Origin of the sequence: Paenibacillus pectinilyticus (assembly GCF_001700435.1) — a bacterium.
In the GTDB taxonomy this organism is placed as follows: Bacteria; Bacillota; Bacilli; order Paenibacillales; family NBRC-103111; genus Paenibacillus_E; species Paenibacillus_E pectinilyticus.
On record NZ_LYPC01000032.1, the window covers coordinates 1 to 57671 of the forward strand.

51 protein-coding genes, 4 tRNA genes and 2 pseudogenes (1 of these 57 running past the window's edge) are annotated in these 57671 nt (G+C 47.9%); 42 read left to right on the top strand and 15 right to left on the bottom strand.

Annotation, left to right across the window (positions count from 1 at the left end):
- The 7 genes from A8709_RS33115 (at position 1) to A8709_RS33145 (ending at position 4803) form a co-directional block, all read left to right on the top strand.
- Positions 1 to 80 (top strand) — tRNA-Leu (locus A8709_RS33115).
- Between the two features lie 43 nt (positions 81 to 123).
- A tRNA-Gly gene (locus A8709_RS33120) sits at positions 124 to 198 on the top strand.
- Between the two features lie 11 nt (positions 199 to 209).
- Positions 210 to 286: transfer RNA gene (locus A8709_RS33125), tRNA-Arg, on the top strand.
- A 20-nt stretch (positions 287 to 306) separates the two neighbouring features.
- Positions 307 to 380 (top strand) — tRNA-Pro (locus A8709_RS33130).
- A gap of 132 nt (positions 381 to 512) precedes the next feature.
- On the top strand, positions 513 to 1712 hold the full coding sequence (locus A8709_RS33135; RefSeq protein ID WP_065859396.1) for an MFS transporter: 1200 nt from the start codon (positions 513 to 515) through the stop codon (positions 1710 to 1712).
- Between the two features lie 59 nt (positions 1713 to 1771).
- The gene (locus A8709_RS33140; protein ID WP_065859499.1) at positions 1772 to 2650 is read left to right on the top strand and encodes an aldo/keto reductase; all 879 of its coding nucleotides are present in this window, start codon (positions 1772 to 1774) and stop codon (positions 2648 to 2650) included.
- Positions 2651 to 2793: 143 nt separating this feature from the next.
- Positions 2794 to 4803, top strand: a complete 2010-nt coding sequence (locus A8709_RS33145; protein ID WP_065859397.1) for a transglycosylase domain-containing protein — start codon at positions 2794 to 2796, stop codon at positions 4801 to 4803.
- Positions 4804 to 4856: 53 nt separating this feature from the next.
- Here A8709_RS33145 and A8709_RS33150 read toward each other — a convergent pair whose 3' ends face one another.
- Together A8709_RS33150 and hprK are read right to left on the bottom strand one after the other, a co-directional pair.
- Positions 4857 to 5750, bottom strand: a complete 894-nt coding sequence (locus A8709_RS33150) for a hypothetical protein (protein ID WP_065859399.1) — start codon at positions 5748 to 5750, stop codon at positions 4857 to 4859.
- Positions 5751 to 5836: 86 nt separating this feature from the next.
- Positions 5837 to 6751: an HPr(Ser) kinase/phosphatase gene (hprK, locus tag A8709_RS33155; protein WP_065859401.1), complete on the bottom strand. Its 915-nt coding sequence runs from the start codon at positions 6749 to 6751 to the stop codon at positions 5837 to 5839.
- Positions 6752 to 6972: 221 nt separating this feature from the next.
- Here hprK and A8709_RS33160 point away from each other — a divergent pair, with 221 nt between their 5' ends.
- Entirely contained in the window at positions 6973 to 7242 is a 270-nt protein-coding gene (locus A8709_RS33160) for a zinc ribbon domain-containing protein (protein WP_065859403.1), read from the top strand.
- Positions 7235 to 7459 carry a hypothetical protein gene (locus tag A8709_RS33165; RefSeq protein ID WP_065859405.1) on the top strand — a complete coding sequence of 75 codons (225 nt, stop codon included), beginning with the start codon at positions 7235 to 7237 and terminating at the stop codon, positions 7457 to 7459. The genes A8709_RS33160 and A8709_RS33165 overlap by 8 nt, the downstream gene beginning before the upstream one ends.
- Positions 7460 to 7571: 112 nt before the next feature.
- On the opposite strand, the gene A8709_RS34845 is transcribed toward A8709_RS33165, so the two are convergent.
- The 4 genes from A8709_RS34845 to A8709_RS33180 form a co-directional block, all read right to left on the bottom strand.
- A complete protein-coding gene (locus A8709_RS34845; protein WP_155993910.1) occupies positions 7572 to 7742 on the bottom strand; it encodes a hypothetical protein in 171 nt (56 codons plus the stop codon).
- Positions 7743 to 7937: 195 nt separating this feature from the next.
- Positions 7938 to 9311, bottom strand: a complete 1374-nt coding sequence (locus A8709_RS33170) for a DUF4129 domain-containing protein (protein ID WP_065859411.1) — start codon at positions 9309 to 9311, stop codon at positions 7938 to 7940.
- Positions 9292 to 10425 (bottom strand): DUF58 domain-containing protein, encoded by a 1134-nt coding sequence (locus A8709_RS33175; RefSeq protein ID WP_065859413.1) that lies wholly within the window; start codon positions 10423 to 10425, stop codon positions 9292 to 9294. Before A8709_RS33175 ends, A8709_RS33170 begins: the two co-directional genes overlap by 20 nt.
- A 2-nt stretch (positions 10426 to 10427) precedes the next feature.
- Positions 10428 to 11384: an AAA family ATPase gene (locus tag A8709_RS33180; protein ID WP_065859415.1), complete on the bottom strand. Its 957-nt coding sequence runs from the start codon at positions 11382 to 11384 to the stop codon at positions 10428 to 10430.
- Positions 11385 to 11803: 419 nt separating this feature from the next.
- On the opposite strand from A8709_RS33180, the gene A8709_RS33185 reads away from it, so the two are divergent.
- The 8 genes and pseudogenes from A8709_RS33185 (at position 11804) to A8709_RS33220 (ending at position 22110) form a co-directional block, all read left to right on the top strand.
- Complete coding sequence (locus tag A8709_RS33185) at positions 11804 to 13462, top strand: response regulator (RefSeq protein ID WP_065859417.1); 1659 nt, start codon at positions 11804 to 11806, stop codon at positions 13460 to 13462.
- A gap of 80 nt (positions 13463 to 13542) precedes the next feature.
- Positions 13543 to 15285 carry a cache domain-containing sensor histidine kinase gene (locus A8709_RS33190; RefSeq protein ID WP_084225758.1) on the top strand — a complete coding sequence of 581 codons (1743 nt, stop codon included), beginning with the start codon at positions 13543 to 13545 and terminating at the stop codon, positions 15283 to 15285.
- Positions 15282 to 16259, top strand: coding sequence for a substrate-binding domain-containing protein (locus A8709_RS33195; RefSeq protein ID WP_065859421.1), 978 nt, complete (start codon positions 15282 to 15284; stop codon positions 16257 to 16259). Before A8709_RS33190 ends, A8709_RS33195 begins: the two co-directional genes overlap by 4 nt.
- 107 nt (positions 16260 to 16366) lie before the next feature.
- Positions 16367 to 17440 (top strand): galactose ABC transporter substrate-binding protein, encoded by a 1074-nt coding sequence (locus tag A8709_RS33200; RefSeq protein ID WP_065859423.1) that lies wholly within the window; start codon positions 16367 to 16369, stop codon positions 17438 to 17440.
- Between the two features lie 152 nt (positions 17441 to 17592).
- The coding region (locus tag A8709_RS33205; RefSeq protein ID WP_141692739.1) for a sugar ABC transporter ATP-binding protein at positions 17593 to 18829 on the top strand (1237 nt) is incomplete at its 3' end.
- A 1-nt stretch (position 18830) separates the two neighbouring features.
- Positions 18831 to 19240 (top strand): annotated as a pseudogene (locus A8709_RS33210) (ATP-binding cassette domain-containing protein); the annotation flags it as partial.
- An 18-nt stretch (positions 19241 to 19258) separates the two neighbouring features.
- A complete protein-coding gene (mglC, locus tag A8709_RS33215) occupies positions 19259 to 20290 on the top strand; it encodes a galactose/methyl galactoside ABC transporter permease MglC (RefSeq protein ID WP_065859427.1) in 1032 nt (343 codons plus the stop codon).
- Positions 20291 to 20373: 83 nt separating this feature from the next.
- Positions 20374 to 22110: a methyl-accepting chemotaxis protein gene (locus A8709_RS33220; RefSeq protein ID WP_167357231.1), complete on the top strand. Its 1737-nt coding sequence runs from the start codon at positions 20374 to 20376 to the stop codon at positions 22108 to 22110.
- A 93-nt stretch (positions 22111 to 22203) separates the two neighbouring features.
- Here the strand turns inward: A8709_RS33220 and A8709_RS33225 are convergent, their stop codons facing one another.
- The 6 genes from A8709_RS33225 to A8709_RS33250 form a co-directional block, all read right to left on the bottom strand.
- Complete coding sequence (locus A8709_RS33225) at positions 22204 to 22590, bottom strand: retropepsin-like aspartic protease (protein WP_065859429.1); 387 nt, start codon at positions 22588 to 22590, stop codon at positions 22204 to 22206.
- Positions 22587 to 22844 carry a hypothetical protein gene (locus A8709_RS33230; RefSeq protein ID WP_065859431.1) on the bottom strand — a complete coding sequence of 86 codons (258 nt, stop codon included), beginning with the start codon at positions 22842 to 22844 and terminating at the stop codon, positions 22587 to 22589. Before A8709_RS33230 ends, A8709_RS33225 begins: the two co-directional genes overlap by 4 nt.
- 112 nt (positions 22845 to 22956) lie before the next feature.
- Positions 22957 to 23421, bottom strand: coding sequence for a RidA family protein (locus tag A8709_RS33235; RefSeq protein WP_065859433.1), 465 nt, complete (start codon positions 23419 to 23421; stop codon positions 22957 to 22959).
- Positions 23422 to 23499: 78 nt separating this feature from the next.
- Entirely contained in the window at positions 23500 to 25104 is a 1605-nt protein-coding gene (locus tag A8709_RS33240) for an N-acyl-D-amino-acid deacylase family protein (RefSeq protein ID WP_065859435.1), read from the bottom strand.
- A 19-nt stretch (positions 25105 to 25123) separates the two neighbouring features.
- On the bottom strand, positions 25124 to 26233 hold the full coding sequence (locus A8709_RS33245; protein WP_065859437.1) for an alanine racemase: 1110 nt from the start codon (positions 26231 to 26233) through the stop codon (positions 25124 to 25126).
- A complete protein-coding gene (locus A8709_RS33250) occupies positions 26230 to 26892 on the bottom strand; it encodes a helix-turn-helix transcriptional regulator (RefSeq protein ID WP_065859439.1) in 663 nt (220 codons plus the stop codon). The genes A8709_RS33245 and A8709_RS33250 overlap by 4 nt, the downstream gene beginning before the upstream one ends.
- 178 nt (positions 26893 to 27070) lie before the next feature.
- Here A8709_RS33250 and A8709_RS33255 point away from each other — a divergent pair, with 178 nt between their 5' ends.
- The 5 genes from A8709_RS33255 to A8709_RS33275 all read left to right on the top strand — a co-directional run bounded on the left by A8709_RS33255 (position 27071) and on the right by A8709_RS33275 (position 33759).
- Positions 27071 to 28867: a cache domain-containing sensor histidine kinase gene (locus A8709_RS33255; protein ID WP_065859440.1), complete on the top strand. Its 1797-nt coding sequence runs from the start codon at positions 27071 to 27073 to the stop codon at positions 28865 to 28867.
- Positions 28864 to 30426, top strand: a complete 1563-nt coding sequence (locus A8709_RS33260) for a response regulator transcription factor (protein WP_065859442.1) — start codon at positions 28864 to 28866, stop codon at positions 30424 to 30426. The genes A8709_RS33255 and A8709_RS33260 overlap by 4 nt, the downstream gene beginning before the upstream one ends.
- Before the next feature lie 132 nt (positions 30427 to 30558).
- Positions 30559 to 31905, top strand: coding sequence for an extracellular solute-binding protein (locus tag A8709_RS33265; protein ID WP_065859444.1), 1347 nt, complete (start codon positions 30559 to 30561; stop codon positions 31903 to 31905).
- A 75-nt stretch (positions 31906 to 31980) separates the two neighbouring features.
- A complete protein-coding gene (locus tag A8709_RS33270) occupies positions 31981 to 32856 on the top strand; it encodes a carbohydrate ABC transporter permease (RefSeq protein WP_065859446.1) in 876 nt (291 codons plus the stop codon).
- Between the two features lie 30 nt (positions 32857 to 32886).
- Entirely contained in the window at positions 32887 to 33759 is an 873-nt protein-coding gene (locus tag A8709_RS33275) for a carbohydrate ABC transporter permease (protein WP_065859448.1), read from the top strand.
- Positions 33760 to 33936: 177 nt separating this feature from the next.
- On the opposite strand, the gene A8709_RS33280 is transcribed toward A8709_RS33275, so the two are convergent.
- Positions 33937 to 34788, bottom strand: coding sequence for an SDR family oxidoreductase (locus A8709_RS33280; RefSeq protein WP_065859450.1), 852 nt, complete (start codon positions 34786 to 34788; stop codon positions 33937 to 33939).
- A gap of 265 nt (positions 34789 to 35053) precedes the next feature.
- On the opposite strand from A8709_RS33280, the gene A8709_RS33285 reads away from it, so the two are divergent.
- The 6 genes from A8709_RS33285 (at position 35054) to A8709_RS33310 (ending at position 41782) form a co-directional block, all read left to right on the top strand.
- On the top strand, positions 35054 to 36262 hold the full coding sequence (locus A8709_RS33285; protein ID WP_065859452.1) for an ROK family protein: 1209 nt from the start codon (positions 35054 to 35056) through the stop codon (positions 36260 to 36262).
- A gap of 115 nt (positions 36263 to 36377) precedes the next feature.
- A complete protein-coding gene (locus tag A8709_RS33290) occupies positions 36378 to 37664 on the top strand; it encodes an ABC transporter substrate-binding protein (RefSeq protein WP_065859454.1) in 1287 nt (428 codons plus the stop codon).
- A gap of 95 nt (positions 37665 to 37759) precedes the next feature.
- Positions 37760 to 38629, top strand: coding sequence for a carbohydrate ABC transporter permease (locus A8709_RS33295; RefSeq protein ID WP_244163383.1), 870 nt, complete (start codon positions 37760 to 37762; stop codon positions 38627 to 38629).
- A gap of 39 nt (positions 38630 to 38668) precedes the next feature.
- Complete coding sequence (locus tag A8709_RS33300; RefSeq protein ID WP_084225744.1) at positions 38669 to 39538, top strand: carbohydrate ABC transporter permease; 870 nt, start codon at positions 38669 to 38671, stop codon at positions 39536 to 39538.
- Between the two features lie 18 nt (positions 39539 to 39556).
- The gene (locus A8709_RS33305) at positions 39557 to 40381 is read left to right on the top strand and encodes a PIG-L deacetylase family protein (protein WP_065859458.1); all 825 of its coding nucleotides are present in this window, start codon (positions 39557 to 39559) and stop codon (positions 40379 to 40381) included.
- An 87-nt stretch (positions 40382 to 40468) separates the two neighbouring features.
- Positions 40469 to 41782, top strand: a complete 1314-nt coding sequence (locus A8709_RS33310; protein ID WP_065859460.1) for a purine/pyrimidine permease — start codon at positions 40469 to 40471, stop codon at positions 41780 to 41782.
- A gap of 103 nt (positions 41783 to 41885) precedes the next feature.
- Here A8709_RS33310 and A8709_RS33315 read toward each other — a convergent pair whose 3' ends face one another.
- Complete coding sequence (locus tag A8709_RS33315; RefSeq protein WP_065859461.1) at positions 41886 to 42683, bottom strand: Cof-type HAD-IIB family hydrolase; 798 nt, start codon at positions 42681 to 42683, stop codon at positions 41886 to 41888.
- 117 nt (positions 42684 to 42800) lie between these two features.
- Between A8709_RS33315 and A8709_RS33320 the strand changes: the two genes are divergently transcribed.
- From A8709_RS33320 to A8709_RS33370, 11 genes and pseudogenes are all read left to right on the top strand, one after another.
- Complete coding sequence (locus A8709_RS33320; RefSeq protein ID WP_065859464.1) at positions 42801 to 43496, top strand: DNA alkylation repair protein; 696 nt, start codon at positions 42801 to 42803, stop codon at positions 43494 to 43496.
- A 97-nt stretch (positions 43497 to 43593) separates the two neighbouring features.
- Complete coding sequence (locus tag A8709_RS33325) at positions 43594 to 44604, top strand: ABC transporter substrate-binding protein (RefSeq protein WP_244163384.1); 1011 nt, start codon at positions 43594 to 43596, stop codon at positions 44602 to 44604.
- A 17-nt stretch (positions 44605 to 44621) separates the two neighbouring features.
- On the top strand, positions 44622 to 45659 hold the full coding sequence (locus A8709_RS33330) for a FecCD family ABC transporter permease (RefSeq protein ID WP_065859467.1): 1038 nt from the start codon (positions 44622 to 44624) through the stop codon (positions 45657 to 45659).
- A 35-nt stretch (positions 45660 to 45694) separates the two neighbouring features.
- Entirely contained in the window at positions 45695 to 46672 is a 978-nt protein-coding gene (locus A8709_RS33335) for a FecCD family ABC transporter permease (protein WP_065859505.1), read from the top strand.
- A gap of 317 nt (positions 46673 to 46989) precedes the next feature.
- Entirely contained in the window at positions 46990 to 48036 is a 1047-nt protein-coding gene (gene add / locus A8709_RS33340; RefSeq protein WP_244163385.1) for an adenosine deaminase, read from the top strand.
- A 146-nt stretch (positions 48037 to 48182) separates the two neighbouring features.
- Positions 48183 to 48608 carry a hypothetical protein gene (locus tag A8709_RS33345; protein WP_208607788.1) on the top strand — a complete coding sequence of 142 codons (426 nt, stop codon included), beginning with the start codon at positions 48183 to 48185 and terminating at the stop codon, positions 48606 to 48608.
- Between the two features lie 97 nt (positions 48609 to 48705).
- Positions 48706 to 49626 carry a stalk domain-containing protein gene (locus tag A8709_RS33350; protein ID WP_065859470.1) on the top strand — a complete coding sequence of 307 codons (921 nt, stop codon included), beginning with the start codon at positions 48706 to 48708 and terminating at the stop codon, positions 49624 to 49626.
- A 114-nt stretch (positions 49627 to 49740) separates the two neighbouring features.
- Positions 49741 to 52017: pseudogene (locus tag A8709_RS33355) on the top strand (heavy metal translocating P-type ATPase); the annotation flags it as partial.
- Positions 52018 to 52045: 28 nt separating this feature from the next.
- Positions 52046 to 52405: a metal-sensitive transcriptional regulator gene (locus A8709_RS33360; protein WP_065859475.1), complete on the top strand. Its 360-nt coding sequence runs from the start codon at positions 52046 to 52048 to the stop codon at positions 52403 to 52405.
- 35 nt (positions 52406 to 52440) lie between these two features.
- Positions 52441 to 52644, top strand: coding sequence for a copper ion binding protein (locus A8709_RS33365; protein WP_065859477.1), 204 nt, complete (start codon positions 52441 to 52443; stop codon positions 52642 to 52644).
- Positions 52645 to 52678: 34 nt separating this feature from the next.
- A complete protein-coding gene (locus tag A8709_RS33370; RefSeq protein ID WP_065859479.1) occupies positions 52679 to 53425 on the top strand; it encodes a (S)-benzoin forming benzil reductase in 747 nt (248 codons plus the stop codon).
- A 39-nt stretch (positions 53426 to 53464) separates the two neighbouring features.
- Here the strand turns inward: A8709_RS33370 and mscL are convergent, their stop codons facing one another.
- A complete protein-coding gene (gene mscL / locus A8709_RS33375) occupies positions 53465 to 53926 on the bottom strand; it encodes a large conductance mechanosensitive channel protein MscL (RefSeq protein ID WP_065859509.1) in 462 nt (153 codons plus the stop codon).
- Positions 53927 to 54094: 168 nt separating this feature from the next.
- On the opposite strand from mscL, the gene A8709_RS33380 reads away from it, so the two are divergent.
- The 3 genes from A8709_RS33380 to A8709_RS33390 form a co-directional block, all read left to right on the top strand.
- Positions 54095 to 55852: a sensor histidine kinase gene (locus A8709_RS33380; protein WP_167357233.1), complete on the top strand. Its 1758-nt coding sequence runs from the start codon at positions 54095 to 54097 to the stop codon at positions 55850 to 55852.
- A gap of 30 nt (positions 55853 to 55882) precedes the next feature.
- The gene (locus tag A8709_RS33385; protein WP_065859483.1) at positions 55883 to 57403 is read left to right on the top strand and encodes a response regulator; all 1521 of its coding nucleotides are present in this window, start codon (positions 55883 to 55885) and stop codon (positions 57401 to 57403) included.
- Between the two features lie 145 nt (positions 57404 to 57548).
- Positions 57549 to 57671, top strand: partial view of an ABC transporter substrate-binding protein gene (locus tag A8709_RS33390; RefSeq protein ID WP_065859485.1) — the 5' portion only. 1200 nt of this gene lie beyond the right edge of the window; 123 of the gene's 1323 nt are visible here — the first part of the coding sequence; its start codon is at positions 57549 to 57551; its stop codon lies beyond the right edge, outside the window.

Consider the following 57671-nt stretch of genomic DNA (forward strand, 5'->3'; position numbering starts at 1 on the left):
GCGCGTATGGCGGAATTGGCAGACGCACTAGACTTAGGATCTAGCGGGTGACCGTGGGGGTTCAAGTCCCTCTACGCGCATCAAACATCCCCAAGTCGTAACTTACGGCTTGGGGATCCCTATGCGGAAGTGGCTCAGCGGTAGAGCATCGCCTTGCCAAGGCGAGGGTCGCGGGTTCGATCCCCGTCTTCCGCTCCATTTTTTAGTAAGCGCCCTTAGCTCAGCTGGATAGAGTATTTGACTACGAATCAAAAGGTCGGGAGTTCGAATCTCTCAGGGCGCGCCATTTTTTTAGAATTAGAGTATCGGGACGTAGCTCAGCTTGGTAGAGCACCTGCTTTGGGAGCAGGGGGTCGCATGTTCAAATCGTGTCGTCCCGATCAAGAAGAAAGCATAGACTGTCAGCGTAATGCTGATTGTGTCTATGCTTTTTTCATTTGCTATGACAAAACTTGGGATTCAGGTTTCTATTGGTGTATAGTAGAACTGGAAGAGGAGGATGACAAGATAACATGGAGCTAAGCTGGAGGCGGAACCTATTTATTTTATGGATTGGGGCATTCTTTTGCGCGATGGCGTACACACTGTCGATCCCCTTTATCCCTATATTTTTACAAGAGGATCTAGGTATACATAGCGGTTTGGAGGCTTGGTCGGGCATTACGTTCTCTGTGAGCTTTCTGGCGAGTGCTTTGATCGCACCGTATTGGGGTTCGCTAGCTGACAAATATGGCAGAAAACCGATGTTGCTTCGATCAGGACTGAGCCTAAGCGCAGTCTATTTTCTTAATTTTTTCGTGAATGATCCTTATATGTTCATTGTGGTACGTGTTTTGCAAGGTCTTATGGCGGGCTATATCCCCGCATCGATGGCACTAGTGAGCACGAACACACCAGAGAAGCACGTGGGCTATGCACTGAGTGTCATGTCTACGGCCACAGCGGCAGGTGGCATTCTAGGACCGCTGCTGGGCGGCATGCTCAGCCATTGGGTAGGGACGAGGGAATGTTTCCTCGTGTCAGGCTTTATTGTACTCATTTCAGCAGTAATCGCGGTAGTAGGCGTGAAGGAGATTCACACGAAAAAAGAAGGAGCACGCCCGAGTGTGCTGCAAGATATTAAGCAGGCGACAGCGAATAAGCGGTTACTCTCCATTTTCGGATTAACATTATTAGTGGCTACTTCGGTGATGATCTTAGAGCCTTTGCTGACGATCTATGTGGTTCAAATTGGCGGAAGTGCCAAAGGGGCGTCCTTAAGCTCAGGCATTATTTTCTCGGCTGTCGGCGTGGCGACAGTGATCATGGGTTCCAGATGGGGAATTATTGGGCAAAGGATTGGGTACGATAAAACACTGCTCATCGGCTTACTCGGCGGAGGCGTTGGGAACTTACTGCAGTTAGCTGCGCATAATTTAATCGCTTTCGGTGTGCTTCGTTTCAGTTATGGGTTATTCTTCGCGGCGGTATATCCGGCGTTGAATTCGCTCATTGTGAAAAATTCGTCCTCTGAGTTTCGGGGTCGGGCTATGAGTTTGAACCAAACTTCGAATCAATTGGGCATGATGATTGGTCCTTTAATTGGCGGATTTTTGGGTGGATGGGTAGGTATTCATTCCGTCTTTTTACTTACGGGCTGTGCACTGCTTATTGCAGCAGGTTGGTTACAGACGAACCTCAGGAAACAAATGAAACAAGCTGTTACGGAGTAGAAAGAAGATTAAGAGTGAGAGTATCGCTAACAATAGAAATAGGAAGGAGCTACTTCATGATGATGAAAAGAACAATGGGACGTTTGAATAAGGAAACCTCTGTGGTGATGTTTGGTGCTGCGAGTCTCGGTCAGGTGACACAGGAGGTAGCCGATGCTTCGATCGCGTTCGCACTGGAGCATGGGGTGGATCACTTCGATACGGCGGCGAGCTATGGCGATGCCGAATTGCGGATGGGCCCAACGATTAGCCGGGTGCGGAATGATATTTTTTTAGCCACCAAAACAGGGCAAAGATCGAAAAAGGAAGCGAAGGAAGAAATCTATCGCTCGTTAGAACGAATGAAGGTGAACTCAGTCGATCTGCTCCAGCTGCATGCCGTAGGGTCGATGGAAGAGTTAGACCGCTGTACAGCGAAGGGCGGGGCGTTAGAAGCCGCTTTGGAGGCGCAAAGTGAGGGTATCGTGACGGATATCGGAATCACAGGCCACGGGCATGAGGCTCCTGCGGTTCATTTGGAAGCGCTGCGCAGATTCCCTTTCGCTACGATTCTTTTTCCACTGAATTACTATATGTACGGGCTGCCGGAGTATCGGGAGGCGGTTGATGCTTTAATGGAGGAAGCAGCGAAGCAGCAGACGGCAGTTAGGGTGATCAAAGCGATTGCGAAGGCACCTTGGATTGAAGGAGGGGAGCGTCCTTATGCGACGTGGTATGAGCCTTTTGATCAGCAGGAGATTATTGATGCCTGTGTGCACTTCGTGTTGTCGTTCCCAGGGGTGTGCGGGTTCGCGAGCGCTGGCGATGTTGGCTTATTTCCGAAAATTGTGGATGCGGTGGAGCGCTATGGTTCGATGAACAAAGACGAAATGGAACGGATACTGCGCGGAATTAGCGGGTATACGAGTGTGTTTGGTTCGCCGACTTCGATAGCTTGATGCGGTGGAAGTGAACATTTTAAACAGAAAGGCCTCTCAGCTGCATGTTGCGCTAGAGGTTTTTTTGGCGTTTTTTGCAACCCATACGTCCCTTATACGAGATGCTTTGCGAATATCTATGAGGTACGTAAGGGGGCATACCGATGTTTAAATTAAAGATGATAGCAAAGCGCTGGTGGAAAGCGGGGGTTGGCGCAGTTCTGATCATCAGTCTGGGTATCGTGTTATTTAGCTATTTGTATATAAAAGGACTTGATGTATCCCTGTTGAATCAGCCGCTGCCGGAGGCATCTATAGTGCTCGATAAGAATGGTCAAAAAGCATCACAGTTATCGGCATCAAAGATTAATGCCGTTAAATTTGAGGAAATTCCACAGGTGCTCGTAGATGCGATTGTTGCTGTGGAGGATAGACGGTTCTATGAGCACAAGGGCGTGGATATGAAGTCTATTTTCCGCGCTGTCGCACGGGACGTGCTGAAAGGAAGCTACTCCGAAGGAGCGAGCACCATCACCCAACAGTTGGCTCGTAATCTGTTCCTGACAGCGGATAAAACGGTAGGTCGGAAACTGAAGGAGGCTGCGTATGCGATCAAAATTGATGCGACCTATAGCAAGAACGATATTTTGGAGATGTATCTGAATCGGATCTATTTCGGAGAAGGCAGTTGGGGCGTGCAAGGGGCGGCGAAAACTTATTTTAATAAAAATGTATCTGATCTTACGCTATCTGAATCAGCGGTTCTGGCTGCATTGCCGAAAGCTCCTAGTCACTATTCCCCATTTCAAAATGAAGACCAGGCATTGGAACGAAGGAATACCGTCCTAAAGCTGATGCAAGAGGAAGGCAAAATATCTCCGGAGGCGTATGAGAAGGCAAAAGCATCTGCGCTAGGAGCAGTCAAGACGGTCAACACAGATACGGCAGAGGGGCAAAATCGCGCCTATGTGGATGCTGTCATCGATGAGGCCGTTACGCTGTATGGCTTTACTGAGGAGCAATTGCTGACAGGCGGACTGCGAATTACCACAGAGCTGGATCCAACGGTGCAAAAAGCTGTGACAGAAGTGTATAACGATGACAGTCTATTCCCAGCGAGCAAGCCAGATCAGCTGATTCAAAGCGGGGCTGTACTCATTGATCAGAAAACAGGCGGTGTGAGAGCACTGGCTGGCGGAAGAGGTGTGGGGGTATTTCGAGGCTTCAGCCATGCCACACAGTTGAAAAGACAACCTGGATCTACTTTTAAGCCAATCGCTGTGTATGGCCCTGCACTAGAAGCAGGATATAAGCCCTCATCGATGCTGTATGATGGTCCACTAAATATTGAAGGTTATCAACCCCAAGATTGGGATCACCAATCAAGAGGGCAGGTGTCGATGCAAGAAGCGATCACGTCGTCTTGGAACGTGCCTGCGGTGTGGCTTTTACATGAAATCGGTATCGATTATGGTCTAAAATTTACAAAGTCTCTAGGCATTACCTTGCCGGCACAAGATCGACAACTAGGCATCGCATTGGGCGGGCTGTCAGAGGGTGTTTCACCCCTGGGGATGGCTCAAGCTTTTAGCACTTTTGCGGATAAGGGAGTTATGCAGCCTGCGCACTTCATCTCCAAAATCGAGACAAGCGATGGTCATCTGCTCGTTCAAGCAAAAGCGAAGGGCGTTCCCGTGATGAAGGTGGAAACGGCAGATGCAATGACTGCGATGCTCCAGACGGCCGTTGCTGAGGGAACGGGGAAGAATGCGGCGATGAATCGGCCTGTAGCTGGTAAATCCGGTACGACGCAGCTTCCAGCGACGAAGGAATTCGAGGGAGTGGGCAGCGGAAGTGCCAAAGATGCTTGGTTCGTTGGCTATACGCCGGAGTTGACAGCTGCTGTGTGGGTCGGCTATGACCGGACAGATGCAACGCATTATTTAACAACTTCAGGTGGTGCCGTGCCTGCTGTCCTATTTCGTGAAATGCTCAGTCGTGCGTTAGCGCAAGCGCCTATTGTTCCGTTTGACGTTCCGATGGTGGACATTGCGCAGCAGTCTAAGCCAGGAGATTCGAAGGGGCAGGCTCCTGCGAATGACTCGCCAGGGCCATCCAATAAGGATGAGCACAAACCAGCTGAGCATGGTAAAGGAAAAGGGAAACATAAATAGCATAAAGCCCTCGCAGTCCATGGTGGACGTCGAGGGCTTTTGCGGATTACGACTTAGTTATGTTTGTTACTGTTTCCATGTTTGTTATCGTTCTCTTTATCCTTGTCCTGTTCTTTGCCCTTTGGTTTCTTCATTTCTTTTTCGGTTTCTTTTTCATGCTCGTTATCGTTGTTGCTGGAACTTACTTTTACATGCATGTTCAGCTTATTGGCATCGAGGGCATACTGTTTGGCAAGCTGCTGCTTTAATGCCTGTTGTGCACCTGCGGCGGTGATGTCCACCGAACCAAGTAAGTTAGAGATCCAAGCTTGGGCTTGAAATCCAGTAAGATGAAGCTTGCCGGCATGTGGAGACTGGATCGTCAAATCATAGTCTTGTCCATGGGGGCCTTTGTTTTGCTTGATATGCAGGTTGAAATGCTGTCCCTCTACGTTTACATCCATATCCTCCATGTTAGTATCCTTCCCCGCAGGTTTTGCGGCTGGAGCAGTGTCATGCGGCTTCACTGGTGTAGGGAGTGGTGTAGCCGATGACATTGGCGCTTCGCTGGCAGGTTGATCGCTTGGCGCAGTTGGGTTTGGAGAAACGGTATCGGAAACGTTGGTCGTCTCTGTGGCTTGTTCTGTAGACTGTCCAGAAGATCCTTTAACATAAGCAGCTTGGCCTTTATTGTTTAAAATAAGTTCAAGCTGAGTATCCGTGTGTAAATCACTGAGCTGCGCCTTGTTATCATTGAGATAGACCCAGACGGATGAGGCCAAAGGGACGGTTTGATCCCCGCTATCTGTATGCACAGTGATGGTATCCTTGGATAGGCTCACTAGCTTGCCAGTGATCGCTGTTGATGTTGGTGTCGTGGATGAAGTTGCGGCATAGGCTGTCCAACCACCGAACACTAGAGCTGCTGAAAGACAAGAAATAAGAATGATTTTCAATCGTGTACGCATGTAAAACACCTCCGCTCACACTTTTCGAGGCGAGGGGAGGTTTTGGGACGGTACGTCTATATAGTTATTGCAACCGGCGATGCTATTTAGTTCGTGTCGGACTGCAAGCGCTGCATGAATTCTTCCGCTGCACTGTAGCCCTGCTGACGCAAATACCAGCTGTTGGCGGCAGCTTCAACTAGGCCCGCGACGTCACGACCGGGTTGAAGCTGGATTTCGATATGGGGGATGCGAATATCCATATAATCCGTGAAGCGAGGCTCCAACTCCAGATCATTGTTGAGCGCATGCTCCTGCCACTTCGTAAGCTCGATATCGAGCACGATGCGGGTTTCGTCTTGAAATGCTTTACGGCCGTAGAGCCGTGAAACGTTAATCAGACCGATGCTGCGCAGCGCGAGGAATTCCTTTGTTTTACCATTATGCGTGCCGAGCAGGGTTTCTGGGCTAATCTTCTTCAGCACGACAATATCATCAGCAACTAAGCGATGTCCTCTGCGGATGAGGGTGTGGGCTGTTTCGCTTTTGCCAACCCCGGATTTGCCGCGAAGCAGGATACCGATCCCTGATACATTGACACAAACCCCATGGATTGCGATCTCTTGCGCTAGGGATTTACTCAAATACAAATCGACTAAATCCTGAAATTTACTCGTAGAGGCACTGGTGCGGAGAAGGGGGATTTGCTCTTCTTCGCAGTATTTCGTTAAGTATTTCAAGCCTTCCTGATTTCGCGTAACGACGAAACAAGGCGGGTGATATTTAACAATATTACCAATGTGCAAATTCCGTTCATTTTCGCTAAGACTATGCAAATAAGTAATTTCTTTGCGTCCTAACAACTGCACATGCGCTTGTGGAAAATATTCAAAATAGCCGACAAATTCGAGGCCCGGCCGATGTGCTTTGGATTTGGTAATCGGCCGGTGGAGCTCCGAATGACCAGCGAGAATTTCGAGTGAAAAGCGTTCAACGAGGTCTTGCACGGTGACAGGTTTCAAACGGTGGGTCCTCCTTCGTGGTGATGTATATCCATTAGGAAAGCTGGGATCTTGGGAAGTAATGTGACATTGGCTGTTGATCGATCTCTATTAAATTCTCTTTAGCGTGGCTATAATCCTGCTAATGAAAGCGCTTGAAGGCGCGAATTCCTAGCTTTTCATTGCTTTTGACTGCTAAGTTGGTATGATGAAAGGAAAAGCTTAAGGGGAATGCATGGAACATGGGTGACGTGTACAAGAATTGCCAAAGTTGTGGAATGCCTCTTGCTCGTGATGAGCAAGGCGGAGGAACGGAGAAGTCAGGTGCGAAGAGTAAGATGTACTGCAGTCATTGTTATCAGAACGGTGAATTTACAATGCCTGATTTCACAGTAGATCAGATGAAAGAACGAGTGAAGATGAAGATGGTTGAATTTGGTTTTCCGCGGTTTCTAACGGGCCTTTTTACACGTAATATTCCGAAGTTGAAGAGGTGGTCGTCTCATGAGTAGTAAAAATAATGTTCAATCCTTCGCAGCAATGAAAGAATGGCTTGCGATTCCTGTACAATTTCGAACGCGTCTGTTATCGAATGTCTATTGTTCAAACTGTAAAGGTGAAACAACGATTATTGATTATTCAGTGGGTACGGATAAATTCGGTGTTGTGTTGGAAGGGAAATGTAAAACGTGCCAGCGGTCTGTTGCACGTGTTGTGGAGAGGGAATAACCAGTAAAAGATGGACAGGCTATAACGAAAAAATAACGCTCTTCACCTTGGTGGTGTAGAGCGTTTTCTAGTTGGAGCATTTACTTCATATCCTCTCTGTATGTAAAAGCAGCTATCTGTGGAAGCCGCATTTTTTGGCAAGTGTTGGCCATGTAGAGAGAAACATGCTTTCCCACCTGTCTTCGGGTAACACCAAAATCCATCTCGCAATTTGATCCAAGCCCATTTCGTAAAGCGTGTGAAGCACTTCTTCTTTTTCTGATCCGGTTTTTAATGCTAACATCTCAAAACCACCTCAATCGAATGTATTCAAACAATTATGTATATGCGTCGTTTTGAAAATATGTGAATGTTATTTTCAAAACGGAAGAAGTGGTGGATTTTGGAGCAAATTAAGTAGAAAAATGGTAAAAAATACGTATGGGCTAGGATACATGAGAAAAACCCACCCTATACAAGGGTGAGTTACTCGTTGAGCTTACTTAAGCTGACTCCGTAGGCTTGGATCAATCGTTTGGAGTATTTGGGCAAGCTGTTCGTCGGAAACCATCTCTCGCCCGTAGCGCACGCGATTATAGGTGGCTGTCAGTGCGCGAACGGATGCCTCAGATAGCTGCGTTTGATGCGTAAGTTCCCAGCCTGTTTCGTTAGGGGTTAACGATTTTTTGAAGGTGTAGCCGCTTTTACCAGCTTGCCCAATCAACAAACGATAGAGGAAGCGAATGCGCTCCTGATTGTTCGGTAATTGCGACCAGGAGGGCTCGCGGGTCGATCCAGGCCATAGCTTGGCATTTGCTTTTTGCCACCAGAGGTTAGGAAGCTCTTTCCAGTTGAGAAGGGCTTCTTTCTCATCTGTATATCCTTCTGTAGGATCACCTTGATCACGCCACATCGATCGCTTCAGGAAACGACGAAGGAGTGAGAGCAGAGCAGGTGCTAGCTTCATTAACAGGAGATAGATGATGGCAAGAGCGAGTGCGATCACAAGCGCATAGCCCACGACGAGCTGCACGTAGTGCATCAAGATCCCGAACCATCCGGGCTCATGCGGTGCAGCGGGCGGTAATTGCATGGGTGGCGGCGCCGAAGGGCTGGCCTCGGGCACGTCGGGCGGTGCATCAGATGACATGAGACCTAGCAGCCAAGCCACGAAGCCGTGAAGGAGGCGAATGAGGCCTTGCTTCACTTGTTGGAAATAAGCCACAGCAGCGATTACGGCAACAAACCCGATTAACCAGATGCGACTGGAGCGTTTCACGGTTTGAGAAAGTGACGAAGCGGCAGCCCGATCATTACCCGCGAGGGTAGCTGATAGGAGTTGGGCACGATTCGTGATGAAGAAGAACAGGATCAGAGTAGCAAAACCGAACCCGTTTAAGGCAATATGGTACGGGTGAAGAAGGGCTATACGTACCATGATAGGAACGCCGAAGAAGTACATCACGCCAGAGATAACAAAAGCTCCTGGTGCGTAGAGGGAGATCCAACCATCTTTGGTGCAGCGGATGCCTCTAAAGACGAGCAAAGCTCCAATAACCGAGCTGACAGCGATATGCCAAGGACTGGATTGGAATAACAAAGATAAGCCGCAGCCTAGAAGAAGACAGATTAGCAATTCATAACCTTTTCGATTAAGCCATCTCAGCTGCCCGAAGAAGGTCCCGAGGATAAAGCTGAGCACGAGTTGTACACAAGTGAACCCAAGCAGGCTATCCAACGTATAAACCTGCGCTAGAACAACTAACGGGGCAAAAATGATGAGCTCGATCAAGCTGAACAAGAGTGCGAGTCCATAGTTGCGAATGGAAAAGGAAACACGAGAAGCTGGTTGATCAAGAGAGGGCATCGGCATGGGTGGAAGCCACCTCCTGTTCATTCAGGCTGAGCAGGTTATGCGTTAAGGGAACGATAAACACCGAATGCCCTAATGCTTCTAGTCGCGCTATACTTTGGGCGATGCTGTCAGAAACGAATGCAGTCAGCAAAATGATATCCAGCGCCTCCGATTCCAGCTCGATGCCATAATCGAGAAAGTCTTCACAAGAGCGGGCACAAGAGATGGCGAGCTTCGCCATCGTTTGGAACAGATGCTCGAGCTGTCCCCAACCTCCTTCAGGTGCGCAGTAGACAGGCACTCCGGGCTCATGCTGCAACCAACCGTTATAACCAAACCCAACAGGAATACCTCGGCTTACCGCGTGTTCAGCAAGGGTGGCAGCATAGGAGAGGGCTTTCTCGACGAGTTCGGGATCGGTGACCGCATCCCACATGGTTTCTGTGACTTGGCTATTGACCACAATTAACAGTCTCGGATCTGCCGTGAATTCGCGATTGTAGACTTGGAGCTTCTGGCTCCGAGCTGTGGCTTTCCAATGAATACTGTTCATCGTATCACCGTAGCGGTACTCCCTGACACCAGAAACGAGAAACGGATCCGACATAATCCAGCGCTCAACCGTGACATCCCCTTGCCATCGACTGGAAAGAATCGGAATGTCATCGTGATGGACTAAGCGAGGGTACACGAGCAGCTCGACAAAAATCCGATGTGTCGTAGAGGCCGCTTGCATACCGACCAAATCCCCCATAGTGGCAGCTATCGTTTCTAACTTATACCAGCCGCGTTTGGCTGCCTGTACACGATGACGCCGAACAATGCGCGTATAGGGCATGAGACTGAACAGACTGCGATGGTTTTGAAAAAGAGAGCCGCTGCTGACCTCGAGATTATTCATTTGGTTAAAAATTAGCCCTGCGTGGATCGTGGATTCTAAGCGCAGCCATGGAATCGGTGCAAGCTTGCGATTCACGATCGTTTCGATCATGAGAAGTTCATCACCAACATGGCAGTGTGTTGTGTTGAAGGTTCGTTCGATGCGAAGTCCGCGAAACCCCCAGCGGGCGAAGAACCGAAACTGGAGGAAGAACAGAAGGGCAGCGATGATCACAATCCAGCTTATGCTCATGGTTACCCCAGCTTCACTTCAGTCGGAACAGGGGTCGTGGCCAGGACATGGTTCAGCAGCGCGAGCACTTGCTGATCTTGTTGGCGCGAGCGTGTACGCAGCATAATGCGATGCGCCCAGACGGGCCGCACCAGCGCCTTGACGTCGTCCGGCAGCACGTAGTCGCGGCCGCGCAGCGCCGCGTACACTTGCGCCGCCTTCATCAAGGCGCGCACACCGCGCGGGCTGACGCCGAGCGCGGCATCCGCATGCGTGCGCGTCGCTTCCGCGAGCTGCACGATATAGTGCAGCAGTTCATCGCCGACGCGCACCTGCGTGAACAGGTGCTGCGCTTCGAGCAGCTCCGGGCGGCTCACGACCGGCAGCAACGTATCCAGAGGATCCTGCTGCTGGTAGCGCTGCAGAATCAAGACCTGCTCGGCAGCCGTCGGGTAGCCGAGCGAGAGCTTCATCAGGAAGCGGTCAAGCTGCGCTTCCGGCAGCGGAAAGGTCCCCTGATTCTCGACAGGGTTCTGCGTCGCAATGACGAGGAACGGCGCTTCGAGCTTGCGCGTTTCCCCGTCGATGCTGACCTGGCGCTCCTCCATGCTCTCCAGCAAGCTGGACTGTGTTCGCGGCGTCGCGCGGTTGATCTCATCGGCGAGCACGATGTGCGCGAAGAGCGGTCCTGGGCGGAATTCGAATTCGCCCAGCTTCTGGTTGAAGAAATTGATGCCGCTTACATCCGATGGCAGCAAGTCAGGTGTGAACTGGATGCGCTTCATCGATCCATCCAGGGAGCGGGCTAGCGCTTTGGCCAGCTGTGTTTTGCCTGTGCCAGGCACGTCCTCAAGCAGCACGTGACCGGAAGCGATGAGGGCGATGACCATGAGCTCGACTGTGTCGTCTTTGCCTATAATAACGCGACTAACGTTTTCTTTGATAAGGGAAGTGATACGTCCGATATGTGCGATATTCAAATGATTAACCTCCTAAATGATGAATGCTGTGAATAAGTTCCATGTTGCATTTCATACAACTCTCGTAACACTAAAAGCCCAAATGGTGTGTCTATGTTGCACTTCATGCAACACATTACTCGGATTTAGCCAGTTTTCCGGCTATTCTACTTTATAATGTTGTATGGAATACAACATCAGGGAGCAATAAGGCGATATGTGTCTATAAATGTTGTACAGCTTACAATTACCTCATAGGAAGGAACGTAGTTACGAGGATACTCCCTCAATTTTAACACCCATCAGGGGATTTTTACCAATGTTTCCTGATTCAGCTCGGAGATTCATTTGTATATTGGAAGAGCAGTGAGTACAATGGTGGTGATATGCTATGCGACGAGAAATAGGCTTCCACATTGGGGAGTGCTAGGAGGATCAGTATGTATAAGTTGCTATTGGTGGATGATGAAGAGGACGTGCGGGAAGGTGTCGTCCGTGAGATAAATTGGGAAGCAATTGACTTTGAAGTTGTGGACAAGGCAGAGAATGGGAAAGAAGCACTGGAAATGGTGGAACGTCTGCAGCCGGATGTGGTGGTGACGGACATTCAGATGCCATTCATGAATGGCTTGCAGCTAGCTGAAGCAATTAGAGAGCGCTTTCCAACGATTAAACTGATCATCCTCACGGGGCATGATGAATTTGAGTATGCCCAGCGGGCGATTAAGCTGCATATTGATGAATATGTGCTGAAGCCTTTCTCGGCGCAGGAGCTAGTGAATGCGCTGCTCAAGGTGAAGGTGCAGATTCAAGAAGAAGTTGCGCATCGCGAGGATGTGCAGCTGCTCAAGGAGCATTACCGTAAGAGCATGCCGGTGCTCAAAGAGAATTTCTTAGCGACGTTAATGAATCGCAAGCTTCCGCGGGACGAGGTGTTTGAGAAGGCGGCGAACTACGGAATTGAGCTCAGCGGAAATAATTATGTCGTGGCCGTTTTGAGTATTGACGGGGTGTTCATTTCGGAAGAGGATTCCGACAATCGGGAGGAACTAACGAAGTCACTATCGCTGAAATACTCGGAAGATCAGGCACTGAAATATTTTGCCCTATTAAATATTACAGAAGAAATCGCGAATAAGCGTGGGCTCGGCCTCGTTTTTATGCACAACGATCAGGTTGTGTTATTAGCTGCGAGGGAGAATAAGGACAAGGAAGCGGCGTTGCAAGAAACGATGCGCGTGCTGGAAGAAGTGCGGCAGAGTGTGGAAAAATATCTAAAGTTCACTCTGACTGTTGGGATTGGCAGTGTGATCAGCGATGTTACCAAACTTAGCTATTCGTACGAAGACGCGGATCTTTCGCTCGATTACAGGCTGATTCTAGGCAGCAATCGGATTATTTATATTGATGATGTGGAGAAGCGCAGCGTCGATAAGATTCGGTTTGACGATGTGAAGGATCATTCACTCACGCGCTGTATTAAAGTTGGGACGATCCAAGAGATTCGAGAGACGATGGATGAGCTGTTTCAGGGAATCGAGGCCGGGGTGTCGGTGAAAGATTACCAGATCTATCTGCTTGAAATTCTCACCTGCATTCTAAAAGCAGCGAAGGATTCGAGTCTGAATGTCGACGAGGTATTTGGCGAGAATTTCATTCCTTTTACCGAAATTAATAAGTTTACTTCCTTGGAGGAAGCGAAGCATTGGCTGGCGGAGCTATGTGCGAGCATGATGAATCACATTGCCACTGACCGGCAGTATACCTATAAAAATTTGGTGGAGCTGGCCAAGGATTATACGAAAAGCCACTTCCATGAGGGTGATATCAATATCAATAAGGTGTGTGGGCATTTACATATCAGCGCGGGGTATTTCAGTTCTATTTTCAAAAAAGAAACGAAAATGACCTTCGTCAATTATTTGAACCACATTCGCATGGAAGCAGCAAAAGAATTACTGCGCACGACGGATATGAAGGCGCTGGAAATTGCAGAAAAGGTTGGCTATGCAGATGCCAATTATTTCTCGTTCTCTTTTCGCAAAAATGTCGGCGTTTCCCCGAAGGAATATCGAAATAACAGCTCCAAGGGGCTGTAGAGACTGGAAAGGGGAGAACAGCGTTGAGACGCAGAGTAAGCGCGCTGCTTAAGGCTTTATATAACGTTATACTCGACACGATGCGGGTCAAAAGCATTCAATTTACGATTACGATGTCCTTTATTCTTATTACGGTTACCGTTATGTTGATTGTGTCCCTCGTGCTGTATAATAAGTTCGCCAAAACGGCGGAAGAAAGCGCGGCCCTGAATACGCAGCAGGTCATTGAGCAGGTTCAGTTTAACCTAGAGCAGTATATCAAGGGAATGTCCGATACGTTCGAGGTCGTGGATGCCAAAATAGCGAAAAGCCGCGGCATCCCGTCGGACAAGCTGCTGGAGCAGCTGGATACGATCGCGAGTACGCGTGCGGACATTGTTTCGATTCATCTTTTTACCGCAGATGGCGGGCTGGTCACGGGTGTTCCCACAACGGAAATGCGCAAAAATACACGGCTGCTCGAGCAGTCGTGGTTTAAGTCTGCCTTGGATAACCCGAACCATCTAACTTTCTCGCTGCCGCACATCCAAAACCTATTCAAAGATCCCTACAAGTGGGTGGTTTCCATGAGTAAAGGGGTCAAGATTGAGCAGAATGGGAACCTGGTGGATGCGGTTATTTTGGTTGATATTAACTTCAAGACGCTGGACGATCTGTTTCGCACGGTCTCACTAGGGAAGAAGGGATATGTCTATATCATCGACGATTCCGCAGGAAGCATTGTGTATCACCCGCAGCAGCAGCTGATTTATATTGGGCTGAAATATGAGAATGTGGAGCAGGCGCTCAAGTTTTCGTATGGTAAATATATGGATGTGAGCGAAGGGGAGTCGCGGCTTAATGTTGTAAGGACGGTGAATAACATCGGTTGGAAAATTATCGGGGTCTCTTACCTAGACGAAGTGGTGACGACGCGTAAGGAAATCAGCACGTTCATGATTTGGCTGCTGGTGATTGTCTTGTTCTTCATTTTATTAATCTCATCCTTCATGTCCGCACGTATTTCGCAGCCCATTAAACGACTGAAAAAGTCGATGGAAATGGTGGAGAAGGGTCATTTTGACACCTATATTCATGTCCGGGGGGCGGATGAGGTGGAGCAGCTATCGCGGCGATTCAATCTCATGGTATCGAGGGTGCGAGAGCTGATGGACCAAAGCTTGCTGGAGCAGGAAATTAAGCGGAAGAATGAGCTGGAGGTTCTGCAATCGCAGATTAATCCACATTTTTTATACAATACACTCAATTCGGTCGTGCGGATGGTCGGCAATGGGAAGAAGGATGAGGTCGTGACGACGATTACGTCGCTTTCGAAGTTTTTCCGGATTTCGCTCAGCAAAGGCAAAAATATTATTACGATCGGTGAGGAAATCGAACATATTCGCAACTATTTGATCATCCAGAAGATGCGCTATAAGGACAAGTTCGAGTACGAAATTCAGGTTGCTGATGACGTGCTGTCATACAAGACGCTCAAGCTGATTCTGCAGCCTTTTGTGGAAAATGCGCTCTATCATGGGATCGAATATATGGTGGATGAAGGACTGATTGAGCTCTCGGTCACGATGGACAAGGGGAAGATTCTGTTCCAAATTCGTGATAATGGGGTCGGGATGTCGGAGGAGACACTGAAAAGCATTTTGTCGGGCCAGGTCAAAAGCGAAAAGGGCTCTGGTGTTGGGCTGCGTAATGTTCATGAGCGGATTCAGCTGTATTTTGGCATGGATTATGGCGTTCATATTGATAGTGAGCTTGAGGAAGGAACCGTTGTCACGATTACGATTCCAGCCCTGTTGGATGAGGAAGGGGAGGGAGAACAATGAGATTCAAGGCTTTATTGATCGCTATCCTTATTGCTATCGTATCCGTGTCCTCCTGTACGGAAGTAGCACGTGACGATAACACCTTGCCTGTGGACCATAAGCGACATCTCGAAGTCATTCTTCGCAGTCAAGAAGGGGACTACTGGAAGACGGTGAAAATGGGCGCTGAGGTTGCTGCAAAGGAATTCGATGTTGCGTTAGACTTTCGCGCACCTGGCGATGAAGCGGATGTGAAAGGGCAGATTGCCCTGATGGAGCAGTCCATCTCGAGCGGCCCGGATGCCATCGTTTTGGCAGCCAATGACTATAAGGAGTTGTCTAAGGTCGTTGATGAAGCGAAGGGAGCGCATATCCCTGTCATTTCAATCAACTCCGAAGTGGAATCGAAAAATGTACAGAGCTACATTGGCGCCAATAATTACGAAGCGGGGCAACTAGCTGGCAAGCAGTTGATTCAATTGATAGGAAAGAGCGGGCAAATTGCGATTGTCAGCTTTAAGCAAGGTGAACGAAATACGGAGCAGCGGGAACTAGGGCTTCTAGACGAAATAGCCAAGTATCCGGACGTTCATGTGATCGATAAGGTGTATAGCTTGACCGATCGCGAGCTCGCGGCACAACTGACGCATAGCGTCATCGACAAGCATCCTCAACTAGATGGCATCGTGGCCTTGAATGAAATTTCTTCGGTTGGCGTCGCCACCGCCGTTCAAAGCCGACATCTACAAGGCAAGGTGAAAATCATCACTTTTGACAGCACTTCTGAAGAGCTAGAGCTGCTGCAAGAGGGTGTTATTCAAGCTACGATCATTCAAAATCCGTTTAGTATCGGTTATTTGGGCGTGAAAAGCGCTGTCGAAGCTGCATCGGGCAAAAAGCTGCCAACCCATGTAGATACAGGGATTAAGGCGATTGATCTGAATAATATGTTCTGGTCCGACAATCAGAAACTGCTATTCCCATTTATAAAGTGATGAGAATTTCGATAGAAGACATGAGGATATTGCATTTGTTTCTTCCTTTTGAACCATTATAGTAGGGAATGTAAACAAACAATACACCTTTTAGGGAGGGTCTTTCATTGAAAAAATTACTTACACTTGCCGTAGCAGGCGCACTGGTGGCAACCGTTGCAGGTTGTGGAAATAAAACAGAAACTACACCATCAACTTCCCCAGCAGCATCTACAGGTGCAGCGGCAACGACAGCTCCAGCAGCTGGCAAAAAGCCTACAATCGGTGTTGCGATCTATAAATTTGACGATACATTCATGTCCGGTGTTCGCGCGGCTATTTCGGATGCAGCGAAAGACAAAGCAACTGTGGATATCGTAGATAGCCAAAACTCCCAACCAACACAAAACGATAAAGTCGATCTATTCATCACGAAAAAAGTTAACGCGCTTGCAATCAACGCAGTTGACCGCACAGCAGCTGGCGTTATCATCGATAAAGCAAAAACAGCTAACATTCCAGTTGTCTTCTTGAACCGTGAGCCACTTGCGGACGACATGAAGAAATGGGACAAAGTTTACTACGTAGGTGCTAAAGCTGAGCAATCCGGAACTATGGAAGGCCAACTATTGGTTGACTACTTCAAAGCTCACCCAGAAGCGGACAAAAACCATGATGGTAAGATTCAATACGTTATGCTAAAAGGCGAGCCAGGACACCAAGATGCTGAGCTTCGTACGAAATTCTCCATCCAAGCGATTACAGATGCTGGTATGGGTGTAGAAAAAGTAGCAGAAGATACAGCGATGTGGGACCGCGTTAAAGGTCAAGAGAAAATGGCAGCATTCCTAGCTTCCAGCGAAAGCAAAATCGAAGCTGTTCTTGCGAACAACGATGATATGGCGCTTGGCGCGATCGAAGCTTTGAAAGCAAAGGGCTATTTCAAAGATGGTAAAACACTTCCAGTTGTTGGTGTAGATGCAACAGCTCCAGCTCTTCAAGCGCTTAGCGATGGCACGCTTCTTGGAACAGTTCTCAACGATGCGAAAAACCAAGGTGCAGCAACGACAAGCGTAGCAACAGCTCTTGCTAATGGTCTAGTACCAAGCAAAGAAACAACTGGCTATGATATCACAGATGGTAAATATGTTTGGATTTCCTACAAAAAAATCACAAAAGACAACATGAACGAAGCGAAGTAATTTGTGATGGGTAGAGGCAAGAGGGCGATCGATGAGAATCATCGCGCTTTTGCCTTCCTTTTTTGGGAATCTATACGAAGGTTAAAGAGAAATAAGCTTCGAATTAAGGCTTCACTTTGTGGGGATTATCGTGAGCTGTAGGGGGAGTTACCATGACTGTACATGACTATTTATTGGAAATGAATCAAATCTCCAAAGAGTTCCCCGGCGTTAAGGCGCTGGATAACGTCACCCTCAAAGTCCGTCCAGGCAGCGTACATGCGCTGATGGGGGAGAACGGAGCAGGTAAATCGACGCTGATGAAATGCCTATTCGGTATTTATAAGCCCGATGGTGGAGAAATCAAGCTGAATGGAGAAGTAGCTACGATTACGAACTCCAAAGATGCGTTAGCAAACGGTATTTCCATGATCCATCAAGAGCTTCACCCAGTTCCACATCGCAATGTGATGGAGAATATTTGGTTAGGTAGATTTCCACTAAAAGGTATCGGACCTTTGAAACTAGTGGATCATAAAAAAATGCGTACAGATACAGAGGATTTATTCAATCAACTCCAAATGGACATTAAACCGGATACATTGGTTGGTACCTTATCGGTATCCAAAGTGCAATCCATTGAAATTGCTAAGGCTGTTTCCTTCAATTCGAAAGTTATTGTTATGGATGAGCCGACTTCATCGCTAACTGGCAATGAAGTTGAGCAGTTGTTTCGTATCATTCGCGATCTGAGAAGCCGCGGCTGTTCGATCATCTATATTTCACATAAAATGGAAGAAATTCTTGAGATTTCGGATGAAGTCACGATCATGCGTGATGGTACCAAAATCGGGACGTGGGCATCTGCAGATCTCACCACGGACATGATTATTTCGAAGATGGTTGGACGTGATTTGAAGGAACGTTTCCCTGAGCGCAGTAATGTACCGACGGGTGTCTTGATGAAGGTAGAGGATCTGACTTCTGTAGTTCCTAAATCGTTCAAGAACGTGTCATTTGAGCTGAAAAAGGGTGAGATTCTAGGGGTTGGCGGTCTTGTAGGCGCGCAGCGTACAGAATTGATTGAATCTTTGTTCGGGATGAGAGGCATTGCTTCTGGCAACATTTCCATCCACGGTAAGCAAGTGAAGCTGAAGTCGCCAATTGATGCGATTAAGCAAAAAATCGCCTTACTGACGGAAGAGCGTCGTGTAACGGGTATTTTCCCTGTGTTATCCGTTTTGGAGAACACGGTCATTGCTAACTTGGGTCGCTATATGAACCCATTAGGCTTCATTCAAGAAGCGAAGCGTAAAGCGGAAGTCAAGCAAAGCATCGAGATGCTGCGCGTTAAAACGCCAAATATGCATGCGCTGATCAAAAACTTATCAGGTGGTAACCAACAAAAGGNACCCATTAGGCTTCATTCAAGAAGCGAAGCGTAAAGCGGAAGTCAAGCAAAGCATCGAGATGCTGCGCGTTAAAACGCCAAATATGCATGCGCTGATCAAAAACTTATCAGGTGGTAACCAACAAAAGGTGTTGCTAGCGAGATGGCTGCTAACCGAACCTGAAATTCTCCTTCTTGATGAACCGACGCGGGGGATTGACGTAGGGGCGAAGTTCGAGATTTACTCCATCATTGCTGATCTTGCGAAGCAAGGTAAAAGTATTATCATGATCTCTTCTGAAATGCCCGAGTTACTTGGGATGTCAGACCGAATCATGGTCATGTGCGAGGGACGTCTGACGGGTATTGTCGAAGGAAATAAAGCAACAGAAGAAGAGATTATGCGCCTTGCTGCACAGCATATGGCATAATGGAGGGGGCCTAGAACCATGACTACAAAAACAGAAACATTGAAATCGAGAGACCTTAGCGGGTTCATTACCAAATACGCCATTTACATCGTTTTAGTTGTTCTAGTAATTGGGATCGCCATTTACGATCCACGCTTTTTATCCGTCAGTATTCTACGGGATATCTTATTGCAGTCATCTACACGCGTTATTATCGCATTGGGTGCAGCTTTCATTCTGATCACGGGAGGAACGGATCTATCCGCAGGTCGAATCGTTGGTTTAACCGCGGTCATTTCCGCTTCCATGCTGCAAACTCAGGAATATGGTAGAAGATTCTTCCCAGACCTTCCGCATTTGCCATTGTTTGTTCCTATTATTATTGCGATTATTGCAGGTCTTTTGATCGGTCTTATCAACGGAATTGTAGTTGCTAAATTACGCGTTCCGCCATTTATCGCTACATTAGGTACGATGGTTGCCGTATATGGTGCGAACTCCTTGTACTTCGACATGAAGCCGAATCAGTCCCAGCCAATTGGTGGCTTGAGACCTGACTTCAGTAAGCTAGGAACAGGCTCCATCGGTTCCAGCGCAACGTATTCCATTCCTTATATTGTCATCTTCGCAATCGTGGTTGCGATTATCGTATGGATCGTTTTCAACAAAACAAAACTTGGTAAATACATGTATGCGATCGGTGGAAACATTCATGCCGCGGTCGTTTCAGGAATTAACGTAAACCGTTACTTGATTTACATCTACGGTATTGCTGGTGCGCTTTATGGACTAGCAGGGGTATTGGAAGCAGCTAGAACGGGTGGAGCAACGAATAACTACGGGAACATGTACGAGCTTGATGCGATCGCGGCTTGCGTAGTCGGCGGTGTATCAACTTCAGGTGGTATCGGAACGGTTCCAGGTGTTCTTGCAGGGGTATTGATTTTCAGCGTTATCAACTACGGTCTGACGTTCATCGGAATTAGCCCGTACTGGCAGTTGATTATTAAAGGTGTGATCATCGTTGCAGCTGTAGCGTTTGACATGCGGAAATACATGAATTCGAAGTAAGCTTTGGAGGCTGTCGAAATAATCGGCAGCCTTTTCTATCCGAGTTGGTTGTAAGCGTTTACTACGAAATGGGGGATGAGACATTGAATACGAACTACGACCGGCCTGACAAGATGAAACGGTTAGTGTCTATTTCTTTGCAAAGTAAGTTGGTGGGGGCTTTCGTCCTTGTATCCTTACTTGTAGGGATCACAAGTGGATTGTCGTATACATACGTCAAAAAAGTAGATACTTCGTATACGGAATTGCTCGATACGAATGTGAGGCTCCTTCAAGATGTAGCGGAAATCAAAGAGAAGACACAGATGCAAACCAGTTTGTTGTTCGGTTATGTGCTTGATCCGTCGAAGGACCGGGAGAAGCGGTTAACGGATATGAATACGGAGCTGTCCACGATCATTACCAAAATGAATGATGCAGGCGGGGGGAATGAGGACGAACAATCTGCCGTCAACGCCATGTTGGAAGCAAATCAAACCTTTGCTAGGTTAGTTCAGAAAGTCGTTGCTTACGGTGCCAAAGGTGACACGTCCTTAGCCAAAGCAGAAGCGATGCAGTGGGCGATCCCGACAACGGAGACTTTGACGCAATCAGCGGCTAAAATTGAGGAGTTGGAGACAGTCATTCAGGCAGATGCTTCTGCTCAGAATCATAACACGGTTTCGTCGACGATACGGACGTTGATTTGGGAGAGTGCTGGTGCGCTCCTATTCGCGCTACTAATGGGTCTCTTAGTGTCGCGCTCGATAGTTAAACCTGTACGAACGATGGTAAAAGCAGCAGAACGCATTGCGAATTGTGATCTAACCGTGAGTGATGTTGAGGTGAGGGGCCGCGATGAGTTGCGTGATCTGGCGATTGCATTCAATCAGATGAAAGGGAATTTGCAAGGCTTAATTAGTCAAGTAGGCCGAAGTGCGGAGCAAGTGGCCTCGGCATCGGAAGAGCTCAGTGCGAATTCGAATCAGGTTAGTGAGTTGTCGGAGCGAATTACGGGTACGATGCAACTGATTTCACAAGGAACGAATGCCCAGGTGGGCAGTGTTTATCAAGGCGTTGCCATCATGGAGGAAATGTCCGCAGCGGTGACACAAATTGCGAGTGTAACGCAAACGGCCAATAAGCAGTCTTTAGTTGCCCAGCAGGAGGCCGGGGAGGGCACAGTGGCAATTGAAACAGCAGTTTCGCAGATGCAAGCGATTTACGCCAAGATGAAGGAGCTTGCAGAATCGGTTGAGAAGCTAAGCCAACGTTCGGAAAAAATTGTGAACGCGAACGCGATGATCGCCGGCATTGCGCGGCAAACGAATATGCTCGCGCTCAACGCTTCGATTGAAGCGGCACGCGCTGGCGTGGCGGGCAAAGGGTTCGCCGTGGTTGCGGAGGAAGTCCGCAAGCTCTCTATGCAGACGGGCGCAGCGGCGCAGGATGTGGCTTCCCTTGTGACGAGTATTCAGGAGGAAACGAGGGAAGTCATGAACTCCACTGAGGCGGGCAGCCGCGAGGTGGAGACAGGGCTTGCGGTTGTGGGCGAAGCGGGAGCGACGTTCCGCCGCATTCGCTCCGCGATGGACGAGGTCGCGCGTCAGATCGAGGAGGTGGCGGGCTGCTCGGAGGCGATCTCCGAGAAGACGCTCGTCGCGGTAGGCGTGATTCGCTCCATCGACGAAGTCGCGGGGCAGACCGCTGCAGGAGCGAAGAACGTCTCGGCCAACATCGAGGGTCAGTACGCGAGCATGGAGGAGATCGTCTCCTCTGCGACGGTGCTGAGCAGCATGGCTGCGGAGTTGCAGGGTTTGATTGGGCGCTTTCGGGTGTGAGGGGTAAAGAAAAGGGTCTGTTCCACATGTAGCTTTATCTACATTGTGGGACAGACCCTTTCTTAGCAAAATCATATCTACTGTGGCTGGGGCCTATATAACCCCTGTAAGACTAATTCTCAGTTCCTTAGAATGAATAATCATTCCTGTAGATCGTATGAAATCAAATCCAAGAATGCCATCAGACATACCATAGTTCATCTCACCAATCTCAACTTCAAATTCTTGCAAAGAAATTTCCCCAATGCGAACGAAATCTAAACGTTTGGAGTAGACAACCTCAACACCACCAACGCCTCTTATTGTACTTAAGAAATCTCCTGGTTCAACGTTAACTCCTATTTGATCTACAATATCAGCATTGAATATCGTTCCTGCTGAACCTGTATCTAATAATACATGCTCTAAAATAAGCTCTTGGCCTTTGTAGCATATGGTTACTGCTATAAATGGTAATCCATAGATTAGATCAATATTCATCTAGGCCCTCGTATGCCAGACCATTTTTCACGTAGTTGCAAGTTTTCTCGTGAGGTGTGGAAAAAACCGTATTCTCGATTAGGTTTTTCCCGATGCAGCTCGTAGTAGCGTTTCATGGCAATTTTTGAATCCTCGTATCGATCAATAACGGCTACTTCATCAATATACCAATAGCCTTCTTTGGAATGTGATACTAATGCTTCGCAGACAACCCATTCATCTGGATACTGTTCTCGCACTTCTTCCCAACGCATCTGCCCACCTCCAATACAATATCTTGTACTGATTATATCATAAAAAAACTTAGGGCTGTTCTACAAGTGAATGATTCTACTTGTAGAACAGCCCCGGTTATTCCCAATATCCCTAGTCGCGAATTTCAACAATCAATTCAATTTCCACAGGTGTGTGGAAAGGCAGATCACTAGTGCCGATCGCGGAGCGGGCATGCTTGCCATTTTCGCCAAAGATCTCAACGAGCAAGTTGGATGCGCCGTTGATGACATACGGCTGGTCGCCGAAACCGGATTCGCTGTTGACGAAGCCGAGCATTTTAACGATTTTGACAACACGGTCTAAATCGCCTAAATAACCTTTCATGACCGCTAAGCAGTTGATGATTGTTTGACGAGCAGCAGCTTGGCCTTGCTCAATCGTCACTTCACGGCCGAGTTTACCTTCATACATTAACTCGCCATTGATACGGCAGTCCTGACCGGACAAGTAAATCAGATTCCCAGTTTGGTTGCATGGAATATACGTGAAACGCGGTTCTGGGGATGGGGGAAGTGTGATACCTAGCTCTTGCAAACGCTGTTCAATAACGGACATATGAATGACCTCCAAGTCAAAGTTAAGTTTAGAATAGATTCGTTTAGTTGTTAAAAGGTCGTACTGCTGTGACGCAGATTAATGTCGACAGCAATGCTGTGCACGAATGAAGCTGCCTTCTCGCGCATGGGTATGCTCACCATTGGTTAGTGAGAGGGCCCCATTCACCACGACATGCGAGATCCCATCCGGATACTGTCTCGGATTCTCGAAGGTCGCATGATCCTGAATGGTTTCTGGATCAAACACAGCGATATCGGCGATGTAGCCAGGCACGATCAGCCCGCGTTTACCTAGCTTGAAGCGTTGCACAGGGAACGAAGTTACCTTGCGCACAGCTTGTTCCAATGTAAGGATGCGCTGCTCTCGCACATACTTCGCGAACACACGTGGGAATGTCCCATATAAGCGCGGATGCGGCTTTCCTGTATCGCAAGTAAGACTATCTGACGCGATGAGTGACTTATCGTAAGCAACAACTTGTCCCACATCAGTGTCAGACATATGGAAGTAGACGATGGAGATACGGCCTTCTTCTTCCAAAAGCAGATCCATCATACACTCCGCTGGATCCTGCCCGCGGATTTCGCTAATCTCGGCAAGGTGTTTGCCTTCGAGATGGCCATTGCGCTCCGTGTGCATCGCGGAGAGGAACACGCTTTGCCAGCCTGTGGAACAAATCAGGTTGTCCCAGGTTGTCTGTTCGTGGCTCAATTCTTCACGAACACGGGCACGAAGCGATGGATCGCGCAGCACTTCCAGCGCGCTCTCGATCCCGCCTTCGAGCACCCAAGGAGGAAGAATGGTCGTTAAGCTAGTGGAGCCTGCATTGTACGGGTACACGTCGCACGTAACGTCCATCCCGCGTGAACGTGCATCTTCAATCAGTTCGAGCGCATCGGTGATTTGTCCCCAATTGCGCTTGCCGGCTGCCTTCAGATGGGAGATGTGCAGCGAAACACCAGCCTTCTCGGCGATCCAGATGACTTCCTTGACGGAAGGCAGCAGATTATTCCCTTCTCCGCGAATATGGGTGGAGAAGAGGCCGTTATATTTTGGCAGCACGGAGCATAGCTCAGCAATTTCTTCCTTGCTCGTGTAGCTACCTGGCGCATAGAGAAGTCCGATCGAGAAGCCGATCGCTCCCGCCCGCAAGCCATCTTCGAGCATCAGCTTCATCTGCGTAATTTCCTGCGGCGTAGCTGGACGATTGGCGAAGCCCATCACGGCAATACGCAGTGCGCCATGCGCGACATAGGTAGCCATATGCTCTGAAGGGCGCGATTTAGCCACGGCATCCATGTATTCCGCCACGGATTCCCATGGCCATTGCCATTTGGTCTGACCGAGCACCGGCTGAACATAGCTTTGGAGAAGCTCCGCTTGTGAAGGAACGAAGGGAGCAGGGGCAAGCCCGCAGTTGCCGACAACTTCGGCGGTAACGCCTTGTCGCATTTTGATTTCACTGTGCGGATAATCGAAAATCATCAGATCGGAATGACAATGCCCATCAATAAAGCCAGGGGAAATGACTTGCTTATTCACATCGATGACGCGAGCAGCTTCCTCATAAAGCTGACCTACCGCGACGATTTGATTACCTTGGATACCGACATCGCCAGCAAACCATGGATTGCCGGTGCCATCGACGATGCGTCCGTTTTTCAAAATAAGATCTAACATGATGGGTCACCTCCCGAATTTATTCCAGCATGCCCCGTGCAAGCACAGGCAAGCGTTCAAATGTGTCTCCACGCTGCATAACAACCTGATTATGCAGGTTAACCGTACTGCAAATGTGATTCGGAATAATACGGAGCTGGTCGCCGACTTGCAGGTTGGCCGCTTGAGCCAGAGGGCCCAGCTCCAACATGCCGTGTTCCTCGCTCAACCGTGTAAGAAACGCATCGTCTAGGCCGTGAATATGGCCGAAACCGCGCAGATGCAAGGGGTTCGTGCCAGGCTGCACATCGGTTGCGAAGGTTTTGCTGCCGCCATCGACGATCGCCAGATCCGCCGAAGGGCGGCTCACGACGGTGACTAGCACGCTGCCGGCGCAGTCTTCCAGCTCGCAGACGCCTAACTGCGCCTGCATCCGATCTTGATAGACGTAGGTGCCGGGGCGAACCTCCGTCACGCCTGGAACCGCCGCGGCATACAACGCCGTCGGCGTAGAGCCAACGCTGACATCTTCGATGGCGATGCCAGCAGTGCGAAGCCGGTCAGCGAGATCAGCCATCAGCTGACCTTCTTCCCAGCCAGCGGCAGCCACGTCGAGCGTGGGCTTGCCATCAAGCAAAGCTCCGCGGAACGTGTAGATGCCAGTCAGCCGCAAGTGCGGCAAGCGGGCAATCTCTGCAGCAAGCGCGGGAGCCTGCTCATACAGCACACCCGTTCTGCGCAGCCCGGTGTCAATCTCTAACCGAACCTGCACGGTGTGTCCCAGCCTTGCAGCCGTTTGCTCGATAAGCAGGGCACCAGCCAAGCTGTCCACAGCGACGATGAGCTCAATCTTCTCACTGAGGCGAATGGCGCGTTCGATTTTGCTCACAGTCACGAGTGGGTAGGCAATGAAGATATTACCAATCCCATGAGCGGCCATGACTTCGGCTTCCGATACCTTAGCTACGGTAATGCCCACAGCACCTGCATCGATTTGAAGCTGAGCGACGGAAGGGAGTTTATGCGTCTTCGCATGAGGTCTTAACTTCACAGTGTTATGTTGCCCAACACGGTCTGCCATGGTTTGAATATTGCGTGCTAGAATGTCCGTATCAATGATCACACAAGGCGTTTCTAGGGAGATTGTCATAGGGATTCACTCTCTTTCGCGTTACTTTTGCCTTCTTCCAAATGGCTGTACAGGGTGTACTTGGAAATGTTTAAGTAGGTGCAAATTTTCTCGCCGCCCTTTTTGATGAGGAAGGCACCTTTCGCGTCAAGCAACTGGATCATTCGCATTTTATCGTCTTTGGTCATAACCGCGACGGGCTTGCCAATGACTTCTTGCGCCTCTTGAATCAGAGCATCGAGCAGATCGCTCACGCTCGTTACGAACGATTCCTTCACTTCGGAGGGCTCGCCTGCTGGATTGATGAGGTTTTGTAATGTTTTCTCAGCGACCATGAGGTCGGTAATATCCATGTTAATGCAGAGTGAGCCGATGATCGTGCCTGCTTTATTTTTCATATACATCGAGCTGGAGCGCAGTATGCGTCCGGTCTTCGTTTGCGTTAAATAGTTAAATTTGTTGCCGTTTACATGATTGCCTCGCAGCAATTCTAATCCTAGATTGGTACCGGGATCTCCGACTTTACGCCCTGTGATGTGACCGTTCGCAATCGCGACGATGGAGCTTTCATAGGAACCAGTTAAATCGTGCAGCACAACTTCGCAGTTGTCGCCGAATTGAGCGGCCAGCCCTGTCACCAGATCAGTCAAAAATCCGAACTCATCTTGAATCGATTCCATACCGGTTAACCTCCCTGCAGGTGTAAGTTATTCTGAGCAAAATAGTATCACAAACATTTTGAATGTCAAACAAAAAGTTTGTTAGGCTAAAAAAAAGTATGATTTTCCAGTGCCGCTCATGATACTATGTTAAAAAGATAATGGTAAGAAGAATGACACCAAGAGAGGGGGCATCTCCATGAAGCGATGGTTTGCTAAATCACTCAATCGCAAGCTTATCTTACTTATTTTATTCGCCGTCGTCTTGCCGCTGCTGACCATGGGAACCGTATCCTATCGAATCGCAACCTCCGTGACGGAGGATAAAGCGAAGCAAGCAGGGATGAACACCTTGAAACAGGTGACCGATAAGCTTGATTTTGTCATCCAAGACGTCGAGAATATGTCGATCTTCCTGATCGGACAGCGGGATGTCCAAGCGTACTTAGGCAAGGAAGAAAGCGATATCAACCTATATTCGCAGCTGATCGGAACCTTATGGAACTTATCCTATTCCAAAAAGTATATTGCCAACATCACGATTGCTCCTAAGAACAGCAATCCGGTGTTATTTACAACTACGATCACGAATTCGGGCTTATACCCCCTTTTGCAACAGTACGAATCCGAATATAAAAAAGTACCGAAGTGGTGGTCGCCACCCTATGATATTCAAACCTCGGATGGGCTTCGTAAGGTGATTTCACTGGTGAGACCGATCCGGGATTATAACCTTTTCAAAACGTTAGGAACCTTATCCTTTTCGCTAGACCTGGCAGAAATTGAGCATTATTTGACGGAGTCCGGCTGGGAAGCGAGTGGATTTGTCGTCCTCGTAGACGCGAGTAATCACATTATTGCCGGTGGTGATCCGAAGTGGTTAATGAGAGACATCACTGAGGTGATCCCCAATATGCAGGCATTTACGGGGACAAGCGGGGTATCGAGTGTCCTGCAAGGGATGCATCCCTATACCGTTCTATACAATGCTCTTCCGCGTACAGACTGGAAATTAGTCGGCTTCATTCCGACCAATATTTATCAAAAGCAAAATAACTTCGTTTTGACGGTAACGGCCGTTACGATCATCATTGCGCTCTTGCTGGCGATGGGTTTGGTCTTGTACTTCTTACGCTGGGTAACGAATCCCCTGATGAAGCTGACGAAATACCTCAAGGATATAAACCCGGACGAGACAATTCCTACTTTTGAGGTGAAAAGTGTGGATGAGGTTGGTCTGCTTGTACATAGTTACAATAAGCTGAGTGAGCGGATTGGCCGCCTGAAGGATCAGGTTCAGCTCAATGAGGCGATGAAGAAGGAAGCGGATATTATGGCGCTGCAAGCACAGATTAATCCGCATTTTTTATATAACACACTGTCTTCGATCCACTGGATTGCCTTAATGAATAAGGATCGCCAGATTGCGGAAATGGTCGGTGCACTCAGTGATTTCTTACGATTCAGCCTAAATAAAGGCGAAGAATTCTGTATGGTGCAGCAGGAGGTTTCTCATGCTCAGAACTATGCTTACATTCAGGCGATAAGGTTCCCGGATCAGTTTGAGATTGAATTTTTTATCGACCCAGGGATGACACAGAGTACGATGTTGAAGCTGCTGCTGCAGCCGCTGATCGAGAACAGCTTGATTCATGGCATTCAAAAGAAGAAAACCAAGGGGAATATTTATGTGCATGGCGAGCTGCGCGAGCATCATATGAAATTCATCGTTGAAGATACGGGGCTTGGGATGGATGAAGCGAAGCTGCGGGACATTCAGGGCCAGTTGACTTCGGCAAATCAAAAGCTCGGAATACGAAGCGAAGCGGATGAAGAACGAAAGAAGGTAGTGACCAGCTATGGACTCATTAATGTGCATCGCCGTTTGCTGTTGCATTATGGTATCGGGTCTGGCCTCGTCTTGGAGAGTACGCTCGGAACAGGTACACGTATTACATTCACAATTCCACGAGAGATTGGAGAGTCGTCGGTATGAGAATTCTGATTGTTGATGACGAGGTCATCATTCGAACGGGCCTGTGTACCGTGATTGATTGGAAAGAGCTCGGTTTGGAGCTGCTGCCCGCAGCTTCCTCCGCCGAAGAGGCATTGGAGCGGATTCCCCATGAGAAACCGCATATTGTGCTAACTGATATACGTATGTCGGGGATGGATGGCATCGAGCTTGCCCGGGAAATAAAGCTCATCCTGCCAGATACAGAGATCGTCATTCTCACCGGATATGATGATTTCAGCTATGCGCAGCAAGCTTTACGAGGGGGCGTTACGGACTATTTGCTGAAAACAAGCCGTCCGGAAGAGATTATTAAAGCTGCGCTGAAGGCGAAGCAGAACATCATGGATAAATGGGAGTCTGTGAAACAGGATAATCTGCAGCAAGCAGCGCTTCGCTCACAGTTGCTGGACAGAGCACTGAGTCGGGGCTTGCAAGATGATGAAGAGGCTCGTACACAGCTGCATCAATGGTTTCGTAAGAATGGCGTCGATCCTATAGCGGAGGATGCGAGCTTACCAACTGCACGGCAGGTACTCTTCGTATCCTGTTCGGGCTGGGGAGAGATGCCATTCGCCGATCTGCTTCTGGGCGCAGCAGAGAATATTTTGTACGAGCTGCTGCCGTGTGTGACGCTGATGAAGAAGGATCATTTCGTACTTGTCGTCCGGTATGAGGCAGGAGTCACGGATGCAGCTGGGCTCAAAAACGCGCTCAAACGGGTCAGCGAAACGCTGAAATGCGCGGTGTTTGCAACACTGGGCACCGTAGCCCATGATGATGAGGGACTCCGCGCGTCCTATCGCGCGGCCAAGGACGTTTTTGCCTACCATGGACTGTTGAGTCCTTCTGGGCTGTATACGCTTGAAGATATTCAAGAGCGAAGCGGGAGTCGCACGGTATGTACAGAGAAAGAGGAGTCGGAGCTTGCGGCGATTCTCATGAATGATAATGCGACAGACCTCAGACACTGGGTCAATCAGAAAGTTCGTGCACAGCTGGAGGATGCCGCGGCAACACCGCTGTCTGTTCAAGGGTATTTGCAATCGATGGTGATCGCCGGATATCGCTGGTTAGAGCGAGCTCGTTCTGCTGAGCAGGAGATGTCCGCCCTGAGCGCACTGCCGAAGCTGGAGGGAGAAGGTCGACCTGAAGAAGAGGTGTTTAAGCTATTGTCTGCGATCATGAGTCTGTTCCATCAAGGGCTTGATCAGAGCAAGTATGCCTACATCCACAAGTCGATTGCGTATATTCGGGACAATTTGCATCAGCCCATATCGCTTCAACAGGTAGCGGGCTTCGTTCATATCAATCCCAATCATTTTAGTGAGGTTTTTAAGCGGGAGACAGGCTGTACCTATCTCGAATTCGTTACGCGTGAGCGAATGAAGTTAGCGACAGATATCGTGCAGAGCACGCAAATGAAAGTAAGCGACATTGCCAGAAGAGTGGGCTACGAGGATATCAAATATTTTACCCAACAGTTCAAAAAGCACACGGGAAGAACGCCATCGGAATTTCGCCAGGGAAGTAAAGACTGATAAATGTCCCCCTTCGCGCCGAAGTCTCTCCCGTACCTCTTCCGGTTATTGTCCCCTATACTGAAGGAGTAACGAAGAAAGCTCGCAAGTGAAGGAGCTAGTTGCTACGAAACTTTTAGGAGGTCCGAACGAATGAAAAAGTCATTTATCGTTACATTGGCGGCTACGATGTCCTTATCGTTGTTAGCAGGTTGTGGGTCTAGTGGAACTACAGATGGGGCGAAGGGAAGCACGGCACCAGCGAAAACAGAAACAGCGAAGCCTGCGGAGAAAGTAAAGCTATCCATCTGGCATAACTATACAGGCGAAGATACACGTGCCAAAACAATGCGCGAATATTTGGATAAATTCAAAAAGGATCACCCTAACATCGATTTGGACATTCAGGGGATTCCGCCCGATGGCTACCGTCCACGTCTGAAAACCGTAGCAGCAGCGAATGAAATGCCAGATCTATTCGTAATGTGGCCGGGTGTCATGACGAAGGAGTTCGTTGGCGGCGACTTGATTCAACCGATTAATGAGCTTCTAGACAGCAAACCTGAGTGGAAAGGCAACTTCATGCCAGGATCGTTCGATGATTTCTCCATCTCTGGTAAAACATACGCAGCACCAATGGCTTTATCGCCAACATCCATTCTTTACTACAACAAAGAAATCTTCAACAAATACAACGTACAACCACCGAAAACGTGGGACGACATGATGAAAGCTGTGGAAACGTTCAAAAAGAACAACGTAACGCCAATCGCGCTTGGTAACAAAGCAGCATGGGTTGCACAATCCAGTATCTTGAGTTCCTTGGCTGACCGTGTAACAGGAACAGATTGGTTCTTGAAAGCTGTTGATCAAAACGGCGCGAAGTTCACGGATCCAGAATTCGTTCAATCCTTGACGTACCTGCAACAGCTTGGTAAAGCAGGCGCTTTCCAAGATGGTTTTAACAGCATCGATAACACACAAATGGAACAAATGTTCGCGCAAGGTAAAGCGGCGATGATGATCGATGGCGGTTGGGCACTACCTAACCTAGCGTCGAATACTTCGAAAGAAGCACTTGCCAACTTGGCTGTAACCGTATTGCCATCCGTACCGAACGGTAAAGGTGACCCGAACACACTATCCGGTGTTGTTGGAACAGGTCTAGGTATGAGCAAAAAAGTAACAGGCGCACAGAAACAAGCCGCTTACGAGTTGATCTACGCGTTGTCTGGTCCAGACGCACAGAAAGCGATTTTGGAAGGCAACCAATTGGTTAGCTACAAAGTAGCTTTAGATACAACAAAAGTAACTTCTTTATTCGCGGATGTTTACAAAATGATGGGTACAGTGAAAATGACCCCTGTATACGATGGTAAGCTCAGCTCAGCAAGCGCAGATGTCGTGAATAACGGACTTCAAGAGCTTCTGATGGGCGCTAAGCCAGAGGATATTGCCAAAAAAGTTCAAGATGCACAAGCGAAAGCCGTCGGCAAATAATGATTCGCCAAAGGACTCCAGCCTCAGCCCGGGGCTGGAGCCTTTTTTCTAAAAAAGCTTATGAGGAGGGGCATCATGAACGTGTCCGCAAGAATGAGAGGATTCATCACCGTAGGGCTCCTTCCAGCCTTAGTCATCTATTTGTTTTTCGTTATCGTACCGCTCTTTTGGTCAGCGTATTATGGCTTTTTTGACTGGAAAGGGATCGGTGCGGCTAAATTCATTGGTTTTGACAACTATGTAGAAGTATTTAAAGATCCAATCTTCTGGAAAGCTTTTAAAAATAACATGCTCGTCGTAGCTGCTTCTGTCTTCGGTCAAGTGCCAATTGCGATGATTCTAGCGCTTCTTCTTATGCGCAGCACGCCATTCCAACGTATCATTCGCGCTTCTGTTTTCATGCCAATGGTTTTGTCTTCTGTTGTAGTCGGTATTATCTGGGGTTACATTTATCACCCGCAAATTGGTATTCTGAACTTCCTGCTTGATGGTGTAGGACTTGATAGCTGGAAAAAAGCGTGGCTCTCCGATCCGAAAGTATCGATGTTCGCACTGATGGTGCCGATCATCTGGAATTATATTGGTCCTTATATGATTATGTTTATCGCGGCTTTGCAAAACATTTCGCCTGAGATTGAAGATGCTGCTCAACTGGATGGTGTCGGACCGGTACGCAAGCTATTCGCCGTTACACTGCCTATGATTTGGGACACCGTAAAGGTTGCGATTGTGCTTTGTATTTCGGGCTCTTTGAAAGCATTCGATTTGATCTACGTCATGACAGGCGGCGGCCCTGCACATTCCACGGAATTGCTCGCTTCCTATATGTATAACAGTACTTTCAATGTGTATCGGTTCGGATATGGAAGTGCGATCTCCACAGCGATTATTATTCTTAGCCTAGTCTTAATTGCAGGCAGCCAGTATTTAATGAAGCGAGACTATCGCTAACACAATCATTTTCGGGTAGGAGGGACATCTATGAAGCAAGTTGTAGCGATGCAGACGGGTTTTCCCGCTGGAGCTAAAAAACGTCGATTGTGGTCACGCGGTGTGACTAACACGGTCTTGTCTATTTACGCGCTCGTCACGTTATATCCGTTAATTTGGCTATTTATCAGTGCTTTTAAATCAAATGAAGAGTTTTATTCCCGGCCCTTTCTACTGCCGACGGTTTGGAAGTGGGATAACCTCGTCCGTGCGTGGAAAGTTTCAGGAATGGGGCTCTCCTTATGGAACTCTACCGTTGTAACTGTAGCTTCGTTGGTGCTCACCTTGGTACTAGGTGCACTCGCAGCCTTCGTTTTATCGCGGTTTGAGTTTAAATTGAAGCCGTTTTTCACAGGTTTATTCCTACTCGGCATGCTGATTCCAGTTCATAGTACGTTAGTTCCGCTATTCATTATTATGAAAAAAATAGGGCTGTTGAACACGTACGGGGCCCTCATTCTGCCTTATGTCGCGTTCGAATTACCGCTGGCGATCTTCGTAGTAGCTGCTTATCTCATCTCCATTCCCAAAGAAATTGAAGAAGCCGCGCTGATCGATGGTACGGGCTACTGGGGCATCTTCTTCCGCATGATGCTTCCACTCAGTGTACCCGCGCTTTCAACAGTAGCGATTCTTGGCTTCTTACGGTTCTGGAACGACTTTGCCTTCGCGCTTGTCTTCATTAGTAAGCCTGCGCTCAAAACCGTACCGCTCAGCTTATCGGCATTCGCAACAGGGTATATGACGGATTACGAATTGACGATGGCGGCACTTGCCATTGCCGTGCTTCCGACGATTATCGTGTTCTTGATCTTCCAGGAGCAGATTATGAAGGGGATGACGGCTGGTGCAGTGAAGGGATAGTAGAGGCTATTACCTTTGCAGGGGCTAGAAGCGTGTAAGTTGCGGAACGTCGTTCCGCAACTCCACGAAAATAAGTCATTTACACGAAATACGGAATGTTAATCCGTCCGAATCTTCGGATGGCAAACAAACAGACCACCAAGCAGATGCCTCTGCTTGGTGGTCTGTTTGTTCCAGCTACGATTTGCCCTTGCGAGTCATCTCCGCAAGGGACACCCACTGCTCATCGGTCACCTCGAGCAGGTCGTTGAACTGCCCAGCGCCTTGCAGCCACTCGCCGCCGTCAATTGTGATCACTTCGCCGTTAATATACGCGGCGTAGTCCGAAATCAGATAAGCGGCGAGGTTCGCCAGCTCATCTTTTTCCCCGACCCGTCCCAGCGGGACGCGGTTCAGGAGCTTCTGCGACAGCTCGGGCGTGGGAGCCAGTCGGCTCCACGCGCCGTCGGTCGGGAACAAGCCCGGCGCGATCGCGACTTGCCGGATCCCGTAACGCGCCCACTCCACCGCGAGGGAGCGGGTGAGGGCGAGCACGCCGGCCTTCGCGGCGGCGGAAGGCACAACGAAGGCGGATCCGGTGGAGGCGTAGGAGGTGACGATGTTCAGCATCGTACCGCCAACGCCTTGCTCGATCCACCTTTTACCCAGCTCCAGCGTGGTGTAGAACGTCCCGTGCAGCACAATATTCAGCACCGCATCGACCGCTCGGGGTGAGAGATCCTCCGTCGGGCTGGCGAAATTGCCCGCCGCATTATTAATCAGCACGTCGATGCGACCGAAGTGCTGCTCTACCGCGGTGATCATCGCAGCAACCTGCTGCGGATCACGCACATCGCAGGGATGGTAGAATACATCCCCGCCAGTAACGCTCATCTCAGCCGCCGCCTTCGCGAGCACTTCTTCACGCCGGCTCGTGATGGCCAATTTGGCGCCAAGCGCCAGAAACTTCTCACCCATCGCACGGCCTAGCCCTGTGCCGCCGCCTGTAATCAACACCACTTTATCCTGAAGTAATGTACCGTCGAACATGCCCCTCACGCTCCTTTAACATCATGGATATGGGTGATTAAGTTCATGAACTATTTATGCCGTTAAGAAAAAGGGAACGCTTACAATGTTGCTGATATCTCATGTTCTCACATCTGGAAGGATACTGTCCAGCACGAAAATGGTAGAAAACTCGGGAACTGTATTGGAGGATCATCCATCCCTTGACAACCCAATCTTCACACCCTATACTAATAATTAATAAACTTAATTAATATATAGAAATGACAGGAATGAGGGGTAAGGTTTGGCCAAACACTCCGCAGATCAGACATCTGTCCGGATCATTAATCAGAATTTGATTTTAAATGAGATCCGTGTAAACCATAGTGTGACTAGAAGCGGTCTATCCAAGGCTCTTCAGCTAAGCGTGCCAAGTGTTTGCACGAATGTCGATAAATTGATCGAGCTCGGGATCATTCATGAGACGGGTGAGGAATCGACTAGCGTTGGCCGCAAGGCTCAAATGTTGAAGATGAATAATGACTTTGGGTATCTCATTTCCATTGATTTAAGTAACCCGTGTATCACGATTGCGATCAGCAACTTGAAGCCCGATATTCTCGGTGAAATCAAGTTTGATTTAGAGCAATTCCAACTTGAGCAATTAACGGATCTGCTTTTAGCGAAAATCGAAGAATTGTTGGCAGCCAGTAGACTACCTTTAGATAAATTATTGGCGATTTCTATCTCTGTACCAGGTACAGTCGATAGCACGCAAGGTATCGTAGATTGTGGTTCTTATTTAGCTCCGCTGGGCAAGGTACCGTTTCGTCAGCTTTTTCAGAGTAAGTATGATATTCCTATTCTAATGCAGAAGGACATCGACGCGGCTGTTATTGCCGAGATGACTTATGGCATCGCCAAGGAGTACCGGAATGTTGTTTTTGTCAGCGCTGACGTCGGTATTGGTCTTGGTATCATATTGAATGGTAGTCTATTTAAAGGCAGTTCGAATGCGTCCGGAGAATTGGGTAACTTCGTTATGGATCGTAAATCAGTGCCAGAAGGTGCAGTAACAGAACGATTAATTGATTTGGTTTCGGTCCGTGCACTAGTACTGGCTGTTAAGCAGGATCTGGCATCTGGTGAACAAAGCAGTGTGTTAGATGAGGCAGGCGGACAGAGCGAGAAGATTGATTTTAATACGATTATTAAATGTACACTAGCAGGGGATCCGTTATGCGTAAAACATGTAACCGAATGTGCTCGGATGATGGGGATCGCCGTTTCGAATATGCTGTTGCTTTTAGATTTGGAGTGCGTCATCCTCGGTGGAGGCTTTGTAACGTTGGGGACCGCTTATACGGATACGCTATCAACTGAAGTACGCAGGCTTATTCCGTCCAATCCCCGTATTGTGACGAGCCAATTAAAGAATAAAGCAGTACTGTTAGGTGGATTTAGTATCGGATTATCGTCGATTTTCGAGGATGTGTTGAAAGAAAGGCTGTAGGGAAGAGGCCTTTTTTTATTTAATTAATTAATAAAGTTAACTAACTATTGACCATTAGGCAATCCACTTGTCTAATTTCAATATATAAAACTTACGAAAAGGGAGTGTTACGTTAATGCGAAACAAAAAAGTAAGTCGATTTGCGGTTAGTTTGGTCCTTGCAACGATGGTAGGCGGTTTGTTGGCAGGCTGCGGGAGCGAAAAGGTTGAAGCGCCAAAGAATGAAAGCGGTTCAAAATCGACAGCAGCCAGCAAAGAAATTAAATTACGTGTGGCTACATCGTTCGCCGGATCGGATCCTTGGGTTTCTGCTTGGACGGAAGCAGTGAAGGATTTTCAAACCAAAAATCCAAACGTGAAGATCGTCGATGAATCCACACCCGTCAATCAAGAGGCCCTTCGCACGAAAATTAAAGCGGACACGGCTACTGGCAACCTCGCGGATGTGATGTTCTACTTCAATGGCAGTGAGACCAAGATGCTGGAAGAATCCAACAAGATCGTCACCTGGGAAGATGAATTGAAAAAAGACCCAGAGTGGGCCAAAAATTTCAATACTTCGATCGTGGATAAAGTGAAATACAATAATAAACTGTATGCCTTGCCTTATATCGGTTTCTACGAAGGCTTGTTCTGGAATAAAGCACTTTTTGATAAATTCCAATTAGAAGCACCAACGACTTACAGCGCGTTCATGAAAGCAGTTGATGTTTTCGCCAAAAATGACATTATCCCGTTTGCTACATCGTTAACTACGCCTTATATCCAAGAAGCGCTTGTCTTATCGCTTGTGGGTCCTGAAGGTCAGAAGCAAGCGTATGATCCGTCTTGGGCGCCTGCGCTTGATATGATTAAAGATTTGACCGAAAAGAAAGCGTTTCCTAAGGACGCCTTGACCCTTGATGATGACAAAGCGCAAGCATTGTTCTCTGGCGAAAAGGCTGCCATGATGTTCAACGGTTCTTGGACAGCAGTGGGCTTATCCAAAAATCCTAACATTAAGATCACCCCATTCCCACTCGTACCTGGGGGCAAAGGCGACAATATGATCGTCTCGGGCTTCGGCTCTGGTTGGTATATGAAGAAGAATGATGATAAGGCGCAATATGATGCAGCCTTGGCTTTTATCAAATATATGACATCTCCTGAGGTTGCAGGGAAATTTGCAGCGATTGGCGGGACTTATGCCGTCAAGACGACGGATTCAGGTAATATGGCGGAGCTTTTGAAAATGGGGAATGCGATGGTCGCGCAAGCGAAAGATTTCGTTCTGCCGATCGATTCTTTTGTATCCCGCGAGTCGTACACGGAATTCCTGAAAGGTATTTCCTACGTGGCTTATAGTAAAAAAACAGCTGACCAAGTGCTTAAGCAGGCGAAAGAGCTTAGCGGCCACAACTAATCGCCATATTGTTGGGTGCTCCCGGGGCTATTCATATGATTATTATGCTTGCGCCATGAACCGGGGGCATGCTTTCTAGAGGAGGAACAACGGTTGTGAATTTCAAAGATAAAAGATATATCGTGCTTTTCCTTTCTCCGACAGTGATCCTATTGTTTACGTTTCTCATATATCCATTGATTCAATCGGTTTATTACAGCTTTTGCGAATGGTACAACTTTTCTAATGAAAAGAAGTTCATCGGATTGGCGAATTACAATCAACTCATACATGATCCAGTTATTTGGATTGCACTGAAGAATACGTTGATTCTGACGGTGGGAGCGATTGTACTTCAAGTTGGAGGGGGATTAGTACTTGCACTGCTTTCGGATAGTATTAAGCGAGGTTTTAAGTTTTTTCGAACGGTTTTCTTTTTCCCCATCATTATCTCAGGTACAGCGATCGGCTTAATGTTTTCGATTATTTATAATTACGACTATGGTCTGCTGAATGCAATTATGCGGGCTTTTGGATTGTCTGAGCAAGTATGGCTGACAGAGAAGAGCGCGATCTATCTCGTGTTAATTCCGATTTTGTGGCAGTACGTAGGCTTCTACTTCGTCATTTTCCTGACGGGTATCTCCAAGATTCCAGAGGACATTTATGAGTCCGCACAGCTTGACGGGATTACGGGTATTCAAAAAGCATTCAAAATCACGATTCCGCTCATGCGGGATGTTACGGCCGCGTGTCTCACACTAGCAACTGCAGGTGCGCTCAAAGTGTTTGATGTCGTTTATATCGTGACCAAGGGTGGACCTATGAATGCCAGTGAGTTGTTAAGTACGTATATGTACGACAAGGCCTTTAATGGTCAAAATGCAGGATACGCAAGCACAATTGTCATTGCTATGATGCTGCTTGGCGTGCTGATCACGGTTGTGCTCAATAAAGCAGTGAAGAAAGATACGATTAGCTACTGAATGCATCATTCTGTATGCTCGGACAGGTAGGTGATAGACATGTCAACTCTCGTGGGAAGAGTCGGTAAAAGGGTGGGGCCACGCGACTATGCAGCTAAAACGATGGTCTATGCGCTTCTGATTGTCTGGTCCTGCACAACCATTCTACCGGTATTATGGGTTCTACTGAACAGTTTCAAATCATCACAAGAAATTTTGACGAACGCCTTTGGCGTTCCACATACCTTTGATTTCAACAACTATATTAAGTTGAACCATTATGGCAATATCAATATATTGCGGGGCTTTGCGAATAGCTTGATCATCTCGGGCTCGGTTGTTGTCGGAGTAACTTTCATTGGCGGGCTAGCCGCCTTCATCTTGTCGCGATTTCAGTTCGCAGGTAAAAAGGCTTTTAATATTCTTTTCGTGATCTGTATGCTGTTGCCGCAGTTTGCGGTCATTATTCCTAATTTCATTATTATTAAAGAAATCGGTTTGAACGGCACTTATTTATCTGTTATTTTGCCGCAAATTGCTGGGAATTTGAGCTTCGCCATCATCATGATGACCGGATTCATGGCGTCCTTACCTGCGGAACTTGAAGAGGCAGCTGTCATGGACGGAGCGAGCATATGGAAGATTTATTATCGCATTTTGCTGCCGCTATGCATTCCGATTTTTGCTACCGTATCGATCATGGTTTTTTTATGGTCGTATAATGAACTATTGATGCCGCTCGTCTATTTACCGGTTCGCGATATGCAGCCAATTTCCGTGCTGCTTTCGTATGTATCTAACTCTTACGGCACCGATTATGGCGCCATGATGGCGGCAATTACGATATCGATTGTGCCGCTGCTCGTGCTCTATTTGCTATCGCAAGAAACTGTCATTAAAGGTATGACCGCTGGTGCGGTGAAAGGTTAAACTCTGGAGGTATATGAAATGGTTAACGCATTACAAATAATAGTCATCACAGCACATCCTGACGAAGCTGAGATTTATGCGGGTGGAACCGCTGCTTTATACGCCGAAATGGGACACCGGGTCAAATTCGTTTCTTTAACGAATGGCGAATGTGGACACTATCAGATGGAAGGGAAGCAACTGGTAGAGAGAAGAGCGGAAGAGGCTAAGGAAGCGGCGCGCAGATTAGGGGTGCTTGAATATACGATCTTGGATATTCCGGATGGTCAGTTATCACCAACTTACGAAATTAGGGCGGAAGTCATCCGACAAATCCGCAACTGGAAAGCCGATGTGGTCATTACTTTTCATCCAGACGGACCAGGGCATGTGGACAATCGCACCGTTGGGAAAATTGTGCGAGACGCGGCAGATTTCATCGCTATGGTGCCCAACGCCGTTTCCGATGCGCCACATCTGCTGAAATCGCCTTTATTCTTGCTGATGCCGGATTATGCGAAGCGGAATGGATATAACCCGGATATCGTTGTCGATATCGGGTCTGTGATTGAGAAGAAGCTCCTCGGCTGCGATGCGCACGCTTCACAGTTTTACGAATTCGCTCCATGGCAGCGAAGTCTGCTTGATCAGGTTCCAGCGGGCTGGGAACGAAGAAGGGACTATATTTTAAAATGGTGGAGCACGTTCCTTGAAGTTTCGCCAGAAATGGTACCAACGCTAGCGGCTACTTATGGCAAGGATAAAGCAGACAACGTTCAATACGCAGAGCCGTTTGAAATTGCTGATTTCGGCCGAAGACCGGATGACGAGGAGAAGAAATGGTTATTCCCGATGCTCTATTAGTGAATTGTTCATGCACATGACAATAATGAACGGAAGTCCCCTGTCGTTGAAGTCGGGGGATTTCTATTTATAGAGAAGGTTGGTTGTATGCGGTATTTGTTCAACATAAATAAGAGCTTGAGTGTGCTGCAATGGTTTATTTTTATGATCGCTAGCGCTGTCGCTTTGCCAATCGTGATTGGCAGCGTGTTTCACCTACCACAGCACGAAGTTGCGTCACTCATGCAGCGTACGTTCTTCGTTGTTGGGGTAAGTTCATTGTTGCAGGCTCTGTTGGGACACCGATTCCCGATTGTTGACGGACCTGCGGGTTCTTGGGTCAGTGTTTTTATTATGATGGCCGGCATGGCTGCACAGCAAGGGCAAGATGCGAGGGAAGCTCTGCAATTGCTGCAGGGAGGCCTGCTAGTAGCTGGCGTTCTGCTATTTATACTAGGATTGACCGGCTTATTCTATAAGCTTTTAACGTTGTTCACCCCATTGGTGACCAATACGTTTCTATTTATTTTATCCATGCAATTAAGCGGTGTATTCTTAAAAGGGATGCTTGGACTTGGGGGAGCGGGGCCTGTCAATTACGGGAGCGCCGTCATTGCTTTTCTAATATTTTCATTCGTGACCGTCTTGACTATAAAAGGAAAAGGCTGGATGCGTAATTACGCGGTGCTGCTAGGCATCATCATTGGATGGTCAGCACATGCACTTGTCGTCAGCGATCGTGTTCCGCAATCGTTCATGGCAGGATCAAGTAGCTGGGTAATATTTCCTAAGATATTTGCTTGGGGATTGCCGCATTTGAACCCAGGTATGGCGGTTACAGCTGTGTTATTCACGCTGATCTTAGTTTCTAATCTGATCGCTGCAATATCTGCGGCTCAGCAGGTCGTGCCAGGACGAGAAAACTCGAATCGGATGATCTACAACCGGAGTAGTATGATAGGAGGGCTTTCCCACGGACTGACCGCTCTATTTTCTGCGATTGGGGTTGTTCCCCTTCCTGTGACCACGAGCTTCATTCGCATGACAGGACAAACACAGCGAAAGCCCTTCCTGCTAGCTTGTTTGGTCTTAACGGCCATATCTCTTATGCCTGGGATTGTTAATTTTCTATCTCTGCTGCCTACGTCGATAGCGAGTGCCATTTCGTTAGCCACCTTTGTACAAATGACAGGAAACTCATTCCGTTCCTTATCACGGGTGACGGAAAGTCAACGTGACCTTACGATTCTAGGAATCGGATTGGTCATCGGTGTGGGATTCACACTGGTTGCCTCTTCGTCGTCGCAAGGGCTTCCTGTCGCTATGCAATACGTGCTTGGGAACGGTTTGCTGTTCGCTACACTGCTGGTCATGGTGCTCGAGCAGTTATGGCGTTCCAAACCTTGCAGTGCCGTAGCGTAAAACCTATAAAGCTATCATTAATAAAAGCCTACAGCTTTGGTCATTCCCCCGTCTAATTAACAGGGGGTGTCCAGCTGCAGGCTTTTTGTGTAACACGAACCCTCTACTCCGCCAAAACGAATTTCTCCAACACATGCCTCACGCCATCATCATTATTGCTCTTCGTCACGAAGTTCGCTAGCGCCTTCAATTCAGGCAAGGCATTCTCCATCGCAACGCCAAGACCAGCGACTTCCAGCATTTCTCGATCATTCCAAGCATCGCCCAGCGCAATGACTTCATCTAATGTACAGCCAATGTGCGCAGCAAGGAAGGTGATGGCATGCCCCTTCGTGCCTTCCTTATGCATGAACTCCAAATAATGAGGCTTGGACTTCGTAATATGAAGCTGATCACCCAGAAGAGGAAGCAGCTCTTCACGGATTTGATCACAAACCTCTGGTTTATCTACGATCAACATTTTCGGCTGTGGAATATCAATCCATTGGCGCAAATCGCCGATGATATAAGGCGTTTTAGACAGACGTACATAATTCTTTATCTTATCGTTGTCCTCGGCTGCATAAAGCTCATCCCCATGGTAAAGCTGAAGATGATAGTTGTTTTTTTCGCAATAGTCCAGCAGGAAGCGGGCACTTTCTACAGGCACAGTGCGCTCATAGAGCACTTCCTCATCCAGTAGATTTTTGATCAAAGCCCCTTGATACGTAATGATGGGGACATTCAATCCGACTCGATTGGCGATTTTGGCTGCAGAAGGGAAGCTTCTTCCTGTGGCTATCGTGACCATTACGCCTTTGGCAACCGCTTGATGCATGGCATCTACGGTCTCTTGCGAAATCGTCAAATCATCACGCAGCAGCGTATCATCTAAGTCAGCAGCAACTAATTTATACGTCATGTTTCTCACCGATCCTATTCGTCATCTCTATTAAAATTCTGCTAATAGCATACCCGAATTAGTAGCGAATTGCTACAATAAGCACATAGGCGTTAACGAAAAGGAGGCACGTTCCTGATGACATCATCGTATACAATGAAGCTAGAAAAATGGCTTAGAGCCCACGCGGACGTGGCTAATGCTTCAAGCATGGAAGCTTATATGAAGAATTATTTTCCATTATTAGGAATCCGGAACCCGGCGCGCGTTGCGCTGACGAAGCAATTCACCAAGGAGCACGGCATCCCGAAAGGGGAGGAAGCGGTTCAGGTGGCCCAAGAGCTATGGGCATTACCGGAGCGTGAATTTGCCTACACGGCGATTATGATGTTGTTGCAAGTGAGAAAAACAGTGAAAGCCGAGCACATCGACCTGCTGGAGCATTTCATTGTGACTAACTCATGGTGGGACTCTGTGGACACAATTGCTGATCACTTGATTGGTTACCACTTTCAGCGGTTCCCAGAGCTAATCCCGGCTTACGTCGCGAAGTGGTTGGCTTCGGATAACATGTGGCTGCAAAGAACGGCAATCTTATTTCAGTTGAAATATAAAAAGAAGACCGATGTCACGCTGTTATTTCACTGTATTACGGTCATGGCCGATTCTAAGGAATTCTTCATCCGTAAAGCGATAGGCTGGGCATTGCGTGAATACTCCAAAACGGATGCTGCTGCTGTACAATCCTTTGTCGCAAGCACCGAATTATCTCCGCTTAGTGTACGGGAGGCGCTGAAGGTGATTGAGCGCAAACAACCAATTACTGGATCATAGCTGAAAGTTAGCTGAGTGTATTGACATTGATAATCATTTTCATTATATTGTATTGAGAATGAATATCATACATACAAGACACTCAGGGGGTTTTACCGTGCTTCGTTTCAATAAGTCCAAAACAACAAAAGTTACTTTTACTGTCCTTTCCGTGTGCATGGCTGCCGTACTCGCAACAGCTTGCGGAAGTAATAAAGATGCAGCAAGCACGGCAACGCCAGCAGCTTCAGCCAGTCCTGCGGCTTCAGCGGCAGCTACAGCAACACCTGCTCCAGCTGTTGATAAGGTTGTTAAAGATAGCATGGGGCATGATGTGAAAGTTCCAGCAAACCCGAAGGCGGTTATTGCTTCCTACTTGGAAGATCCATTGTTAGCGCTTGGTGTTAAGCCGATCGTACAATGGTCTGTCAAAGGGACAACGGTTCAAGACTATCTGCAAACACAACTTGCTGGCATTCCAACAATTGGATACGAACTTCCAGTTGAGTCGGTTCTTAAAGCAAGTCCTGATTTCATGATCGTGGGCAGTGAATCCGCGGTTGAAAAAGGTCTTTACGATCAGTATTCCAAAGTTGTACCAACATTCGTATTGGGCAGCGATGTAACAGCGGACTTCCGCAAGACGCTTTTGAAAATGGGCGAACTTCTTAACAAAACAGATGCAGCGAATGCAGCACTGAAAAAATATGATCAACAAGTCACAGATACCAAAGCTAAACTAGCTTCAACGGTTGGTGACAAAAAGGTTGCTATCCTGTGGTTAACTAACAAAGCTTTCTATGTGGTTAATGGGAAAGTAGCAAGTGGAGCGGTTGTTTACGGCGACCTTGGATTGAAAATGCCGAACATCTTGTCTGTATTGCCGGATGCTCCAGCAAACTGGGCAGCGATTTCGTTAGAAAAGCTGGCTCAACTAGATGCGGACTACATCTTCTTAGTGAACAGTGATAAAGGCCAAGCTGGTAACTTGGAAGATCCGCTATGGAAGAACATTCCTGCTGTTAAATCAGGTAAAGTATTTGAAATGGACACGAAAAGCAGCTGGTTGTACAACGGTGTCATCGCTGGCGAACGTGTCATGGACGATATCGTTAAAGTCATTAAATAAATTGGGGGCAGTGTAGGATGGGTTCAGTTAAACAAGTTCCCACAACCAAACCCGCCTTGAAAACGCGTCCGCTCGCTGCAATAGGTATTATTTTCGGTGGATTGGCTTTGCTGCTGATCAGTTTGATCGCCTCTATTTCGGTTGGAGCTGCAGATATCTCCTTTGGAGAGGTATGGCAGGCAATCTTCCATTTCAACGGGAATAATACCCAGCATTTGATTATTCAACAATTACGTCTGCCGCGAGCGATCGCGGGGGCGTTAGTTGGAGCAGCTTTTGCTGTTGCAGGGGCGATTATGCAAGGTGTAACACGCAATCCGTTATCGGACCCGGGTATTCTCGGTATCAACGCAGGTGCAGGCTTTATGCTTGCCCTGTGTTTTGCCTTTTTACCGCAGCTGCCGTTTCATTATGTCATTCTATTTTCCTTTCTTGGTGCCGCAATAGGAACCGGACTTGTGTATGGCATTAGTGCGATGGCTAAGGGAGGCGTTACCCCTGTACGCATTGTACTGGCAGGATCTGCGGTTAGTGCATTGCTGTTGGCGCTCAGTGAAGGTATTGCGATTTACTACCACATCGGTCAGGATCTCGCTTTTTGGTTTGCGGGTGGAGTTGCAGGGACGAAATGGTTACAGGTTAGCATCATGGCACCTTGGATATTGGTGGCGCTAGGTTGTGCGATCTTGATTTCACCTTGGATTACGTTGTTAAGCATGGGGGAAGATGTCGCAACGGGGCTTGGGCTACGGATAGGGCTAGTTAAGCTAGCGGCGTATGCTCTCGTTCTAATTCTCGCAGGTGCAGCTGTATCAACGGTAGGAGCAATTGGATTTATTGGACTTATTATTCCACATATTGTTCGATATTTGGTCGGTGTTGATTATCGGTGGATTATCCCGACATCGGCGGTCATGGGCGCATTGTTAGTTGTCGGAGCAGATATTGGCGCACGGATGATTAATCCCCCTTTTGAAACGCCGATTGGAGCCCTGATTTCATTGATCGGTGTGCCCTTCTTCCTCTATCTTGCTCGTAGAAAGCGGAGGGATTAGGTGTGAAATCAAGAAGTTCCCAAGCATTCAAGGTGATGGTGATCTTAGCCATACTTATCCTTATTGTATTTATAATCAGTATGAATACGGGTGTCATCCGTTTAACACCTCTGGAGTTGTTGCGAACCTTGTTCGGAGGTGGTACAGCGAAGCAAGGAATTATCCTCTTTGATTTCCGTCTGCCGCGTATTGTGATTTCAATCTTGGTGGGGGCGGGACTAGCGGTTTCGGGTGCTATCCTACAAGGGATTTCGCGGAATATGCTCGCAGATCCAGGGATTCTAGGGATCAATGCAGGAGCGGGTCTTGCAGTCATTTTGGTTGTTTCTTTTTATCCTAATAATGTGTCGGGGCCGTTGTTCTTCATGCCGATGATCGCGATGGTGGGGGCTGGTTTGGCTGCCCTCCTGATCTATACCCTTTCTTATGTAAAAGGGGAAGGAATCTCGTCCTCTCGGCTGCTCCTCGTGGGGATTGCCGTGTCGGCGGGTATCGCTTCACTGATGATCGTGCTTAGTATTCGGCTTGACCCGACGGATTTCCAATTCGTACAGACGTGGTTGGCGGGTACGATTTGGGGGACTAACTGGAAGTTCGTTCTCGCTTTATTGCCATGGCTCATCATCTTGATTCCTTACGTGATTTACAAAGCGAACGTACTGAATGTGCTGAACCTTGGTGAACAGACGTCCATAGGACTCGGTATCAGAATGGAACGGGAGCGCATTGGGTTGCTAGCCGCGGCCGTTGCACTTGCCGGAGCTTGTGTAGCTGTCGGAGGCGGCATTGGCTTCGTTGGACTGATCGGTCCGCATTTGGCCAGAAGGCTGGTAGGGCCGAAGCATCAATATTTACTGCCAGCATCGGCACTTACTGGCGGGCTGCTGTTAATTATAGCGGATACGATTGCGCGGGGAATGTTTCAACCTTCGGAAGTTCCCACAGGTATCGTGGCTGCAGTTATTGGGGCGCCATACTTCCTGTATTTATTGGTTCGTACGCGAGCATCGTAAGGCGGATGGAAAGAGCATGCTTAGCAGAGCGCTAGCTCTGAACAGCAGTGTTATTACAAAATGAATTGAAATCCACGTTGGGCTATTAGCCTGATGTGGATTTTTTCAGTTTTATCTAGTAGGGGCATTAGCAGCCGGGATTACGAATTTTCTTCCTATTTTCATAAAACACATGTAAATGTTATATAACCTTACGCATATAATGGAAAAATAAATTATTGTCATGTATATTGACATAATGCTCACATTCGAGTAAAGTTAATAAAATTCTTCTTCAGGCGCGCTGCGCAAATGAGAAGTAAAAGGAGAGATGGGAGATGGCTCACATGCGAACAAATGATTTGTTAGCGAGATTACCGAAAGTAGATCTTCATTTACATTTGGATGGAAGTGTGAAGCCCGAGACGATACTGGAGCTCGCTCTTGAGCAAGGTATTAAGCTCCCCGTTTACGATACGGATGGGCTGATTCCGCATATGCGCGTAACCGATAACTGCGGCAGCCTCATTGAATACTTAGGTAAATTCGATTTCACAACTAGGTTCCTGCAAACAGGCACTGCCCTAGAACGTGTCGCCTACGAAGTCGTTGAACAATCCGTGGAGCACAACTGCCGATATGTGGAAGTTCGATTTGCACCGCAATTGCATCGGAATGCCGGGTTAACTTTGGAAGAGACGTTTCACCACGTTATTGAGGGATTGAAGCGGGCACAACGCGATTACGGAACGAGATTCGGTGTGATAGCTATTTGTATGCGAAATCACCCGTGTGAAGATAATCTGGAAGTGATTGAAGCAGCAGCCGCATTCGTCGGGAAAGGTGTTGTCGCCGTTGATTTGGCGGGCGATGAGGCGAGTTATCCGCCTGAATTTTTCCGTGAGGTGTTCGCGAGATCCCACATCCTAGGGATACCCGTCACCATTCACGCAGGTGAAGCCGCCGGGGCAGTTAACGTCTACGAGGCCGTGACACATCTGGGGGCCACACGGATCGGGCATGGCGTAAGGCTCAGAGAGAATGCGGCTATTCTGGCCATGATCAAAGATCGCCGAATCCCGCTCGAAATGTGCCCGATCTCCAATATCCAAACGAAGGCCGTAGCCTCGTGGGATGTCTATCCGATCCGTGAATACATGGATCAAGGGCTAATCGTAACGATTAACACCGATAACCCAAGTGTCTCGGGCACCAACATTACGAACGAGTATCGCGCGCTTGCGGATCGGTTTGCTTTTACAACACCAGAGCTGGTGAAGTTGATTATGAATGGTGTTGAGGCGGCATTTATGGATGAGAGCGATAAAGTGATGTTCAGACAAGAGATGGAAGCGGAGCTTAACAGCTTGGGTGTATATAATTGATCGGGAGTTGAAAAAGAGTTTGTTGCCATGCGCAGCAGATTCTTTTTTTTGTTCAAAAGGATGAGGGTTATGTTAATATAAGGGAATGTTTTCAATTTTTGTAGTGGAAAGGCAGGGCTGGCATAATGAAGATCTCTTATGTGATCGTGCTTATCTATATGATGTACATACTCTACAAAAGCTACCGTTCATTTCAAGTTAAAAAGCAGGTTCATCCTATTACGCTTGTCGGTTCTAGTAATTACAAGAAGAGTTTTATTATGATTCTGTTTATGGTTTCTCTCCCCTTCATTCTCGGCTTAGATACCAATGCTAAGTATGGGTTACTAATTGTCATAGTGCTGATTAACACCCTGATTGACCGCGTTTATCTTGGAGATAATGGCATTAAACTGAGTGACGAGTTCATCCCCAAAGCGGATATTATGAGCTACTACATCGTCGCCGGAAAAGTGGACCAGTTTGAACTTTTCGTCAGGGGAAAAGAAAATTCAGTTAAAATTACCGTTCACAAGCGTAATGTGGCTGAAAGTATGGAGGCAGTATTGGCGGCATGGAAGCCCGTGAGTTAAAGAATGCCAGCTTAGGTTGATGCAACCTTAGTCCAATCGATGCGTCTAAGTCCTTATGTGAAAAAATATAGAGCCTTTATCAACAAGGAGTGTTGAAATGAAAAAGTTTATCTTAGGTTTAGTCTGTGGGATCGGGCTGACTGCTGCCACTGGCGTGTATGCATCGGATACGGTACAGACCTATCTGTTTCCGGCGAAATTCGTTATTAATGGTGAAACGAAAAGCGCGGATGGCTACCAAACGTTAAATTATGAGGGTCATGCTTATGTGCCTGTACGATTTATTGCTGAAACTTTGGGGAATAAAGTAGCTTATAATGAAGCGACACAAACCATCGTTGTGGATGACGGCTTTACGATTAACGACATTAATAATCAAGGTGTAAGTGCGGGTCATCTAACGGTGGTAAAAGAGGGCAATCATTCGATCATTAAAGGTCAGATCTTTATCGATCAGTATGCATGGGATTATAAATTCATTACAGCTTATCAGTCGATGAATCCTGGTGTTGATTTGACCAAAACGGATGCAGAAGGAAACCTTGCCTTCTGGAATGAGAAGGGTGAGTTACTGGAGAAAGTCCCTTATGTCGTTAAACAAATTCCTGTGCTCGCGGAGCAAATCATTTCATTCGAAACGACGAGTCAAACCGATATCTCCGGGTATACCATGGTCACATTAGAAAGCCACACACCGTCACCAGCGCGAATGCCTGGTTACTCAGCTCCAACTTTCATTAAGGATGCTACGAATAAGGTTTCGTTTGGTCCGGTTGATGTGCTGAAAAGCGGCGCGTACACGATTGTTAGAGGTTTTGTGGGTCCTGTAAATGAAGGTGAATTACCTGCAAATACATCCGTTGTTGTTACCTTTTTAGATGAAAAGGGAAGATCTTTAGGTACAGCTACGACGACACTGGGCGCGGACCGGCCGCGAGGCATTATGGATTTTGCCGTGTTTGTGGGAAAAGGGGATTTCACGGCGTATAAGTCGATCAAGGTTGAATTGGGGAAGTAGGGCAGGATATGCTCTTATGATTAAAAGATGAGGTAGTTAGCCATAAGGTTGACTGCCTTTTTATCCTCTTGACATATAGGGTAGGGGGGTATACTATATGTGTATGAGTGATAACAATTTAAAGAGGTGAAACGCATGAATCAACGTCTTGAGACGTCATCTGCTACAGGTGGCGCGGCGACCGAACATATATCTTTCGAGCTGTCAGGGATGACCTGCGCAGCATGTGCGACCAGAATCGAGAAAACACTCAATAAAACGCCAGGCGTAGCGGAAGCTTCCGTGAACTTGGCGATGGAAACAGCGCGAGTCGTGTATCGGCCATCCGAAGTAACGCCCGGCGAGATGCAACAGCGAGTGGAGAAAATCGGTTATAAAGCTACTCCTCAGCAAGAAGCGAAGGGCGGAGAAGATCACCGAGTTACTGAAATTCGAAAGCAGAAGCAAAGACTTTGGATTTCCGCGGTGCTGTCCCTGCCGTTATTATGGGCAATGGTTGGCCATTTTAGTTGGACGACATGGATATGGGTGCCGGCTATTTTTATGAATCCGTGGATGCAGCTAGTGCTGGCGGCTCCGGTGCAATTTTATGTCGGACGGCACTTTTATGTGTCGGCCTACAAGGCGCTTCGCAGTAAAAGCGCTAATATGGATGTGCTGGTCTCACTAGGGACCTCAGCTGCCTTTTTCTATAGCGTGTATGTGACGCTGGATTGGTGGTTTCGGGGAGAGCGGCATCACAGTCCGGAGTTATATTTTGAGACGAGTGCTGTCTTAATCACGCTAGTTATTCTAGGTAAGCTGCTTGAAGCGCAGGCAAAAGGACGGTCGTCCGAGGCGATCAAGCGCTTGATGGGCCTGCAAGCCCAAACGGCACGCGTTGTCCGTGATGGCGTCGAAATTCAGATACCGGTATACGAAGTGCTGGTGGGGGATCTGTTGAACATTCGACCAGGGGAGAAAATTCCGACGGACGGTGTTGTGGTGGAGGGGCACTCCAGCGTGGATGAATCTCTTTTGACGGGCGAAAGCTTCCCGTTAGAGAAAGGAGTCGGCGATCGGCTCATCGGGGCTACCATCAATAAGAACGGCATGCTTAGCATGCGGGCTACGCAGGTGGGTCAAGGGACCATTTTAGCTCAAATTGTCAAAGTGGTGGAAGACGCACAGGGCTCCAAGGCGCCCATTCAGCGTATAGCGGACGTGATTTCGGGGATATTTGTACCGATTGTGGTAGGGCTGGCGCTTGTCACTTTCGTGCTCTGGTACGCTTGGTTTGGGCAAGGAGACTTCGCGGGTGCCTTGGAAAAAGCGATTGCGGTGCTTGTCATTGCCTGCCCATGTGCCTTAGGATTAGCGACGCCAACTTCGATTATGGCAGGATCTGGCCGGGCGGCGGAGCTGGGGATTTTGTTCAAAGGCGGAGAACAGCTAGAGTCGGCACATCATATTGACGTGGTCATGCTCGACAAAACAGGCACGGTAACCGAAGGGAAACCATCGTTGACCGATGTGTTTACGACAACGTTGGATGAAGCTGAGTTCCTCCGGCTGGTTGGCGGTGCAGAACGTAACTCGGAGCATCCGTTGGCCGAAGCGATTGTTCATGGCGTTAAGGATCGGGGGATTTCGCTCCCACAGGCTGAGCAATTCGAAGCTATTCCAGGCTATGGGGTTAAAGCGATGATTGAAGGCAAGTCCATTCTTGTAGGTACACAGCGGTTAATGAAGATGAATGAGATCGCGGGGCAGGAAGATGCATGGCTAGAAGTAGTCGCTGATCTTGAGGGGCAAGCCAAGACAGTCATGCTGGTTGCGATCGATGGTGTTTTTGCTGGGTGGGTTGCGGTGGCGGATTCGGTGAAAGCAACCTCGAAGGCTGCAATCGCACGTCTGCAGGCTATGGGCATTCGTGTCATGATGATGACCGGTGATAATCAGCGAACAGCCGATGCTGTCGGAAGGCAGGTCGGCGTTGCAGATGTACTAGCACAAGTACTGCCTGAGGATAAAGCAGCGCATGTGAAAAAGCAGCAAGATCAAGGCCTGCGCGTCGCGATGGTCGGGGATGGGATCAACGATGCACCTGCCTTGGCTACAGCTGATATTGGCATGGCCATGGGGACCGGAACGGATGTGGCGATGGAAGCCGCAGGTGTAACCTTGATGAGCGGGGACTTGCATCATGTTGCGAATACAATCCTCATGAGCCGCAAAACTATGGGCAATATTAAACAAAACTTGTTCTGGGCGCTGGGCTATAACCTGCTTGGGATTCCGATTGCTGCTTTGGGGTTATTAGCCCCATGGGTAGCGGGGGCCGCGATGGCGCTCAGTTCCGTATCGGTTGTGCTTAACGCTCTGAGGCTTCAACGTGTTAAGCTGAAATAAGAGGTTAAGATGGAGGGAGGGTCCTAGCATGGGAAGCGACAATATCGAACTAGAAGTTGAAAAAAGGGCCGAAAGCGCAGCAGCTGGAAGCCATTGCGAGAGTGATCAGGAACGGAAAAGTCACCATTCCGATAAGTTGAAGTCCGATTTGGTTAAGCGACTTAACCGAATTGAAGGTCAAGTGCGCGGCGTGAAGGGTCTGATCGAGAAAGACACCTATTGTGACGATGTTCTGCATCAAATCGCGGCGATTCAATCGGCTTTGAATGGTGTCGGCAAGCTGCTGCTTGCAGGTCATCTCAAAAGCTGCGTCGTGGAACGCATCCAAGAAGGCGACATGGATGTCGTAGAGGAACTGCTGAAAACGATGAATACGCTGATGAAATAAGCAGGGTAGAATAAAAAAATAAGGGAGAGATGACGATGTCTAACATCATTTTGAAAGTAGAAGGAATGTCCTGTAATCATTGTGTGCAATCTGTTGAGAAAGCGGTGAAGGAGCTTGGTGCGGAAGGAAAGGTTAACCTCGCTAATAAAGAGGTTGATATCCAATTTGATGAAACCCATGTTAGCCTAGCGGCAATTAAAGAGGCGATTGAAGAGCAAGGCTATGACGTAGTCGGTTAATTCGGCTAATCTTAAAAAGGAAATGAAAGCATCTATGGATATGTACATCATAACTGGCGGTTCCAAGGGCCTGGGCGCTGCCATCATCCGGCAGCTGCTAGAGCAGGGAGCTGCGGTCCATTACATGTCCCGCAGCGAGAACCAGACCTTGCGCCAAGCGGCGCTGCGCGTGGAAGGTCAGCTGACCTTCCACGCTTACGACCTGGCGCAGACCGAGGGCCTTGATTCGCTCATGGAGCGAATCCTCACTAACTGCGATGGCGTAAGTTCCATCACGCTCATCAACAACGCGGGCATGCTCGAGCCGATGACGTCGATCGGCCGAGCAGACCCGAACGACCTGCAGCGCAGCCTGCAGGTCAATCTCGTCGCACCCGCGGTGCTGACGAACAGCTTCATTCGGCTCACGCAGGCGTGGCCGATCATGAAGCGGGTCGTCGGCATCTCCTCCGGCGCGGGGCGCAAGCCCTACCCTGGCTGGGGTGCCTACTGCACCGCCAAGGCTGGGCTCGACATGCTGACGCGCTGCGTCGGCGTCGAGCAATTAAACCAACCACACCCGGTGGTGATCTGTTCCGTGGCACCGGGTGTGGTGGATACCGAGATGCAGCGGGAGATTCGCGCTGCATCGGAAGAGGACTTTCCGCAGGTGAGCCGCTTCACTCGGCTCCATGAGCAGGGCGAGCTGCGATCGCCCGAGGACACCGCGCAGCAGCTGATTCATCTGCTGCGAACCAACGCATTCGAACAAGGCGAGATCGCCGATTTGCGAACGAAATAGCCCGTGTCGATATCCGACACGGGCTTGTTTTTTACCAACCTACTGAATACTGCCGCTCACTCGACCGCCAGCTGAAAGCTCAGACGTACAGAACTTGCAGCGCGTAGCTTGCGCAGGAATATCTGACAAACAATGCGGGCAAGATTTCGTTGTTGCTGCTTTTTCCTTCGGAGCTTCCTTCTTACGGAACTTGCCGATTTGGCGAACAACAATGAAGATTACGAAAGCCACGATCAAGAAATCTAAGAAGGTAGATAGAAACACACCGTATTTAAAAACCGGAGCATCTTTAGCGGCATCTAGTGTATCATAATGTTTTCCATCTAAAGAGATGAACAAATTATTGAAATTCACTTTCCCCACCAACAACCCAACCAAAGGCATCACCAAATCATTCACGATCGATGTAATGACTTTACCGAAAGCGCCCCCGATAATAACCCCGACAGCCAGATCAAGCATGTTGCCTTTGAATGCAAAATCCTTAAATTCTTTTAGCATGTTGTACCCCCATGAGACTAGCATTTCTAGCATTGTACCATAGTTGATAGAGCCCAAACAAATACGCTCCTTTCTCATGAAGGGGCTGTTTTCATTTATAGAGCAACTGTCTATAATGAACATCATGCGTTCGTTTGTTGAACGAACATGATGCGGAGGCGGGCTCACATGTCGAATATGTCGATGGAGAAAAAACTGATTATCGTGTTTGTTTTTCTGATCATTTTACCAATCATGTTGACAGGATATATCTCCTACCAGAACTATTCCAAGTCGATCAAGAAGAATACGAGCTTATATGCACTCCAACTAACGAACAATATTACGGATCGACTCGATGATTACATAGGGGATATGGAGCAAATCTCACAAATTCCACTCTACTTAACATCGTTTCAGCAGCTTCTGGAAGATAAGCAAGAAGGGCTGACGGTTAAGCAAATTGAGATGGAGAATTATATTCGCATTATGAACAATATTAAGCGTGGCACCAACTCGATTTATATTTTTGATAACAATAATAATAAATATTACATCATCAGTTCAGGCGGCGTACGGACAGATCTGGAAGAGCGCGCAGATGAGTGGAAGCGGCTTGCCAAAGCAGCGGGTGGCCGATCGGTGTTTTTAAGTACACAGCAATTAGCTAATTGGCAGTCAGGGAAGTTTGCTTTTACTGTTATAAGAGATATACGCGATTTCTATACCCAAGACTCGATCGGGACTATCGCTGTGGATGCGAATATTAGTGTCATTCAGAATTTGGTGAATGATCTAGAAACCGCGGCGAACGGGAAAGTGCTTATGATTGATGAGAACAGTCAGGTTATTTATGATACGGAGCAGAAAAGAATTACCGAACGCATCGCGAATGATCCGCTAGTGCAATTAGCGACTGGCACTTCGGGCAATTTTATTAAAGAGATTGATGGGGTTCGCTATCTCTGTATTTATTCGCAATCATTGAAAACGGGCTGGAAAACGATCATCCGTATCCCGCTCGATCAGATCATGAAAGAAGCAATGAAAACCCAGAACATTACGCTATTAGTGACCTGTCTTATTGTAACTTTCGCCTTATTTATCTCGATCCTACTCTCGATAGCGTTAACGAAGCCGATGAAGAGATTAATGAGGTTAATGAAAAAAGCGGAAAATGGCGACCTTGATGTGAGTTTTCATGTGCAGACCAGGGATGAGGCGGGCCGATTAGGGCACCATTTCAACTCAATGCTAGAACGGATCAAGGAGCTCATTGGGCAGGTGTACACCATCGAGGGGCGCAAGAAGGAAGCAGAGTTAGCTGCACTTCAAAACCAGATTAATCCCCACTTCTTATATAACACGTTAGAGACCATTCGAATGACGGCCGAAATTAATGATGATGAGGAAACGGCAGAAATGATTGCCGCGCTAGGTAAGCTTTTCCGGCACAGTTATAAGCCCATGAAGGGGACAGTGACGCTAGAGCATGAGTTCGAACATCTGAGAACCTATATTCAAATTATTAATTATCGGTATCATAATAAATTCAAATTGGCGATGGTGGACATGCACCCACTGCGGCATTATGCGGTAATTCCTTTGCTTTTTCAACCGATTCTAGAGAATACAATTGTCCATGGCCAAACCGAGGGTAGTGACGAAGCGATCCAAATTCATGTATCTTATGAGATTAGTGGTCATATCCTAACGCTCTATTTCCAGGATAATGGGGCAGGGATATCGGAAGAACGATTAGCTGCGTTAAATAAACGGTTACTAACGCGTGAAGTAAGCAGTGGTGAGGAATCCTCCTCAGGCATTGGCTTACTAAACGTAGATGAACGAATTAATTTACATTATGGTCCAGCCTATGGATTACGTGTTTTAAGTCAGCTTGGAGAGGGCACGAGCGTCATTGTAACGTTGCCTTTTAATGTGTGAGTTCATGCAGTACATGAAAGGAGGAGTCTCATGAAAATCATGATCGTGGATGATGAAGAGAAGATCCGACTAGGTTTGTCCAAGTTGATTATTAAAGCATCTCCTCAGTATGAGATTATCGGGATTTATGCGAGTGGAGCTGAGTGCTTGGAGGGGTTAAAACAGCTGAAACCTGATGTCGTGATCACGGATATCAAGATGTCTGGCATGACGGGCTTAGAGCTTGCCAAAACGATCAAACATTTATATATCGATACGAAATGCGTCATCTTAAGCGGCTATGGCGAATTTGAATACGCGCGATCTGCGATTTCTTCTGGCGTATCAGGGTATTTGCTGAAGCCGGTCGATAAGCAAGAGCTTTACCAGTTGTTAGCGCAATTAGCGGTGGATCTTCCGCACAAGGAGTTGCTGGAAGACCATGCAGATCTAGCTGAGCTGCCGATTCAGGACATTCTTTTAGGCAAAATGGAGAAGCTGACGCTGGGATTCAAGTTGGCCGAGTACATTCCGTCCTATGCAGAAGTATCCACTTGTATGTTAGTGCTGATTCGAACTGACATCGCTGTCCCAATAGCTACTTTTCAGAGATGGCTGAACGCCGTTGGAAGTCCTACGGTGATACCAGTGGGAGCGGTGGAGATTGATGAGCGTACACGAGTGATGATTTTAGGATATACCGCTTATAGGGAAGAACATGTGCAGACATTGCGTAAGCAGCTGGATGTCTTTGAAACGGAGCGTTCCTTCCGGACCTCGGTAGGGATAAGTAAGCTTTCATCGAGCTTCAACACTTGGGCGGAAGGGTATCGGGAAGCGCTGCAAGCAATTGAATTTAATTTTTATAGCCTTGATAGAGCTCCACGTACCGTCTCTGGACAAGTTCGGTTTGGCACACTTCATCGGGTAGAACCATTCCGCAAGCGAGTTCTTGAGGGTATCGAAATCTTAGATATGGCTGCTATGGAAACGCACGTGAAGGAAATGCTCCAAGAAATAGCTATCGTCAAAATACGGATGCATCACTTATTTGAGCTTGTGGAGACGTTGTTCTATGCCTTGAAGAAAGAAGCGGGTAAGCGTCAAGAGAGAGCAGATCTGGGTCCGTTTTCGTTGGATTGGGCTGCTGATCTGAAAGCATGCTTCACATTTGGGGAAGCGTGTTCGTTGATCCAACATAGGCTTATCGAGGGGCTAAGTTATTTAATGACTGAGAAGAGCAGCCAAGGCCATGTTCTCATTTATCAAATCAAGAAAATCATCGAGCTCGAATACGCAGAGTCACTTGATTTAAATAGTTTAAGTAAACGTGTATTCCTGACGCCCAGCTATTTAAGCAAGTTGTTTAAGCTGGAAACCGGAACAACTGTGATTGAATACATCATTTCCGTCCGGATGAATAAGGCAAAAGAGTTGCTCAAGGAACATATTCAGTTGAAAACCTACCAGGTCGGAGAGATGGTGGGCTACAAGGATCCTGCCTATTTTAATAAACAATTCAAGAAAGTCGTCGGTTTAACGCCCAAAGAGTACAAAGATGTTGTTAGCTAACTTGTTAGCATCAAATCGGAATAATATGCAAAGATAATACAATAAAAACAAAAAAACTACATATCTATCACTTTCTCAGAAAAATATAATAAGGATGTAAGCGATACCAAATGAACGTTGTAACTATCTTGAGGGGGTAATTGAATTGAAAAAATGGCTAACATCCAGCTTAACGTTAGTTCTTGCAATGTCCGTAACAGCAGCTTGTGGTAAAACAACAGATAACGGCTCTACGGCATCTCCTTCGGCAGCAGCGAATACACCTGCG

Coding starts and splice junctions, on each gene's coding strand:
- A8709_RS33145 (WP_065859397.1), top strand. CDS start 2,794: ATGTTTAAATTAAAGATGATAGCAAAGCGCTGGTGGAAAGCGGGGGTT.
- A8709_RS33385 (WP_065859483.1), top strand. CDS start 55,883: ATGAAAATCATGATCGTGGATGATGAAGAGAAGATCCGACTAGGTTTG.
- A8709_RS33190 (WP_084225758.1), top strand. CDS start 13,543: ATGCGGGTCAAAAGCATTCAATTTACGATTACGATGTCCTTTATTCTT.
- A8709_RS33310 (WP_065859460.1), top strand. CDS start 40,469: ATGCGGTATTTGTTCAACATAAATAAGAGCTTGAGTGTGCTGCAATGG.
- A8709_RS33235 (WP_065859433.1), bottom strand. CDS start 23,421: ATGTCCGTTATTGAACAGCGTTTGCAAGAGCTAGGTATCACACTTCCC.
- A8709_RS33350 (WP_065859470.1), top strand. CDS start 48,706: ATGAAAAAGTTTATCTTAGGTTTAGTCTGTGGGATCGGGCTGACTGCT.
- A8709_RS33290 (WP_065859454.1), top strand. CDS start 36,378: ATGCGAAACAAAAAAGTAAGTCGATTTGCGGTTAGTTTGGTCCTTGCA.
- A8709_RS33170 (WP_065859411.1), bottom strand. CDS start 9,311: ATGCCGATGCCCTCTCTTGATCAACCAGCTTCTCGTGTTTCCTTTTCC.
- A8709_RS34845 (WP_155993910.1), bottom strand. CDS start 7,742: ATGTTAGCATTAAAAACCGGATCAGAAAAAGAAGAAGTGCTTCACACG.
- A8709_RS33135 (WP_065859396.1), top strand. CDS start 513: ATGGAGCTAAGCTGGAGGCGGAACCTATTTATTTTATGGATTGGGGCA.
- A8709_RS33255 (WP_065859440.1), top strand. CDS start 27,071: ATGAAGCGATGGTTTGCTAAATCACTCAATCGCAAGCTTATCTTACTT.
- A8709_RS33165 (WP_065859405.1), top strand. CDS start 7,235: ATGAGTAGTAAAAATAATGTTCAATCCTTCGCAGCAATGAAAGAATGG.
- A8709_RS33245 (WP_065859437.1), bottom strand. CDS start 26,233: ATGACAATCTCCCTAGAAACGCCTTGTGTGATCATTGATACGGACATT.
- A8709_RS33380 (WP_167357233.1), top strand. CDS start 54,095: ATGTCGAATATGTCGATGGAGAAAAAACTGATTATCGTGTTTGTTTTT.
- mglC (WP_065859427.1), top strand. CDS start 19,259: ATGACTACAAAAACAGAAACATTGAAATCGAGAGACCTTAGCGGGTTC.
- A8709_RS33195 (WP_065859421.1), top strand. CDS start 15,282: ATGAGATTCAAGGCTTTATTGATCGCTATCCTTATTGCTATCGTATCC.
- A8709_RS33265 (WP_065859444.1), top strand. CDS start 30,559: ATGAAAAAGTCATTTATCGTTACATTGGCGGCTACGATGTCCTTATCG.
- A8709_RS33365 (WP_065859477.1), top strand. CDS start 52,441: ATGTCTAACATCATTTTGAAAGTAGAAGGAATGTCCTGTAATCATTGT.
- A8709_RS33300 (WP_084225744.1), top strand. CDS start 38,669: ATGTCAACTCTCGTGGGAAGAGTCGGTAAAAGGGTGGGGCCACGCGAC.
- A8709_RS33240 (WP_065859435.1), bottom strand. CDS start 25,104: ATGTTAGATCTTATTTTGAAAAACGGACGCATCGTCGATGGCACCGGC.
- A8709_RS33360 (WP_065859475.1), top strand. CDS start 52,046: ATGGGAAGCGACAATATCGAACTAGAAGTTGAAAAAAGGGCCGAAAGC.
- A8709_RS33275 (WP_065859448.1), top strand. CDS start 32,887: ATGAAGCAAGTTGTAGCGATGCAGACGGGTTTTCCCGCTGGAGCTAAA.
- A8709_RS33160 (WP_065859403.1), top strand. CDS start 6,973: ATGGGTGACGTGTACAAGAATTGCCAAAGTTGTGGAATGCCTCTTGCT.
- A8709_RS33370 (WP_065859479.1), top strand. CDS start 52,679: ATGGATATGTACATCATAACTGGCGGTTCCAAGGGCCTGGGCGCTGCC.
- A8709_RS33280 (WP_065859450.1), bottom strand. CDS start 34,788: ATGTTCGACGGTACATTACTTCAGGATAAAGTGGTGTTGATTACAGGC.
- A8709_RS33270 (WP_065859446.1), top strand. CDS start 31,981: ATGAACGTGTCCGCAAGAATGAGAGGATTCATCACCGTAGGGCTCCTT.
- A8709_RS33305 (WP_065859458.1), top strand. CDS start 39,557: ATGGTTAACGCATTACAAATAATAGTCATCACAGCACATCCTGACGAA.
- A8709_RS33335 (WP_065859505.1), top strand. CDS start 45,695: ATGGTGATCTTAGCCATACTTATCCTTATTGTATTTATAATCAGTATG.
- A8709_RS33250 (WP_065859439.1), bottom strand. CDS start 26,892: ATGGAATCGATTCAAGATGAGTTCGGATTTTTGACTGATCTGGTGACA.
- add (WP_244163385.1), top strand. CDS start 46,990: ATGGCTCACATGCGAACAAATGATTTGTTAGCGAGATTACCGAAAGTA.
- A8709_RS33175 (WP_065859413.1), bottom strand. CDS start 10,425: ATGAGCATAAGCTGGATTGTGATCATCGCTGCCCTTCTGTTCTTCCTC.
- A8709_RS33330 (WP_065859467.1), top strand. CDS start 44,622: ATGGGTTCAGTTAAACAAGTTCCCACAACCAAACCCGCCTTGAAAACG.
- A8709_RS33230 (WP_065859431.1), bottom strand. CDS start 22,844: ATGCGTTGGGAAGAAGTGCGAGAACAGTATCCAGATGAATGGGTTGTC.
- A8709_RS33260 (WP_065859442.1), top strand. CDS start 28,864: ATGAGAATTCTGATTGTTGATGACGAGGTCATCATTCGAACGGGCCTG.
- mscL (WP_065859509.1), bottom strand. CDS start 53,926: ATGCTAAAAGAATTTAAGGATTTTGCATTCAAAGGCAACATGCTTGAT.
- A8709_RS33225 (WP_065859429.1), bottom strand. CDS start 22,590: ATGAATATTGATCTAATCTATGGATTACCATTTATAGCAGTAACCATA.
- A8709_RS33150 (WP_065859399.1), bottom strand. CDS start 5,750: ATGCGTACACGATTGAAAATCATTCTTATTTCTTGTCTTTCAGCAGCT.
- A8709_RS33315 (WP_065859461.1), bottom strand. CDS start 42,683: ATGACGTATAAATTAGTTGCTGCTGACTTAGATGATACGCTGCTGCGT.
- A8709_RS33185 (WP_065859417.1), top strand. CDS start 11,804: ATGTATAAGTTGCTATTGGTGGATGATGAAGAGGACGTGCGGGAAGGT.
- A8709_RS33320 (WP_065859464.1), top strand. CDS start 42,801: ATGACATCATCGTATACAATGAAGCTAGAAAAATGGCTTAGAGCCCAC.
- A8709_RS33140 (WP_065859499.1), top strand. CDS start 1,772: ATGATGAAAAGAACAATGGGACGTTTGAATAAGGAAACCTCTGTGGTG.